This window comes from Faecalibacterium gallinarum, assembly GCF_022180365.1.
In the GTDB taxonomy this organism is placed as follows: domain Bacteria; phylum Bacillota; class Clostridia; order Oscillospirales; family Ruminococcaceae; genus Faecalibacterium; species Faecalibacterium gallinarum.
Genome location: NZ_BQKV01000027.1, coordinates 56,399 through 110,616, shown reverse-complemented (window position 1 = coordinate 110,616; position 54,218 = coordinate 56,399). Strand labels below are relative to the sequence as shown.

Annotated in this window: 58 protein-coding genes (2 of these 58 running past the window's edge); 31 read left to right on the top strand and 27 right to left on the bottom strand. The window is 63.2% G+C overall.

The genetic code is table 11. The features are described from left to right. From JCM17207_RS04440 to JCM17207_RS04410, 7 genes are all read right to left on the bottom strand, one after another. Positions 1-211, bottom strand: partial view of a PqqD family protein gene (locus tag JCM17207_RS04440; RefSeq protein ID WP_238316458.1) — the 5' portion only. Its footprint begins 71 nt before the window's first position; 211 of the gene's 282 nt are visible here — the first part of the coding sequence; the start codon lies at positions 209-211; its stop codon lies off the left edge, out of view. Further along, positions 165-929 (bottom strand): hypothetical protein, encoded by a 765-nt coding sequence (locus JCM17207_RS04435; protein WP_238316457.1) that lies wholly within the window; start codon positions 927-929, stop codon positions 165-167. Before JCM17207_RS04435 ends, JCM17207_RS04440 begins: the two co-directional genes overlap by 47 nt. A gap of 254 nt (positions 930-1,183) precedes the next feature. Further along, entirely contained in the window at positions 1,184-2,647 is a 1,464-nt protein-coding gene (locus JCM17207_RS04430; RefSeq protein ID WP_238316456.1) for a class I adenylate-forming enzyme family protein, read from the bottom strand. Between the two features lie 62 nt (positions 2,648-2,709). Then, on the bottom strand, positions 2,710-4,827 hold the full coding sequence (locus JCM17207_RS04425; protein WP_238316455.1) for an AMP-binding protein: 2,118 nt from the start codon (positions 4,825-4,827) through the stop codon (positions 2,710-2,712). An 89-nt stretch (positions 4,828-4,916) separates the two neighbouring features. Then, a complete protein-coding gene (locus tag JCM17207_RS04420) occupies positions 4,917-5,438 on the bottom strand; it encodes a hypothetical protein (protein WP_238316454.1) in 522 nt (173 codons plus the stop codon). Between the two features lie 193 nt (positions 5,439-5,631). Then, positions 5,632-5,958, bottom strand: a complete 327-nt coding sequence (locus JCM17207_RS04415; RefSeq protein WP_238316453.1) for a branched-chain amino acid transporter permease — start codon at positions 5,956-5,958, stop codon at positions 5,632-5,634. Next, positions 5,955-6,650 carry an AzlC family ABC transporter permease gene (locus JCM17207_RS04410; protein WP_238316452.1) on the bottom strand — a complete coding sequence of 232 codons (696 nt, stop codon included), beginning with the start codon at positions 6,648-6,650 and terminating at the stop codon, positions 5,955-5,957. The genes JCM17207_RS04415 and JCM17207_RS04410 overlap by 4 nt, the downstream gene beginning before the upstream one ends. Before the next feature lie 233 nt (positions 6,651-6,883). On the opposite strand from JCM17207_RS04410, the gene JCM17207_RS04405 reads away from it, so the two are divergent. After that, a complete protein-coding gene (locus JCM17207_RS04405; RefSeq protein WP_238316451.1) occupies positions 6,884-7,372 on the top strand; it encodes a GNAT family N-acetyltransferase in 489 nt (162 codons plus the stop codon). A gap of 75 nt (positions 7,373-7,447) precedes the next feature. Here the strand turns inward: JCM17207_RS04405 and JCM17207_RS04400 are convergent, their stop codons facing one another. Next, positions 7,448-7,987 carry an ECF transporter S component gene (locus tag JCM17207_RS04400; protein WP_238316450.1) on the bottom strand — a complete coding sequence of 180 codons (540 nt, stop codon included), beginning with the start codon at positions 7,985-7,987 and terminating at the stop codon, positions 7,448-7,450. Between JCM17207_RS04400 and JCM17207_RS04395 the strand changes: the two genes are divergently transcribed. The 3 genes from JCM17207_RS04395 to JCM17207_RS04385 all read left to right on the top strand — a co-directional run bounded on the left by JCM17207_RS04395 (position 7,970) and on the right by JCM17207_RS04385 (position 10,206). Then, positions 7,970-8,326 (top strand): hypothetical protein, encoded by a 357-nt coding sequence (locus JCM17207_RS04395; RefSeq protein ID WP_238316449.1) that lies wholly within the window; start codon positions 7,970-7,972, stop codon positions 8,324-8,326. The genes JCM17207_RS04400 and JCM17207_RS04395 overlap by 18 nt on opposite strands. 79 nt (positions 8,327-8,405) lie before the next feature. After that, positions 8,406-9,257: a transketolase gene (locus JCM17207_RS04390; protein WP_238316448.1), complete on the top strand. Its 852-nt coding sequence runs from the start codon at positions 8,406-8,408 to the stop codon at positions 9,255-9,257. Between the two features lies 1 nt (position 9,258). Next, on the top strand, positions 9,259-10,206 hold the full coding sequence (locus JCM17207_RS04385; protein WP_238316447.1) for a transketolase family protein: 948 nt from the start codon (positions 9,259-9,261) through the stop codon (positions 10,204-10,206). Positions 10,207-10,289: 83 nt separating this feature from the next. On the opposite strand, the gene JCM17207_RS04380 is transcribed toward JCM17207_RS04385, so the two are convergent. Continuing rightward, entirely contained in the window at positions 10,290-11,171 is an 882-nt protein-coding gene (locus JCM17207_RS04380; protein ID WP_238316446.1) for a LysR family transcriptional regulator, read from the bottom strand. A gap of 199 nt (positions 11,172-11,370) precedes the next feature. On the opposite strand from JCM17207_RS04380, the gene JCM17207_RS04375 reads away from it, so the two are divergent. Continuing rightward, the gene (locus tag JCM17207_RS04375) at positions 11,371-13,434 is read left to right on the top strand and encodes an FAD-dependent oxidoreductase (protein ID WP_238316445.1); all 2,064 of its coding nucleotides are present in this window, start codon (positions 11,371-11,373) and stop codon (positions 13,432-13,434) included. 96 nt (positions 13,435-13,530) lie between these two features. Here the strand turns inward: JCM17207_RS04375 and trxA are convergent, their stop codons facing one another. Next, a complete protein-coding gene (trxA, locus tag JCM17207_RS04370; RefSeq protein WP_238316444.1) occupies positions 13,531-13,839 on the bottom strand; it encodes a thioredoxin in 309 nt (102 codons plus the stop codon). 268 nt (positions 13,840-14,107) lie between these two features. On the opposite strand from trxA, the gene JCM17207_RS04365 reads away from it, so the two are divergent. Next, on the top strand, positions 14,108-14,743 hold the full coding sequence (locus JCM17207_RS04365; protein WP_238316443.1) for a hypothetical protein: 636 nt from the start codon (positions 14,108-14,110) through the stop codon (positions 14,741-14,743). A 92-nt stretch (positions 14,744-14,835) separates the two neighbouring features. On the opposite strand, the gene JCM17207_RS04360 is transcribed toward JCM17207_RS04365, so the two are convergent. Then, a complete protein-coding gene (locus tag JCM17207_RS04360; protein WP_238316442.1) occupies positions 14,836-15,543 on the bottom strand; it encodes a Crp/Fnr family transcriptional regulator in 708 nt (235 codons plus the stop codon). Between the two features lies 1 nt (position 15,544). Further along, entirely contained in the window at positions 15,545-16,417 is an 873-nt protein-coding gene (locus tag JCM17207_RS04355) for an NAD(P)/FAD-dependent oxidoreductase (protein WP_238316441.1), read from the bottom strand. 280 nt (positions 16,418-16,697) lie between these two features. Between JCM17207_RS04355 and JCM17207_RS04350 the strand changes: the two genes are divergently transcribed. Next, positions 16,698-17,705, top strand: a complete 1,008-nt coding sequence (locus JCM17207_RS04350) for an asparaginase (protein WP_238316440.1) — start codon at positions 16,698-16,700, stop codon at positions 17,703-17,705. Positions 17,706-17,744: 39 nt separating this feature from the next. Here the strand turns inward: JCM17207_RS04350 and JCM17207_RS04345 are convergent, their stop codons facing one another. From JCM17207_RS04345 to JCM17207_RS04335, 3 genes are all read right to left on the bottom strand, one after another. After that, positions 17,745-19,640: a heavy metal translocating P-type ATPase gene (locus JCM17207_RS04345; protein WP_238316439.1), complete on the bottom strand. Its 1,896-nt coding sequence runs from the start codon at positions 19,638-19,640 to the stop codon at positions 17,745-17,747. A 227-nt stretch (positions 19,641-19,867) separates the two neighbouring features. Continuing rightward, positions 19,868-20,089, bottom strand: a complete 222-nt coding sequence (locus tag JCM17207_RS04340) for a cation transporter (protein WP_238316438.1) — start codon at positions 20,087-20,089, stop codon at positions 19,868-19,870. A 48-nt stretch (positions 20,090-20,137) separates the two neighbouring features. Continuing rightward, positions 20,138-20,464, bottom strand: coding sequence for an ArsR/SmtB family transcription factor (locus tag JCM17207_RS04335; protein WP_238316437.1), 327 nt, complete (start codon positions 20,462-20,464; stop codon positions 20,138-20,140). Positions 20,465-20,723: 259 nt separating this feature from the next. Between JCM17207_RS04335 and JCM17207_RS04330 the strand changes: the two genes are divergently transcribed. Next, complete coding sequence (locus JCM17207_RS04330) at positions 20,724-21,113, top strand: thioesterase family protein (protein ID WP_238316436.1); 390 nt, start codon at positions 20,724-20,726, stop codon at positions 21,111-21,113. Between the two features lie 4 nt (positions 21,114-21,117). On the opposite strand, the gene JCM17207_RS04325 is transcribed toward JCM17207_RS04330, so the two are convergent. Further along, a complete protein-coding gene (locus tag JCM17207_RS04325) occupies positions 21,118-21,339 on the bottom strand; it encodes a hypothetical protein (protein WP_238316435.1) in 222 nt (73 codons plus the stop codon). Between the two features lie 70 nt (positions 21,340-21,409). Here JCM17207_RS04325 and JCM17207_RS04320 point away from each other — a divergent pair, with 70 nt between their 5' ends. From JCM17207_RS04320 to JCM17207_RS04265, 12 genes are all read left to right on the top strand, one after another. Beyond that, positions 21,410-23,092 carry a Na+/H+ antiporter NhaC family protein gene (locus JCM17207_RS04320; protein ID WP_373871923.1) on the top strand — a complete coding sequence of 561 codons (1,683 nt, stop codon included), beginning with the start codon at positions 21,410-21,412 and terminating at the stop codon, positions 23,090-23,092. A gap of 243 nt (positions 23,093-23,335) precedes the next feature. Continuing rightward, positions 23,336-23,563, top strand: a complete 228-nt coding sequence (acpP, locus tag JCM17207_RS04315; RefSeq protein WP_238316433.1) for an acyl carrier protein — start codon at positions 23,336-23,338, stop codon at positions 23,561-23,563. A gap of 19 nt (positions 23,564-23,582) precedes the next feature. After that, entirely contained in the window at positions 23,583-24,464 is an 882-nt protein-coding gene (gene accD, locus JCM17207_RS04310) for an acetyl-CoA carboxylase, carboxyltransferase subunit beta (RefSeq protein WP_238316432.1), read from the top strand. After that, positions 24,461-25,390: an acetyl-CoA carboxylase carboxyltransferase subunit alpha gene (locus tag JCM17207_RS04305; protein WP_238316431.1), complete on the top strand. Its 930-nt coding sequence runs from the start codon at positions 24,461-24,463 to the stop codon at positions 25,388-25,390. Before accD ends, JCM17207_RS04305 begins: the two co-directional genes overlap by 4 nt. Positions 25,391-25,398: 8 nt before the next feature. Further along, a complete protein-coding gene (locus tag JCM17207_RS04300; RefSeq protein ID WP_238316430.1) occupies positions 25,399-26,358 on the top strand; it encodes a beta-ketoacyl-ACP synthase III in 960 nt (319 codons plus the stop codon). Further along, complete coding sequence (locus JCM17207_RS04295; RefSeq protein WP_238316429.1) at positions 26,355-27,293, top strand: DUF561 domain-containing protein; 939 nt, start codon at positions 26,355-26,357, stop codon at positions 27,291-27,293. The genes JCM17207_RS04300 and JCM17207_RS04295 overlap by 4 nt, the downstream gene beginning before the upstream one ends. Continuing rightward, a complete protein-coding gene (locus JCM17207_RS04290; protein WP_238316428.1) occupies positions 27,287-28,372 on the top strand; it encodes an NAD(P)H-dependent flavin oxidoreductase in 1,086 nt (361 codons plus the stop codon). Before JCM17207_RS04295 ends, JCM17207_RS04290 begins: the two co-directional genes overlap by 7 nt. Positions 28,373-28,376: 4 nt before the next feature. After that, positions 28,377-29,306, top strand: coding sequence for an ACP S-malonyltransferase (gene fabD / locus JCM17207_RS04285; protein WP_238316427.1), 930 nt, complete (start codon positions 28,377-28,379; stop codon positions 29,304-29,306). A 4-nt stretch (positions 29,307-29,310) separates the two neighbouring features. After that, positions 29,311-30,069 carry a 3-oxoacyl-[acyl-carrier-protein] reductase gene (gene fabG, locus JCM17207_RS04280; protein ID WP_238316426.1) on the top strand — a complete coding sequence of 253 codons (759 nt, stop codon included), beginning with the start codon at positions 29,311-29,313 and terminating at the stop codon, positions 30,067-30,069. 87 nt (positions 30,070-30,156) lie between these two features. Next, a complete protein-coding gene (gene fabF / locus JCM17207_RS04275; protein WP_238316425.1) occupies positions 30,157-31,398 on the top strand; it encodes a beta-ketoacyl-ACP synthase II in 1,242 nt (413 codons plus the stop codon). A 3-nt stretch (positions 31,399-31,401) separates the two neighbouring features. Beyond that, positions 31,402-31,881 (top strand): 3-hydroxyacyl-ACP dehydratase FabZ, encoded by a 480-nt coding sequence (fabZ, locus tag JCM17207_RS04270; protein WP_238316424.1) that lies wholly within the window; start codon positions 31,402-31,404, stop codon positions 31,879-31,881. 101 nt (positions 31,882-31,982) lie between these two features. Continuing rightward, positions 31,983-32,474, top strand: coding sequence for a MarR family winged helix-turn-helix transcriptional regulator (locus JCM17207_RS04265; RefSeq protein ID WP_238316423.1), 492 nt, complete (start codon positions 31,983-31,985; stop codon positions 32,472-32,474). Between the two features lie 155 nt (positions 32,475-32,629). Here JCM17207_RS04265 and JCM17207_RS04260 read toward each other — a convergent pair whose 3' ends face one another. The 7 genes from JCM17207_RS04260 to JCM17207_RS04230 all read right to left on the bottom strand — a co-directional run bounded on the left by JCM17207_RS04260 (position 32,630) and on the right by JCM17207_RS04230 (position 38,561). Beyond that, the gene (locus JCM17207_RS04260) at positions 32,630-33,025 is read right to left on the bottom strand and encodes a helix-turn-helix transcriptional regulator (protein ID WP_238316422.1); all 396 of its coding nucleotides are present in this window, start codon (positions 33,023-33,025) and stop codon (positions 32,630-32,632) included. 221 nt (positions 33,026-33,246) lie between these two features. After that, positions 33,247-33,915, bottom strand: a complete 669-nt coding sequence (gene phoU / locus JCM17207_RS04255; RefSeq protein ID WP_238316421.1) for a phosphate signaling complex protein PhoU — start codon at positions 33,913-33,915, stop codon at positions 33,247-33,249. 62 nt (positions 33,916-33,977) lie between these two features. Then, on the bottom strand, positions 33,978-34,733 hold the full coding sequence (gene pstB, locus JCM17207_RS04250; protein ID WP_238316420.1) for a phosphate ABC transporter ATP-binding protein PstB: 756 nt from the start codon (positions 34,731-34,733) through the stop codon (positions 33,978-33,980). An 18-nt stretch (positions 34,734-34,751) separates the two neighbouring features. Next, positions 34,752-35,636, bottom strand: a complete 885-nt coding sequence (gene pstA / locus JCM17207_RS04245) for a phosphate ABC transporter permease PstA (RefSeq protein ID WP_238316419.1) — start codon at positions 35,634-35,636, stop codon at positions 34,752-34,754. Positions 35,637-35,639: 3 nt separating this feature from the next. Next, on the bottom strand, positions 35,640-36,506 hold the full coding sequence (pstC, locus tag JCM17207_RS04240) for a phosphate ABC transporter permease subunit PstC (RefSeq protein ID WP_238316418.1): 867 nt from the start codon (positions 36,504-36,506) through the stop codon (positions 35,640-35,642). A 190-nt stretch (positions 36,507-36,696) separates the two neighbouring features. After that, positions 36,697-37,578 (bottom strand): phosphate ABC transporter substrate-binding protein, encoded by an 882-nt coding sequence (locus tag JCM17207_RS04235; protein ID WP_238316417.1) that lies wholly within the window; start codon positions 37,576-37,578, stop codon positions 36,697-36,699. Positions 37,579-37,940: 362 nt separating this feature from the next. After that, the gene (locus JCM17207_RS04230; RefSeq protein ID WP_238316416.1) at positions 37,941-38,561 is read right to left on the bottom strand and encodes a GNAT family N-acetyltransferase; all 621 of its coding nucleotides are present in this window, start codon (positions 38,559-38,561) and stop codon (positions 37,941-37,943) included. Positions 38,562-38,778: 217 nt separating this feature from the next. On the opposite strand from JCM17207_RS04230, the gene prmA reads away from it, so the two are divergent. Together prmA and JCM17207_RS04220 are read left to right on the top strand one after the other, a co-directional pair. Next, positions 38,779-39,693, top strand: coding sequence for a 50S ribosomal protein L11 methyltransferase (prmA, locus tag JCM17207_RS04225; protein WP_238316415.1), 915 nt, complete (start codon positions 38,779-38,781; stop codon positions 39,691-39,693). A gap of 44 nt (positions 39,694-39,737) precedes the next feature. After that, positions 39,738-40,481 carry an RsmE family RNA methyltransferase gene (locus JCM17207_RS04220; protein ID WP_238316414.1) on the top strand — a complete coding sequence of 248 codons (744 nt, stop codon included), beginning with the start codon at positions 39,738-39,740 and terminating at the stop codon, positions 40,479-40,481. Positions 40,482-40,591: 110 nt separating this feature from the next. Here JCM17207_RS04220 and JCM17207_RS04215 read toward each other — a convergent pair whose 3' ends face one another. Together JCM17207_RS04215 and JCM17207_RS04210 are read right to left on the bottom strand one after the other, a co-directional pair. Beyond that, complete coding sequence (locus JCM17207_RS04215; RefSeq protein ID WP_238316413.1) at positions 40,592-42,208, bottom strand: phosphoenolpyruvate--protein phosphotransferase; 1,617 nt, start codon at positions 42,206-42,208, stop codon at positions 40,592-40,594. Further along, positions 42,195-43,379, bottom strand: coding sequence for a patatin-like phospholipase family protein (locus JCM17207_RS04210; RefSeq protein WP_238316412.1), 1,185 nt, complete (start codon positions 43,377-43,379; stop codon positions 42,195-42,197). Before JCM17207_RS04210 ends, JCM17207_RS04215 begins: the two co-directional genes overlap by 14 nt. A gap of 159 nt (positions 43,380-43,538) precedes the next feature. Here JCM17207_RS04210 and JCM17207_RS04205 point away from each other — a divergent pair, with 159 nt between their 5' ends. Then, positions 43,539-44,186 carry an HAD family hydrolase gene (locus tag JCM17207_RS04205; RefSeq protein ID WP_238316411.1) on the top strand — a complete coding sequence of 216 codons (648 nt, stop codon included), beginning with the start codon at positions 43,539-43,541 and terminating at the stop codon, positions 44,184-44,186. 80 nt (positions 44,187-44,266) lie between these two features. Here the strand turns inward: JCM17207_RS04205 and JCM17207_RS04200 are convergent, their stop codons facing one another. Then, positions 44,267-45,016 (bottom strand): LytR/AlgR family response regulator transcription factor, encoded by a 750-nt coding sequence (locus tag JCM17207_RS04200; RefSeq protein ID WP_238316410.1) that lies wholly within the window; start codon positions 45,014-45,016, stop codon positions 44,267-44,269. A 157-nt stretch (positions 45,017-45,173) separates the two neighbouring features. Between JCM17207_RS04200 and JCM17207_RS04195 the strand changes: the two genes are divergently transcribed. Further along, complete coding sequence (locus JCM17207_RS04195) at positions 45,174-46,190, top strand: glycosyltransferase (RefSeq protein WP_238316409.1); 1,017 nt, start codon at positions 45,174-45,176, stop codon at positions 46,188-46,190. Between the two features lie 67 nt (positions 46,191-46,257). On the opposite strand, the gene JCM17207_RS04190 is transcribed toward JCM17207_RS04195, so the two are convergent. After that, a complete protein-coding gene (locus JCM17207_RS04190; RefSeq protein ID WP_238316408.1) occupies positions 46,258-48,051 on the bottom strand; it encodes an aminopeptidase P family protein in 1,794 nt (597 codons plus the stop codon). A gap of 190 nt (positions 48,052-48,241) precedes the next feature. Here JCM17207_RS04190 and JCM17207_RS04185 point away from each other — a divergent pair, with 190 nt between their 5' ends. From JCM17207_RS04185 to hisG, 7 genes are all read left to right on the top strand, one after another. After that, complete coding sequence (locus JCM17207_RS04185) at positions 48,242-48,613, top strand: GntR family transcriptional regulator (RefSeq protein ID WP_238316407.1); 372 nt, start codon at positions 48,242-48,244, stop codon at positions 48,611-48,613. Positions 48,614-48,615: 2 nt separating this feature from the next. Beyond that, positions 48,616-49,995 carry a DUF5808 domain-containing protein gene (locus tag JCM17207_RS04180; protein WP_238316406.1) on the top strand — a complete coding sequence of 460 codons (1,380 nt, stop codon included), beginning with the start codon at positions 48,616-48,618 and terminating at the stop codon, positions 49,993-49,995. A 140-nt stretch (positions 49,996-50,135) separates the two neighbouring features. Then, positions 50,136-51,335, top strand: a complete 1,200-nt coding sequence (locus JCM17207_RS04175; RefSeq protein WP_238316405.1) for a CobW family GTP-binding protein — start codon at positions 50,136-50,138, stop codon at positions 51,333-51,335. Between the two features lie 24 nt (positions 51,336-51,359). Next, positions 51,360-52,322 carry a TIGR03943 family putative permease subunit gene (locus JCM17207_RS04170; RefSeq protein ID WP_238316404.1) on the top strand — a complete coding sequence of 321 codons (963 nt, stop codon included), beginning with the start codon at positions 51,360-51,362 and terminating at the stop codon, positions 52,320-52,322. Positions 52,323-52,346: 24 nt separating this feature from the next. Continuing rightward, entirely contained in the window at positions 52,347-52,877 is a 531-nt protein-coding gene (locus JCM17207_RS04165) for a hypothetical protein (protein WP_238316403.1), read from the top strand. A 192-nt stretch (positions 52,878-53,069) separates the two neighbouring features. Continuing rightward, a complete protein-coding gene (locus tag JCM17207_RS04160) occupies positions 53,070-53,549 on the top strand; it encodes a twin-arginine translocation signal domain-containing protein (RefSeq protein WP_238316402.1) in 480 nt (159 codons plus the stop codon). 209 nt (positions 53,550-53,758) lie between these two features. Then, a protein-coding gene (gene hisG / locus JCM17207_RS04155) for an ATP phosphoribosyltransferase (RefSeq protein WP_238316401.1) crosses the window boundary here: on the top strand, positions 53,759-54,218 show its start. It continues 1,136 nt past the right edge of the window; only the first 460 of its 1,596 coding nucleotides appear in the window; it begins with the start codon at positions 53,759-53,761; its stop codon lies beyond the right edge, outside the window.

The window sequence follows — 54,218 nt, the reverse complement described above, 5'->3', positions numbered from 1 at the left end:
CGGTGGCCTCGTCCAGACCCTCAAAGCGCTCCAGGGTTTTGGCAACCAGCTGATCCTCAGTGACGCCCTGTTCCAGCAGTTCCCAGTAAAATGCGCCGGTGCTATTCAAACGGATCATTCCGTTGAAGCTCTCGCTGGCCTCGCCAATGGCGATCACCATGGATTCATCTCCCAGCCGGCGCAGCAGGAAACCCGGTTTGGTTTTCAGCATCTTGATCCCTCCTCATGGTATGGTATGCGAGCTGGGCGGCCTCCGGTTCCCGGTTGCACTCCAGCAGATAAAAGGGCACGGTCTGAACCATCCGGTCCAGGAGCCCCCAAAAGAGGTCGAAAGCGGCTTTCTCCCGGGGGAGCAGCAGCTGGTGGAAAATCCGGCGGGTGATTTCGGGCCCGGTCAGCCGGCGAATGTGATTTTCCGGGGTTTGCTCCAGAAAACAGATCCCCGCCACCGGGCAGATGCGGTTCTGGCCCAGCCGTTCTTTGCCATTCCAGGGGGTGCCGCAGGCACAGAGCACGCCGTCGATGAACCGGAGCACCGGTTTGTCGCCGTTGATCACCTGGGCGCGGGGGCCGAACTGTTCCAGCCAGAGCCGGATGTGGGTGGTTTTTCCGGTGCCGCTGGGGGCGCAGAATAGATAGGCCGCTCCGTCCAGTTCCACCACTGCCCCGTGGATCAAAAAGGCATCGTATTCCGGCAGCCTCAAACAGAGGCTGCGGTAGAGGCAGAGGCTTTCATAATATCCCATGGGACGGCGGCCCAGCGGCAGATCGCTGGGGTCGGCCTCTGCTTCCCGGCAGAGCTCTTGCTCCGAGGCGCGGACGGTGAACAGCGGCGTTTCCCCGGTTTCATATCCCCGGCAAAGATGGCGAATGTACGGATAGCGTGCGTCGAGCCCGATGGGCAGCCCGGCGATTTTTATACAGAACAACGCGGAGTTTCACCTCGTTTCACGCCGGTGTTCTTCCAAACAAGTATTATTGATAGGTATTATTATTGTATAGTATTTTATGAGCGCTGTCAATAAAATAGAGCGGCGGACGGTACAATTTTGACGCAGAAAATGACAAATCCCCCCGCGGCGCAGCCTTTCGGCCGATGCAGCGGGGGGATTTGAGAGAGAGAAAAAAGAGAAAGGAATTATGTTTTATCCACGGGGGTTACCCGCAGACAAGACACGCAGAGTTAGTTGCGCACCAGCTTGCCGGTAGCGTTCCGGGCGAGAGGCTGATCGCGGAATTCCACCAGCGTCATCCGCTTGTAGAGGGGCAGGGTGCGGTTGACCTCGGTGATATGGGCCCGGACCGCCTCCTGGGCTTCGGCGGGGCAGTAGACTTCGGCGCAGATTTTGCCGTCCTTTTCCTTGACCAGGCACTCCTGGACATCGGGGCAGGCTCCAACCAGGGTTTCCAGCTCCTCGGGGCTGACGTTTTCGCCGCTGGCCAGAATAATCAGGTTCTTCTTGCGGCCGGTGATGTAGTAATAGCCCTCCTCGTCCTTCCGGACCAGGTCGCCGGTGTGGAACCAGCCATCAATCAGGACCTCGGCGGTCAGCTCGGGCTCCTTGTAGTAGCCCAGCATGACAGGATCGCCCTTGATGCACAGCTCGCCGTCCTGGATGGAATACTCGCAGATGGGCTCGTCACCCTTGCCCACCGAGTGGATGTGTGCGGCGCTCTGGTCGTTGTTCCAGGTGCCGTCGCCGGCGGTTTCGGTCAGGCCGTACATCTGCATGATGAAGAATCCGTTGTGCATCAGGTCCAGCATCATCTCGGGGGTGCAGGCAGCGGCGCCGCAGGTCAGGGTCCGCAGTTTGCCCAGCCGGTCCTTCCGGCCCCGCATCACATCCCGATGGATGGACTGGAGCAGCACCGGCACGGCGGCCATGGTGTCACAGGGCATCAGGGCCAGATCGCGGTAGAAGTTCCGCAGATCGGTGCAGAGGTTGTGGGCCATGCCCATAATGGACCAGGACACCAGACTGGTGAATGCCGCGATGTGGAACATGGGCAGAACGGTGAAGTGGTTGAAATCGTAGTGATCCACCCCCATCTCTTCCAGCATGACGCGGAAGGGGTCGCAGTAGGCGGGCATGGGGGCGAACAGGTTTTTCTGGCTCAGCATAACGCCCTTGCTCCGGCCGGTGGTGCCCGAGGTGAACATAATGGCCATCAGGGCCTCGCGGTCGGCGCACTCGTGGATCTCGGCGGGCTGGGCGTCCAGATAGCCGGTGATGGGCAGCAGTTTGTCGCCGTACGCCTCGCCCAGAGCGGGCTCCCGATCCAGATAGATCCCGTCGTGGAGGATGGCGGATGCCTCCACCAGTTCCAGCTCATAGTGGATGTCGTCCCAGCTCTTTTGCAGGTTCAGGGGGACCACCACGGCTCCGGACAGGATGGTGCCGAAGATGCTCACGGCGTAGTGGTAGCTGTTGGCGGCCAGGATGCAGACCCGCTTGCCCTCGATGTCGGGGACGGCGGCCTGCAGGGCGGCGGTCACACAGCGGATGTCGTGGGCGTACTGGCTGTAAGGCACTTCCCGCACGGCCTCTTTTTCCGCATCATAGTAGCGGATGGCGATCCGATCGGAGTACTTGGTTTCCATCTGGGAGACCAGCTGATAGATGGTGTGAACGGGGAGGGTAAACATGGCGCTTTATCCTTTCTGTCTTGATAAACGACCTAGGGCCGGGGGCGGGCCCGGCAGGGGGCTCAGCCTCGCTGCAGTTTGCCCAGGGCGTTGCGCGGCAGGGGCTGATCGGTAAATTCCACCGCCGTCACCCGTTTATAGAGGGGCAGCGTGCGGTTGGTTTCAGTGACAAAGGCGCGGACGGTGTCCCGCACAGCGTCCCGGCAGGAGATCCGGGCGCAGATTCGGCCGCCCTTCTGCCCTACCAGCACTTCCCGCACGGCGGAGCAGCGGCCCAGCAGGGTTTCCAGCTCTTCGGGGCTGACTTTTTCGCCGCTGGGCAGGACCATCAGGTTGTTTTTCCGGCCGGTCAGGTAGATGTACCCGTCCGGGTCGATCCGGGCCAGGTCCCCGGTGTGGAACCAGCCCTCTTTCAGGACGGCGGCGGTCTTTTCGGGTTCCTTGTAGTAACCCATCATGACGGCGTCCCCCTTCATGCAGAGTTCGCCGTCCTCCAGCCGGTACTCCATGTCGGGGTCCCGCAGGCCCACCGAGGGCAGATGGGCGGCGTCCTGAGCGCTGTTCCAGCCCCCGTCCCCCACCGTCTCGGTGAGGCCGTAGGTCTGGATGATGGTGAACCCTTTGGCGATCAGGTCGGCCAGCATCTGAGGGTCATAGGTGGCGGCCCCGCAGGTGAACACCCGCAGTTTGCCCAGGCGGGCGGCCTTGCCCCGCATCACGTCGTGATGGATGGATTTCAGCAGGGTGGGCACCACCGCCATCACATCGCTGGGCATGGCCTGCAAATCCCGGTAGAACCGCCGCAGATCGGAGCAGAAGTTCACCGCGTTGCCGGCGATGCTCCAGGAGACCAGACTGGTCAGAGCGGCGATGTGGAACAGGGGCAGCACCGTAAAGGAGGAGGGCTGATACCCCTCGGGCCAGCCCATCTGGGCCGGGAAGGTCTCGAAGGGCTCGGTAAACAGCCGCATGGGGGCAAAGAGGTTTTTCTGGCTGAGCATCACCCCTTTGCTGCGGCCGGTGGTGTCGGAGGTAAAGAGGATGAGGGCCAGGGCGCCGGGATCGGGGCACTCGGCCAGCTCGGCCAGCTCGGTGCAGCCCGCAAAGGCGTTCATGTCCAGCAGCGGCCCCTCCCAGCGGGCCAGATCCGGCTCCCGGGCGGCATAGCTGCCGTCGGTCAAAAGGGCGGTAACATCGGCCCGGCTCAGCTCGTCCCGCAGGGCAGGCCAGCTCTTTTCGGTGTTGAGGGGCACTGCCACCGCTCCGGCCAGGATGCAGCCGAAAAGGGCCACAGCGTAGGGGTAGCCGCTCCGAGCCAAAAGTCCCACATGCCGCCCCTCCACCCCGGGCAGGGTGCGGCGGAGCCAGCCCACCATCCGGCGGATGTCGGCGGCGTAGTCCCGGTAGAGCACTTCCCGCACCGATTTGGCTTCCTCGTCGTAATAGCGGATGGCCACCCGGTCAGGGTAGGCCGACTCCATGTTCAGAAGATTCTGGTACATGGTGGAGATCCAGTAGGTCTGGGCCAGGGCCTGTTCCATAGCCTGCCGGGCCCGGGCGGAGTCCCGGGCGTCGAAGGCGTCCAGAATCTCGTGGTACCACCGGAGAGCGGCGGCCGCATTCTGCCGCCGGACGTTTTGGCGGCAGGCGGACTGCATGGCATCGTCGATGATCTGGTAGATCTGCTGCATCATCTTGCTGCGGGTCAGCCGGGCCAGCGCACAGTGGAAGGCGCTGTCGGCCTGGGCGAAGGCGGCCAGGTCTCCCCCGGCCCGTTCCATCTGGCCCAAAAGCTCCCGAAGCTGGGCGATCTCCCCGTCGGTGGCCCGGCGGCAGGCGATCTCACAGATGGGCCCCTCTACCATCCGGCGGAAGGTCAGGATATCCCGCAGCGTCTCCCGCCCCAGATAGAGCAGGGGCACCAGCTGGTTGAGGGCAGCTTCTGTCCCTGCGCCCCGCACAAAAGATCCCTCGCCGAAGTGGGTCTCCAAGAGACCCAGCCCGCTCAGTTTTTGCAGCGCGTTGCGCACCGTGACCCGGCTAACCCCGAACTGGGCCGCCAGTTCATTCTCGGAGGGCAGTTTGTCGCCGGGCTTCCAGTCCCCGGCCAGAATCTGCTCCCGCAGCTGGTCGAACACCTGCTGGCTGACGCTGCTTTTTACCACTTTTTTGATCGCCATTCCCGGATGCTCCTTCTGCTATTGGGTGAATTTTCGTCTGTATTATTGTAGCATCCGGCGGCGGGTTTTACAATTCCGGCTTTTTCCGCTCACTCGTGGGCGGGCTTGGCCAGTTTGGCGGCCAGCTTGCCGCCCAGCTTGGCGGCGACCAGGGAGCCGCCAAGAATGATGGCGCCGCCCACCCAGAAAGTAATCAGCTGGCTGCCGATGATGGCGGGGGTGATCTCTTCAAAGTTGAGGGTGGCCACCGTCAGGTAGGCAAAGGCGATGTTGTTGCAGGCCACCGGGCAGACGGTGCCGCCCAGAATGATCACCGACAGCACAATAGCGATGCTGAGGGAGAAGGCCCCCAGCAGCCCCAGGGAGGAGGCCAGGCCGAAAGTACCCATGTAAAGGGCCAGAGCGGCGACCAGGCCCAGGGTGCCCCCCACGAAGATGGAGGGGATGTTCTTCATGTCTGCCCCCAGGGCGAAGAAGAAGATGGTCACAAAAAAGAGGGGCCAGCCCGCGATGCCCAGGGCCACGGCGGCCACGTTGACGATGAAGATCCAGACCAGAACGGCGCTGGTGACGATCAGATGGTGGCGGTCCGGTTTTTGAAAGATAGACATAAAATCCTCCCAGTCTGCGCACGGCTCCGCGCCCCGCACAGGCGGAGGGATTCAGACCGCACACGATGAATTGTATACCTGTAATACAGGTGCGTGAGAACAGAATACCACGCCCCTGCCCCGCTGTCAAGCCGAAGCGAAAAACAGACAGAAAAAAGCCCGGCAGAAATTGCCGGGCCAAAATCGGATTGGTTCAGCGCAGGACCGTCTGCACCAGCAGCATGTACAGGGCGGTGCCCCCGCCGATGCTCAAGAGGGTGTTTTTCTTCCACCGGTGGAGCAGGACAATAAAGCCGATGGCCACCAGCTCGGGCAGCCCGTGCCAGGCAGAGGCGGGGGCGTCCTTGAGGCAGTAGACCACCAACATCCCGATGACGGCCGCGGGGAGAACCCGGCCCAGCCGGGCCACCCAGGCGGGGGGCTGCCGCCCCTCAGGGAAGACCCAGAAGGGCAGAAACCGGGTCAGGGCGGTGGCGGCGGCGATCAGCCCCAGGGTGATGAGGGTTTGGGCGGTAGTCATGGGGTGTGGGCCTCCTTTTCTGTTTTGGGGCGGGCAGGGGCCAGGCAGAGGACCATCAGCCCCATGGCCGGCAGCAGGAAATGTTCGCTCCCAAAGAGAGCCAGACAGGCCAGGGCGCAGCCCGCCCCGATGAGGGCCGGGCGGTGATCGGTCTGCTGGTCCCACTGATTTAAAAAGATCACCACAAACAGGGCGGTCATGACGAATTCCAGACCGGTGGTGTCCATGGGGAGCAGCTGCCCCAGCAGGGCCCCCACCACCGAGCCCGCCACCCAGTAGCTCTGGTCCAGCAGGGTGATGAAAAAGTAAAACCAACCCTTGTCCACCCCCGGCGGCGGGTCCACGGCACAGTGGATGGAAAAGGTCTCGTCGCAGAGCCCAAAGATCAGATAGGGCTTTTTCCAGCCGAGGCCCCGGTATTTTTCCAAGAGGGCCAGCCCGTAAAACAGGTGCCGGGCGTTGATCATCAGGGTCAGCAGAAAGACGTGGAGGGGCTCAAACCCCGCCAGCAAAAGCCCCACCGAGACGAACTGCATCGACCCCGCAAAGATGAACAGGCTGCTCAGCAGGGTATAAAGAAAGGCCAGCCCCTGGCTCTGCATCAAAAAACCGTACGACGCCCCCAGCACCAGAAACCCCACCAGAACCGGCAGAGTGTGGGGCAGCGCCGCCCGGAGCGCCTGAGTTTTCACAGCCGCTCCCCTCCCCTTTGCCAAAATTTGCGATGGATTTAGTTTATCGGAGTAAAGCGGCTTTGTCAAGCGCCCGGCTGGCCGGGGCTGGGGGCGCAAAACCCCGGATTTTCCTCGTTTTTTGTATTTTTGCTGTAAGAAACTGGAATTTTGGGCCGGTTTGTAGTATAATAACCCCATTCTGGGCAGATATGCCTTTTTACAAAGGCGCCCGCAAAGAGGGTTGAGGAAGAATGTTTCGCGGAGCAAACCGTTTTGAGATTGATCGGATTATGAAGGTTTACGACCGGGCCCGGGCCCTGATGGCCGAGTCCGGCAACCCCAGCCAGTGGGGCGACAACTACCCCTCCCGGGAGATGATCGAAAAGGACATCCAGTCCAACCGGCTGTTTGTCTATACCGTCAATGGGCAGATGGAGGCGGTGTTCGCCTTTATTCTGGGCCAGGACCCCACCTACGCGGTGATCGAGGACGGCGCCTGGCTGTCCGATTGCCCCTACGGCACCATTCACCGGCTGGCCTCGGCAGGGCTGCACCCCCACGCGGCGGACGCGGTGATTGCCTGGTGTCAGGAGCGGTGCGAGAGCCTGCGGGCCGACACCCACGCCGACAACAAGGCCATGCAGCATATTCTGGAGAAGAACGGCTTCGTCCGCTGCGGGATCATCCACGTGGCCAATGGCAGCCCCCGGATCGCCTACCAGAAATTGCCCCAGCGCTGAAAAAGACCGGAAAACCCAAAAACCGCCCGGAGTTTTGCTCCGGGCGGTTTTTCTGCGGTTTAGGTTGCGGCGGGGTCAGTCCATCCACTTGGCCCGCTGGAGCCCCACCAAAACCAGGGGGATCAGCACCAGCTGGAGGAGGATGCCGGGCACAGCCCCCAGCACTGCCCCGGACATAAAGGCCGAGAAGGTGAAGCTACTCCCCGACAGGCCCATGAGGCAGAACATAACCGCCCCCCAGACCACCCGCCCGGCCAGCATGGCGGCCAGCAGGACGGCGTAGATCATCCCCAGGCTGTGCCGGCGGGCCCGGCGGTAGAGGGCCCCGGCGGCGAACCCGTAGGTGGCCAGCTCAAAGGCCATAGCCAGAGCCGTGGGGTAAAGGGGCGGCATCCCGAACAGGACCGAGCGGAGCAGCGGGGTCGCCGCGCCGATGGCCAGCCCCCAGGGCCCGCCCAGGACAAAGCCCCCCAGCAGCACCGGCAGGTGCATGGGGCAGAGCATGCTGCCGATCTGGGGGATGGACCCGGTCAAAAAGGGCAGCGCCAGCCCCAGGGCCAGAAAGAGCGCCGCCAGCACCAGCTGCCGGGTGTGGGAATGGGTGGTTTGATTCATGCCGAAAAACTCCTTTTTGGATGGTATTTTGTCCTGCAAACCGGCAAAAAAGGGGCCTGCCCCCGGCCTTTGGCGCAGGAGGCAGACCCCTTCATGGCGTCTGTTTACAAAGAAGGTTGTTTGCACAGAAAGCTCTGTGCGCCGGGCTTCGGCCCGGATATTCCGGCTCCCGGCCGGAACACTAGCAGTATAGCAGAACCCTTCTCACCCTGTCAAGGGCCGGGGCTGGGACTGCATTTTATACAAAAAACGACGCCATCCGCCGCCGTTTTTCCGGGTGATGTACAGTTCGGCAAAATTTGCTTGACCTTTCTGTGCAGAACCGATAATATAAAATAGAGAAAGAGCGGGCACGGGGCGCCGCCCCTGCCCGACCCAGGTCAGCCAAAAGGCAAGAATGTTACATGGGAGGGCCATCATGACCAACGCAGAAAAACTCACCCTGCAAAAACGCGCCTGCCAGATCCGCCTCGGCGTGATCGAGGGCACCCACAGTGCAAAGTGCGGTCACCCGGGCGGCAGTTTGTCCATCGCCGAGGTGCTTTCCTACCTGTATTTTAAAGAAATGAACGTCGATCCCGCCAACCCCGCCAAGGCGGACCGGGACCGGCTGGTCCTCTCCAAGGGCCACGCAGCCCCGGGCCTGTACGCAGCGCTGGCGCTGCGGGGCTTCTTCCCGGTGGAGGATCTCAAGACCCTGCGCAAGATCGGCAGCTATCTCCAGGGTCACCCCAACATGAACTCGGTGCCCGGTGTGGATATGTCCACCGGCAGCCTGGGCCAGGGTGTTTCGGCCGCCTGCGGCATGGCCCTGGGCGCCAAGCACGCCGGCCAGGATCTGAGCGTCTACACCATCCTGGGCGACGGTGAGATCGAAGAGGGCGAATGCTGGGAGGCCTTTATGTTCGCGGCCCACTACGGTCTTTCGAACCTCTGCGTCATGATCGACCTCAACCACTTGCAGATCGACGGCGCCATTGAGCAGGTTATGAACAGCGCCCCCCTGGACAAGAAGATGGAGGCTTTCAACTTCAACGTCCTGTCCATCGACGGCCACGACTTCGACCAGATCGAGGCAGCCATCGCGGCCTTCCACGCCGAGAAGGCCAAGCCCACCTGCATCATCCTGAACACCACCAAGGGCAAGGGTGTTTCCTATATGACCAACCAGGTGGATTGGCACGGCAAGGCCCCCAATGACGAGGAGTACCGCATCGCCATGGAGGAACTGAACGCAGCCTATGCCGCGCTGGAAAAGGAGGGCAACTGAGATGGCAGACGTGAAAAACATCGCAACCCGTGACAGCTACGGCGCAGCGCTCAAGCAGCTGGCCGCCGAGGGCCACGACGAGCTGGTGGTCCTGGACGCCGACCTGGCCGCCGCCACCAAGACCGGCGTGTTCAAGAAAGCCTACCCGGACCGTCACTTCGACTGCGGCATCGCCGAGGGCAACATGATGGGGGTGGCCGCAGGCCTGTCCACCATGGGCTATATCCCCTTTGTCTCCAGCTTCGCCATGTTTGCGGCGGGCCGTGCCTTTGAGCAGATCCGCAACTCCATCGCTTACCCCCGCCTGAACGTCAAGATCGGCGCCACCCACGGCGGCATCTCGGTGGGCGAGGACGGCGCTTCTCACCAGTGCTGTGAGGATTTCGCCCTCATGCGCTCCCTGCCCGGCATGACCGTCATCTGCCCCGCCGACGACGTGGAGGCCCGGGCCGCGGTCCGCGCCGCCTTTGAACACCGGGGCCCCGTCTACCTGCGGTTTGGCCGTCTGGCTGTGCCCGTCTTCCACGACGAGGCCAACTACCACTTTGAGATCGGCAAGGGCGAGCAGCTCACCGAGGGCAGCGACATCGCCATCATCGCCACCGGCCTGATGGTCAACGAGGCCCGGATCGCCGCCGAGAACTTGGCCAAGGAGGGCATCCACGCCCGGGTCATCAACATCCACACCATCAAGCCCCTGGACGAGGAGCTGGTGCTCAAGGCCGCTGCCGAGTGCGGCAAGGTCATCACCTGCGAGGAGCACAGCGTCATCGGCGGCCTGGGCGAGGCAGTCTGCGCCCTGCTGAGCGAGAAGCAGCCCACCCCCGTCCGCCGGATCGGCGTGCAGGACAAGTTCGGCTGCTCCGGCCCCGCATGGGACCTGCTCCGTGAGTATGGTCTGTGTGCTGCCAACATCGAGGCCAACGTCCGCGAGATGCTGGGCAAGTAAATAACGTCGTTTTTCCTTCGGAAGAAAAAGAACCCGGGCGGAGCTGGTTTACAGCTCCGCCCGGGTTTTGTTGTTTTTCGGCGTTACAGACTCCATTTCTGATAGGCATCCCGGAAGATCTGCCGCAGCTCGGCGATCTGGGGCCGGGGATCGTCCCGCAGGGTCATCAGGCAGGTGGCGGGCAGAGGCCATTTGAGCTGTAAGGGCAGATACCACTCCTGGGGAAAGATATCGTACCGCAGGGGACTGACGAACAACCCCCGCCCAGCCAGCAGGCCGCTGTAACACAGCTCAAAGGAGACCACTTCGGCCCAATGGATGGGCAGGCCCTGGGCTTCGGCTTGGGCCCGCAGGCAGCCGATGTAGACCCGCTCCGACGGCTCATAAAAAAGGGTCTGGCCCCGCAGCTCCCACAGACAGACCACCGCCCGGCTATGGAGCGGGTGGGCGGGACCGGTCGCCAGATAACACTGAGTCTGAAACAAAAAGTCCTGGGTGACTTCGGGCTGGGGCTGTTCAGGGGCGAGGCCGATCAGGGCGTCCACCCCGGTGGAGAGCAGATGGTGGAACTCCTTGTTGGGTGGGTCAGTGCAGACCGAGATCTCGGCATCGGGCCAGGCCTCATTCAGCTGCTGGATCAGAGAATGATAGATGGGGTCCCGCAGAGTCATGACGGCGGGCAGCTGGAGCACCAGTTTGTTCCGGTGGACAAAGGGCTTCACCGCGTTGCAGGCTTCCAGGTACTGGCGGTAGAGACTGCGGGCCGGCCCCAAAAAAGCCAGCCCCGCCGGGGTTAGCCGGACGTGGGTGGTGTTCCGCTCGAACAGCTCCACCTCCAGCTCTTTTTCCAGGCTGCGGATCTGGTAGCTCAGGGCGGGCTGGGTGATGAAAAGCTCCCGGGACGCGCGGGAAAAATTCAGGGTCCGGCTGACTACCAGAAAACAGAGCAGCTGACGGTCGTTCATGGCGGGGTTCCTCCTGTTTTGTGCTGGCCTGAGTATACCACAACCGGGGTGAGTTATAAAGATTGTTTATAACTCTGCGAGAAATTTTTTGATTCTTTCGGGCCCGGGAATGTACTATACTGAAGTCGTACCGGCAGTTTTTGACGAAATATGCCGAACCATCCGGAAGGAACCCGAACAAGAGAAGGAGACAAATCAAATGAGCAAGATTTCCCGCAAAAGCTTTTTGAAAATTGCGGCCGCCGCAGCCATGGGCGGCGTGACCGCCGGCGCCCTGTCGGCCTGCAACGGGGCCGACTCGGCTGCCGCCAGCTCGGCGGCCTCGGGCGGGGCCATCTACACCCCCGGCACCTACACCGGCACCGCCCAGGGCATCGGTGAGGTCAAGGTGACCATGACCTTCAGCGAGAGCGCCATCACTGAGGTGGTGGTGGATGCTTCCAACGAGACCGCCGACATCGGCGGCGCCGCCGTTCCCACCCTTCAGGAGGCCCTGATGGAGGCGCAGAGCGCCGAGATCGACGGGGTGGCAGGCGCTACCGTCACCGCCAACGCCGTCAAGGCCGCTGCTGCCAGCTGCATCGAGCAGGCCATGGGCGTGGCTCAGGAGACCCCTGCCGAGACCGAGGAGACCGACGACGGCGATGACTGGCTGGGCGAGGAGCCGGAGATCGCTTCCGTCAGCGAGGAGCAGGACTTTGACGTGGTCATCATCGGTGCAGGCCTGTCGGGTGTCTGCGCCGCCCGCGCTGCCGCCGAGGAGGGCGCCAAGGTAGCTCTGGTGGAAAAGAGCTCTTCCTTCAACTGCCGCAGCGGCGAGTACGCCCTGCTGAATGGCAGCCTGAACAAGCGCTGGGGCCGGGAGAATATCGTGGATGAGGACGTGGTGGTGGACCGCCTGATGCGGGAGTGCACCTACCGCAACAAGCGCTCTATCCTGAAAAAGTGGGCCACCCACGCCCACGAGGTCATGGACTGGTTCATCGAGGCCTACCCCGAGCTGACCATCTGCGACTCCACCCGGGAGGTTGTCACCCAGGAGCAGTTCGACAAGGGCATTCTGGTGCCCCTGGCCTGGCCCCAGCCCGAGCATTACGACTACCGGAACGAGGAGTTCCCCACCTTCCCCTCCAGCATGGAGTTCCGTTCCTCCCGTTCCGACCAGCAGGGCTTTATGGTGGAGGCCAACCTGAACAAGGCCATTGAGGCCGGCGCCACCACTTTCTTCGGCTGCTTCGGCACCAAACTGCTGAAGGATGCCGACGGCCGGGTGACCGGCGTCATCATCCGGGACGCCAACAACGGCAACGCCTACATCCAGCTCAACGCCAGCAAGGGCGTCATCCTGGCCACCGGCGACAACTCCGGCGACGAAAAGATCATGAAGCACTTCGCCCCCGAGATCGTGGAGAAGAAGATCGCCAACATGGGCGCCATGGGCATGCTGGGCGTGGACGTCGAGGGCAAGACGGTAGAGACCGGCGACGGCCTGCGGATGGGCGCCTGGATCGGCGCCAAGGTTCAGGATTTCCATGCACCCATGACCCACCACATGGGCAGCGGCATGGGCGTGACCCCCTTCCTCCAGCTGAACAAGCGGGGCGAGCGGTTCATGAACGAGTGCATCCCCGGCCAGCAGCTGGAAAACCAGATCGAGCTCCAGCCCGAGTGCACCTCCTTCCAGATCTACGACTCCAACTGGGGCGAGCAGATCCCCTATATGCCGGCCAACCACGGCGGCCTGTGCTACATCATCCCCGAGGATGAGGACGAGTCCAACCCCAACTTCACCGACCGTCAGTACACCAAGATCAGCGCCAAGGCCGAGGCCTATCAGTTCAAGGCCGATACCCTGGAGGATCTGCTGACCCAGTGCGGCTTTGAGGGCGAAACTCTGGAGACCGCCCTGGCTTCCATCGAGCGGTACAACGAGCTCTGCCATGCCGGCTCGGACGACGACTTCGGCAAACCGGCTTCCCGGATGTTCGCCCTGGAAAATCCCCCCTACTACGCCTGCCAGTGGGGCACTACCTCCATGCTGGTCTGCGTGGGCGGCCTGGAGAGCGACGAGAACTGCCACACCTTCACCGAGGGCGACCCCGCAAGCCCCAAGCGGGATATCATCCCCGGCCTGTACGTCTGCGGCAACGTCCAGGGCAGCCGCTATGCGGTGGAGTACCCCATCTGCATGCGGGGCATCAGCCACAGCCTCTGCGTCTACTACGGCTATGTGGCGGGCAAGAACTGCGTGGCCGGAGTCTGATCCCGTCCACCTGTTGATTCCCCGATAACAGGATAAAAAAACGCCCCCGGCGGTCTGAACCGCCGGGGGCGTTTCATCTGTTATAGGTCCGGGCGCTTAGTCCAGCAGAGCCAGAACGCTGGCCTTGGGGCGGGAGCCCACGGCCTGGTTGACCAGCTTGCCGTTCTTAAAGACCAGCAGGGCCGGGATGCTCATGATCCCGAACTGGCCGGCCAGCTCCGGCTGCTCGTCCACGTTGACCTTGCCCACCTTGACGTCGGGGCGCTCGTCGGCCACCTGGTCCACGATGGGAGAGAGCATACGGCAGGGGCCGCACCAGCTGGCCCAGAAGTCCAGCAGCACGGTCTTGTCGCTCTGGAGCACTTCGGATGCAAAATTATTCTTGGTAATGGTGATAGCAGACATGGCGGTTACCTCCGTTTAATTCCTCGTATAACCCCGCTGTGCGGGGGCTCTCGTTTGTTTCTGGCAATAGTATACCCCAAACGAAGCGCTGATTCCGTAACTGTGTCACCGAAGAGGAAATCGGAACCCTTGCCAGCCATTCCCTCTTGAAAAATACGCTCTTTCGTGCAATGATTGTAGCGTCGGGTGCGTATTCTTTACAGACGGGCCCCCTGTCGGCCCGCCGTACCCATTGGATTTTCTCTTACGAGAAGGAGTGTGTTTTTCTATGAGACTGAAACTTTTCCCCCTTGCGCTGGCGGCTGTGCTGGCGCTGGGTCTTGCCGGCTGCGGCACCAAGGACGCCGCCGGCAGCTCCTCCGCCCCTTCCAGCAGCCCGGCTGGCAGCAGCGCCTCCTCTGAGGCCGACAGCCAGACCGAGGAGGACGCCGCTTCCAGCCAGAGCAGCACCTCGAAGCGCCCCCAGAGCGACACCGTGACCATCGTGGTGGAAGGCGAAGAAGAGGAGCTGCCCGTCACCCTGTTTGAGGGCGAGGGCTACTCCATTTACCTGCCCGAGGGCGAGTGGACCCACACCGAGGCCGGCGACGGCAGCCAGGTGCAGGACGTGTTCGCCGCTGTGGAGAACGACAAGGTCCTGCTGGCCATCCAGTCCTCCGGCGAGGAGTCCGCCACCCTGGACCAGGTCTATGATGCTCTTCTGGAGGAGGGCTATCTCCAGTCCGACGACAACGACCAGTACTTTGCCCTGAGCGAGGACGGCGTGGTCACCTGCCAGTACATTGTGGAGGGCACCGACGGCCAGATCTGGTACATCTCCTGGTGCTACCCCGATACCACTGAGTACGTTGAGGGCTGGGGCAGCCGGATTCCCCAGCTGATCGAGACCTTCGAGGCAGAGTAAACCCTCTTTTTTATCCCCTTTCTGTTATCAAACTTTGAGCGCCAAAAAGGAGCGCCCGGGCCGGATGGCCTGGGCGCTCCTTTGGTTTTTGGTCAGCCGCGGTCTTTTCCGGCCCGGCCCTCCCGGGCCAGCTTTTGGAGCCGGGGTTTGTCCAGGACGGTGAGCCCGCCCCGCCAGAGGGTGACCAGCCCCTCCTGGGCGAAATATTTCAGCAACCGGCTCACCACCTCCCGGGCGCTGCCCATGTACCGGGCGATCTGGTCGTGGGTCATGTGGAGTTCGTTGGAGCCGGTCTTGGCCAGTTCGTCGGTGAGGAAGATGGCCAGCCGACGGTCGGCGCTCATAAAGAGGATCTGCTGCATGGCCCACATGGTGTCCGAGAACCGCTCGGTGATGGTCTGGTAGGCGAAGCACCGGACGTAGACGTTCTGCTGCATCAGATTGCGGAACACGCCGGCCCCGATGCAGTAGGCATCCACCGGCTCTTCGGCGTCGATGTGGACGTCGAAGGTCACCGCGTCCAGCACGCAGGAGGCCGACAGGATGCAGACCTCCCCCGCAAACAGCCGGTAGAGGGTCACATCCCGGCCGTCCTCCGAGAGGATATAGGCCCGCAGCTGGCCCGAGCGGACCAGCAGAATTCCCACACAGTTTTCGGTGGGGCTGTGGACGTGTTCCCCTTTTTCGTACCGCACCGGCCGGGTGCTCCGGCAGAGGGATTCCTGCTGTTCGGGGGTCAGCTCGTTCCAGAAGGGGAAGCCGCAGGCCAGACATTTTCGGCTGATTTCTTCGTTTGGCATCTTACCCGCCATAGAAACCACCCTTCCGCAGAGCCTTGGCGGCCTCCGAGCCGGCCATGGCCCCCTCGTAGACGGCCTTGGCCACCTGGAGCAGGCCGCCGGTGCAGTCCCCCGCCGCGTACAGGCCGGGGATGCTGGTCATCATGTCGGGGCCCACGACGATCCGGTTGCCGTCCACCTCGGCGCCCATCTTCCGGGCCAGGGCGGTGCTGCCCGCTACCCCCAGAGCCACAAAGACCCCCGCCACGGGGACTACCTCGCCCCCCGCCAGCTGAACGCCGGTGACGGCATCTTCGCCCAGGATGGCCTCGATCTTCTCAGTCCGGACCGCCACTTCCAGGGGGAACTGGGCGGTCAAAGGGGCGCCCCCGGTCAGCAGGGTGACGCTCTTGGCCACCGGCAGCAGGGCCGTGACCTCATGCAGGGCGTATTCCCCGCTGCCCAGGACAGCCACGTCCCGCCCGCGGTAGAAGAATGCGTCGCAGGTGGCGCAATAGCTCACGCCGTGGCCTTCCAGGTTTTTCAGCCCGGGCAGGGGCGGGGCGGCGCGGGAAACGCCGGTGGCCAGGATCACCGCGTCGGCGGAGTAGTCCCCGGCCAGGGTCTCCACCGTCAGCTTGTCGGTGAAGGTCAGGCCCACGGCCTCGGTCTCCACAAACTTTACCCCCACTGCCTTGGCGCCCTCGATGCCCTGGCGCTCCAGCTCGGCGCCGGGGATGGCCTCGGCGAAGCCATAATAGTTCTGGATGCCCTCGGCCCGGGCCAGCGCGCCCGAACCCCGGGACAAAACGGTGGTGTCGATCCCGGCGCGGGCGGTGTAGAGCGCGGCCGAGACACCGGCGGGGCCGGAGCCAACAATCACAACATTCGACATATGCATCCTCCTGACCGGCGGCCCGGAGCCGCCGCCTGGTATTCTCTAAAATAGTTTTTCTGGTTTCAGTATGCCACAGCCGGGGTGGGTTTTCTGTGACTTGCTTACAAAAACCGCCCGGCGGGACAAAATCCAGCCCAAACATACCGCATCCCGCCCCAAAATGCAAGCCGGGAACTCCCGCCGCCAAAATTTCCCGGGAAATTTCATTCTTTAAGGACCAAACCGGCGCAAAAGATGGTATACTGGTGGGGTGGAAAAAGAATTTGGGGGAAACTGTATGCCAAAACAGAAGCTGTTATTTATTACCACGGGGGGCACCATTGCCAGCGTCCGCACCGACCAGGGGCTGAAACCCGTCCTTTCCAGCGAGGAGCTGCTGGCCCATCTGCCCGAGCTGGAACAGTTGTGCGAGCCCCAGACCCTGGCGTTGTGCAGCATCGACAGCACCGACATGGGCCCCGAGCACTGGCTGATGCTGGCCCGGGCCATCCAGGAAAACTACGCCCTTTACGACGGGTTCATCGTCTGCCACGGCACCGATACCCTGGCCTATACGGCGGCGGCCCTGTCTTATCTGGTTCAGAACGCCGACAAGCCCATCATCCTCACCGGCGCCCAGCAGCCCATTTCCAACGAGATCACCGACGCCAAAAAGAACCTGCGGGACAGTGTCATCTGTGCCCTGGATCCGGGCAGCCGGGGGGTGATGGTGGTCTTCGGGGGCCAGGTCATCGCGGGCACCCGGGCCAAGAAAAACAAGACCATCAGTTACGACGCCTTTGCCTCGGTGAACTTCCCCACCCTGGCCCTGGTTCAGGGGGACCGGCTGGTGCGGTATGTTCCCTCCCCCTGGCCCACCGGGCCGGTGGAGTTCGGCCGGGCACTGGACAACCGGGTCTTTCTGCTCAAGCTGACCCCGGGCCTGGCCCCGGAGCTTCTGCCCGAGATCTTCCGGCTCTACAACTGCGTCATCGTGGAGAGCTTCGGGGTGGGGGGCATCCCCCAGACCCTGATGGATGCCTTCGCCGAGGGGCTGGGCGAGTACGACCAGACCCACAAGGTGCTGATCCTCACCACCCAGGTGACCTACGAGGGCAGCGACGTGGGCATCTACGAGGTGGGCAAGCGGGTGAAAAACCGGTTCCGCTTCCTGGAAGCCCACGACATGACCATCGAGGCGGTGGTCACCAAGATCATGTGGCTGCTGGCTCAGAACTGCGAGAGCTTCGACCAGCTGGCCCAGCGGTTCTACCGCCAGATCAACTTCGACACCTTTTATCATTGACGCGAACAAGGCGGGCCGTTTAGGCCCGCCTTGTTTTCTTTACGGATTTTTCCCGGCTTTCCGCACCAGGTCGGCGGTATAGAGGGCCCGGGTGGCGTTGAGGACGGCCAGAACCATCACGCCCACGTCGGCGAAGATGGCCAGCCACATCCCAGCCAGGCCCAGAGCGCCCAGAATCAGGCAGAGGGCCTTGACTCCCAGGGCAAAGACAATGTTCTGGTAGACGATGGAGCAGGTCCGGCGGGAGATCTGAATGGCCAGGGCGATCCGGGCCGGGTCATCGTCCATCAGGACGATGTCGGCGGCCTCGATGGCCGCGTCCGAACCCAGGGCCCCCATGGCGATGCCCAGGTCCGCCCGGGAGAGGACCGGCGCGTCGTTGATGCCGTCCCCCACGAAGGCCAGCCGCTCCTTGGGGGATTTCTGGGCCAGCAGAGTCTCAATCTGGTCCACCTTGTCCCCCGGCAGCAGCCCGGCGTGGTATTCACTGATCCCCAGCTCCCCGGCTACGGCCCGGGCGGTGGCCTCGTTGTCGCCGGTGAGCATGACGGTCTTGCGGACCCCTGCTTTCCGCAGGGAGGCAATGGCCTTGGCGCTGGTGGGTTTTAAGGTGTCCCGGATGGCGAGACTGCCGGCGTAGCGGCCCTCCAGGGCCACATGGACCACCGTGCCGACGGCGGAATCAGACTTCGGCAGGGTCAGCCCCAGGGACTCCATCAGGCGGGCGTTGCCCACCGCCACGGTTCGGCCGTCCACCTGGGCGGTGATGCCGTAGCCGCCCCGCTCCTCTACGTTCGAGACACGGGCGGGGTCCAGGGGGGCCTTGCAGGCCCGGCGGAGGCTCTGGGCGATGGGGTGATTGGAATAGCTCTCGGCCAGGGCGGCGGCCTCCACCAGAGTGTCGGGGTTGACCCCTTCGGCGGGGTGGATTTCAGCCACCTCAAAGACGCCCCGGGTCAGGGTGCCGGTCTTATCAAAGACTACGATGCCGGTGCGGGAGAGCTCTTCCAGATAGGTGGAGCCCTTGACCAGGATGCCGCAGCGGCTGGCCCCGCCGATCCCGCCGAAGAAGCTCAGGGGGATGGAGATGACCAGGGCGCAGGGGCAGGAAATGACCAGGAAGGTCAGGGCCCGGTAGACCCAGTCCCCAAAGGCGGCGGGCTGGCCCAGCAGGGTCAGCACCAGGGGCGGCACCACAGCCAGGGCCAATGCGCCGTAGCAGACCGCGGGGGTGTATACCCGGGCGAACCGGGTGATAAAGTTCTCGGCCCGGGCCTTTTTCATGCTGGAATTTTCCACCAGGTCCAGAATCTTGGAGACGGTGGACTCCCCGAACTCCCGGCTGGTTTTAACTCGGAGCAGGCCGGTCAGGTTGACGCAGCCGCTCACCACCTCGGCCCCGGGGCCCACGTCCCGGGGCAGGCTCTCGCCGGTCAGGGCGGCAGTGTCCAGGGCCGAGCTGCCCTCGATCACCACCCCGTCGATGGGTACCCGCTCGCCGGGCTGGATCACAATCACCGAGCCCACTTCCACCTCGTCGGGGTCCACGGCCTCAAAGCTGCCGTCGGGATTTTCCAGGTTGGCGGAGTCGGGGCGGATGTCCATCAAAGCGGCGATGCTCTTCCGGCTGCGGCCCACGGCCACGCTCTGGAACAGCTCGCCGATCTGGTAAAAGAGCATGACGGCGCAGCCCTCGGCGTACTCCCCCAGGGCGAAGGCTCCCACGGTGGCCACCGCCATCAAAAAGCACTCGTCAAAGGGCTGGCGGTTCTTGATCCCTTTCAGAGCTTTGCGCAGCACGTCCCAGCCCACCACCAGGTAGGGCACCAAGTAGAGCAGAAAATCGGGCAGGGGCAGCGGCGCCAGCGCGATCACCACCAGCAGGGCCAGCGCCGCCAGAATCTGGTAGAGCGCACGCTTTTGCTTCTTGGTCATAAAAAGCAACCTCCTTTAAGCGGGCCGGAATGGGGCGTTTTCCACAAGGAAGGGGCCGGGGCCCGGCGGCATTCCACAAAAAGGCCGGTTTTTTCACAAAAACTTCGATCCAAAACCGGCTTTTCTGCGTTGTTTTTTGGGTTTTCCCCAAGAAAAGTGGAAAACCATGTGGAAAACGTTGAAAACCGGGGCTTTTCCCCGCGTTTTCTGTGGAAAGTTCTTTCGGCTCAGACGCCGTAGATTTCGCAGTCGTCCTCCACCTTCTTGCAGGCGGCCAGAACCTTCTGCATGGTGGGGCCCGGCTCGGCGCCCTCGGCGAATTCCACGCTCATTTTCTGGGTCATAAAGCTGACGGTGGCTTTGGCCACCCCCTCCACGGCGTTGGCGGCGTGCTCCATCTTGGCGGCGCAGTTGGCGCAGTCCACTTCGATCTTATAGGTCTTTTTCATAAGTATAGATTCCTTTCTTTCTCCCGCGGGGCGGGTTATTGAGTCGGGTTATTCTTCCAGGTGCTCCATCCCCACCGAGAGGATGGTCCGCACATGGTCGTCGTCCAGGGCATAATAGACGGTCTTGCCCTCCCGGCGGAACCGCACCAGCTTGGAGTCCCGCAGGACCCGCAGCTGGTGGCTCACCGCCGACTGGCTCAGGGACACCGCCTCGGCGATGTCCTGGACGCAGCGTTCGCTGTCGTGGAGGGCGTAGAGGATCTTGATTCGGGTGGAGTCGCCGAAGACCCGGAACAGATCTGCCAGGTCGTAGAGCAGCTCGTCGGGGGGCAGCGAGTCGGGCAGAGACGCGGGGATTTCATTCGTCTGGGCCATAGGCTAAACTCCCTTCATTTTGGTTTTATATATGAGCATTTGTTCATGTGTTCATTATAGCACGCTGACGCCCAGAGTCAAGGGGGTTTTTGGTCTAAAAGGAATAAAAAAACGCCGGGATGCGCTTTCTGCGCCCCGGCGGCGGGGATTTTCGCCAGAAAAAACTGTCCAAAAGGGTGCATCCTGACGAAAAATGTGGTATGCTAAGGACGTCTGTTCCCCGGGCGGGGAACACTCTGTGAAAAAAGGAGGAGTTGGAATGAAGTTGGAAGCTGGCATCCGCGGCAAGGCGTCCCAGGCGGTGACCCCCGAGAACACCGCCCGGGCCCTGGGCAGCGGCACCCTGGAGGTTTTTGCCACCCCGGCGCTGGTGGCTCTGGCCGAAAAGACCTGCTGGCAGAGCGTGGCCCCGGCCCTGGAAGAGGGCTGCGGCACGGTGGGCACCCGGCTGGAGCTGGATCACACCGCCCCCACCCCGGTGGGGATGACCGTCACCTGTGAGAGCGAGCTGACCGCCGTCGAGGGGCGCAAACTGGTCTTTGCGGTGACCCTGCGGGACGAGAAGGGCCCGGTGGGCGGCGGCGTCCACGAGCGGTTCATCGTCAACGACGAAAAGTTCGCGGCCAAGGCCCAGGCCAAAAAGGGCTGAGCCGTTACGGCCCCTGGTCGGCGGGCGGTTTGTCCGGCGCCAGCCGCAGGGGCGGTTCTTCCTGCAAATAGGCTTCTTCGGCCCGGGCCTGGGCCTGCTGAAGCAGCCGCACAGCCTGTTCGCTGGCCCGGAACAGCTCGTAATAGAGCGCTTTGTAGTCCGGCGCGGCGGGTCCCTCCCTTCCTGGTTTGTCGGGGATAGTCTGCCCCGGCGGGGCGGGGGCCATACATCCGGGCCGGCGGCAAAAACCGGGCGGGAAAAATCGGGAAAGTATATAAAGTAATAAGAAAAGAGGAATCACTGTGAAAACCAAACGTATTGTCTGGGGTGCGGCGGCTCTGGCCGTCGTGGCGCTGCTGATCTGGCGAACAGCGGTCACCCCGGGAACCATCGAGGACCCCGCCAGCTATGCCTGCGCGGTATACAGCACCCCGCTGTCCCTGCTGCCGCCGGTCATCGCCATTCTGCTGGCCCTCATCACCAAGGAGGTCTATACCTCCCTGCTCATCGGCATTGCCACCGGTGCGCTGCTCTACGCCAACGGTAACCTGGAACTGGCCATCAACACCATGTTCTTTAACACCGAGGGCGGCATGATCTACAAACTCGCCGACCCCTGGAACGTGGGCATCCTGGTCTTTCTGGTGATGCTGGGCATCCTGGTGGCCCTGATGAACAAGGCCGGCGGCAGCGCTGCTTTCGGCCGGTGGGCGTCCTCCCATATCAAGACCCGGGCCGGGGCGCAGCTGGCCACCGTCCTGCTGGGCGTTTTGATCTTTGTGGACGACTACTTCAACTGCCTGACTGTGGGCTCGGTCATGCGCCCGGTCACCGACCGGCAGCGGATCTCCCGCGCAAAGCTGGCCTACCTGATCGACTCCACCGCCGCGCCGGTCTGCATCATTGCGCCGGTGTCCAGCTGGGCCGCCGCTGTCACCTCCTCGGTGCCCGAAGAGATGAACATCAACGGCTTCACCATGTTCCTGCGGACCATTCCCTATAACTACTACGCCATCCTGACCCTGGTCATGCTGGTGTTCCTGGCCCTGACAGGCACCGACTACGGTCCCATGGCCCTCCACGAGCGGAACGCCGCCCGGAAGGGCGACCTCTACACCACCCCCGACCGCCCCTATGGCGACGATACCGCCGACGAGGTGGCGGGCCGGGGCAGCGTGGCCGACCTGCTGGCCCCGGTGCTGGTGCTGATCGTTTCCTGCGTGGTGGGCATGGTCTATACCGGCGGTTTCTTCAGCGGGGTGGACTTCATCACCGCCTTTGCGGGCTGCGACGCCTCGGTGGGTCTGGTCATGGGCAGCAGCGTGGCCCTGGCCTTCACCTTCGTGTTCTACCTGTCCCGGGACGTGCTCAGCTTTAAGGACTTCACCGCCTGCATCCCCGCAGGCTTTAAGGAGATGGTGGCCCCCATCCTGATCCTGACCATGGCCTGGACCCTGTCGGGTGTCACCGGCCTGCTGGGCGCCAAGTACTTTGTGGCCGACCTGGTCCAGGGCAACGCCGGCGTTCTTCAGTACCTGCTGCCGGTCATCATCTTTGTGGTGGCCATCTTCCTGGCTTTCGCCACCGGCACTTCCTGGGGTACCTTCGCCATCCTGGTGCCCATTGTCTGCAACGCCTTCCCCTCCGGCGAGATGCTGGTGATCTCCATCGCAGCCTGCCTGTCCGGCGCGGTCTGCGGTGACCACTGCTCCCCCATCTCGGATACCACCATCATGGCCTCGGCAGGCGCCCACAGCAACCACGTGAACCATGTCTCCACCCAGCTGCCCTACGCCATGACCGTGGCTGCCGTCTCGGCGGTCTGCTACGCCCTGGCCGGCGGCATCGAGGCCGTTCTGGGCGGCAAGGGCGGCGTCTTTGCCTCCCTGCTGCTGCTGGTGATCGCTGTGGTCATCGAGCTGGTGGTGCTGGGAGTTCTCCGCCGCCGCTTTGCTGCCAAGGAGACGGTCCAGCTCTAACCCTTTTTTGAAGAAAACCCGGGGCTTTACCCGGTAGAAAACCCGCGCTCTCTGCTGCTCGGTAGGGGGGCGCGGGTTTTTTGTCGCTTTTTCTGGTAACAAATTGTTTACAAAATTAGATAAAATATTTTAGCTTTAAGTATTGACTTTTCTTCGGAATCTGGTATCCTATCCCCAGAGCGATTGCTCAAATGTTTTAACTAAATAACTTGAAACTGATTTTGATTTAAAGGAGATACAATCATGGAATTCGAAGCACTGAAGCAGGTTATCGTCGACACCCTGAACTGCGACCCCGAGAAGGTCACCCTGGCCGCCACCCTGTCCGAGGATCTGGAGGCTGACAGCCTGGATGCTGTCGAGCTGAACATGGCCATCGAGGAGGCCTGCGGCGTCACCATCCCCGACGAGAAGCTGGCCGAGCTGAAGACTGTCCAGGACATCTTCGACTACATCAACGCCAACGCGTAAGAGAGCGCGGTAAACCGCTATGGAGAATATCTTTACCGCCCTGCGGACCGACCGCCGCGAGCGCGAGCTGGCCCGCAAGGTCCAGCAGGAGACAGGCAAAAGCCTGGTTTGGAAGGAGCCGGCCTTCCTGGAGTGCCCCAAGTGCAACCGGCGGGCCACCCGCGCCCACTGGGCCGAGAGCCTTTACGTCTGCCCCAACTGCGGCCACTACCTGCCCATCGGCGGGTACTACCGGCTGTCGTTGGTTTTGGACCACGGCAGTTTCCGGGAGCTGAACGAGAAACTGGAGGCCGGTGACCCCCTGAACTTCCCCGGTTATAAGGAGAAGCTGGCGGCTTCCCGCCGCAAGACCGGCCTGAACGAGGCTGTTGTCACCGCCACCGGCAAGATCGACGAGATCCCCGTGGTGGTGGCGGTGCTGGACAGCCGCTTTTTCATGGGCAGCATGAGCGCCGCCGTGGGCGAAAAGATCACCCTGGCGGTGGAATACGCCATCAGCAAAAAGCTGCCTCTGATCATCTTCTCCGCCAGCGGCGGCGCCCGGATGCAGGAGGGCATTTACAGCCTGATGCAGATGGCCAAGACCAGCGCCGCCATCGCCCGGCTGAACGCGGCGGGTGGGCTGTACATCAGCGTGCTGACCCACCCCACCACCGGCGGCGTGACCGCCAGCTTTGCCTCTCTGGGCGATATTATGCTGGCCGAGCCCGGCGCCCTGATCGGCTTTGCCGGGCCCCGGGTCATCGAACAGACCATCGGCGAAAAACTGCCCGCCGGCTTCCAGCGCAGCGAGTTCCAGGAGGCCCACGGCTTTGTGGATAAGATCGTGCCCCGCAGCGAGCTCAAGAGCACCCTGGCTCAGCTGCTGCGGCTGCACCAGAAGGGAGCGACCCGCGCATGATCCGTGACATTTTGAAAATGACCGATGCGCTGGAGGCGGAAATGGCCGCCCTGGAGGGGGATACTGCCCCCCAGGCGCTGCTCCGCCGCAAGCAGCTTCTGCGGGACCGCACCGAGCTGCTGGACAGCTGCACCAATCTTTCGGCGGAGGACAAGGTCTTTCTGGCCCGGCATCCCCACCGCCCCAAGATCGACGACTATATCAAGGCCCTGTTCACCGATTTCTTCGAGCAGAAGGGCGACCGCCAGTGCCGCGAGGATGCCAGCATCCTGGGCGGCGTGGCCTTCTTCCATGGGATGCCCGTGACCGTCATCGGCCACCGCAAGGGCAACAATCTGGAAGAGAACATGAAGTATAACTTCGGCATGCCTGGCCCTGAGGGCTATCGCAAGGCCCTGCGGCTGATGAAGCAGGCCGAAAAGTTTGGCCGGCCCATCATCACCTTCATCGACACCCCGGGCGCCTACCCCGGCAAGGAAGCCGAGGAGCGGGGCCAGGGCGAGGCCATCGCCCGCAACCTGGCCGAGATGAGCCAGCTGGCCGTCCCCGTCATCGCCGTTGTCACCGGCGAGGGCAGCAGCGGCGGCGCTCTGGCTCTGGGCGTGGCCAACCGGGTCCTCATGCTGGAGAACGCCATCTACTCGGTGCTCAGCCCCGAGGGCTTCGCCAGTATCCTCTGGAAGGACGCCTCCCGCCACGGCGAGGCCTGCGACGTCATGAAGCTGACGGCCCAGGACCTGTACCAGTTCGGGGTCATCGAGGAGATCGTCCCCGAGCCCCTGGGCGGCGCCCAGACCGACCCCAAGGCCCTGTTTGCACACCTGGAGCTGGCGCTGGAGCGCAGCCTGGCCCCCCTGCGCAAGCTGAGCCCCGCTGCCCTTGAGGCGCAGCGGTACAAAAAATTCCGCCAGATCGGGCAGGAGTAAGAGGTTTTATGAAGGGTTTACAAATCCTCAGCACGGGCGGCGCCCTGCCGGCCCGGGCTGTGACCAACGACGAACTGAGCCGCCGGGTGGATACCAGCGACGAGTGGATCACCACCCGAACCGGCATCCGCCAGCGGTATTTTTGCGGCCCCGATGAGAGCGCCACGACCCTGGCTGTTGCGGCAGCCCGGCAGGCGCTGGAGCGCAGCGGCCTGGCCCCCGCCGAGATCGGCTGCTGCGTCTGTGCTACCCTCTCGGCGGATTACGCCAGCCCCAGCATGGCCTGCCTGGTGCAGGCGGAGTTAGGGCTGCCCGAGGATATCCCGGTGCTGGACGTGAACGCGGCCTGCTCCGGCTTCCTCTACGGTGCGGCGGTGGCCCGGGGGCTGCTGGCCGCCACCGGCGGGCGTTACGCCCTGGTGATCGGCTGTGAGCAGCTGTCCCGCCTGTTGGACATGGACGACCGCTCCACCTGCGTCCTCTTTGGGGACGGCGCGGGCGCGGCGGTCTTTGAGATGAGCGAGTCGGCCCCCTTTGCGGCCCTGCTGGGCGCCCGGGGCGACAAGGCCATCCAGGTGGAAGGCCCCGGGCCTCTCCCCTCTCACATCCAGATGGACGGCAAGGCAGTGTTCCGCTTCGCGGTGGACGCCATCCCCAAGTGCGTGGACGGCATCCTGGCCCAGACCGGCCTCACCCTTGACGGGGTGGACTGGGTGGTCTGCCACCAGGCCAACGAGCGGATCATCGACCACTGTGTCAAGAAGCTGAACGCCCCGGCGGAAAAATTCTTCAAGAACCTGGCCCGCACCGGCAACACCAGCGCGGCCAGTATCCCGCTGGCCCTGAACGAACTATATGAGAGCGGCCAGCTCCGCCACGGCCAGACGTTGCTCTGCGTCGGTTTCGGCGGCGGGCTGACCTGGGCCGGCGCTCTGCTGACCTACCAAGGGAAAGGAAATGCAGAATGAAACTTCTCAACGAAATCCTGGGGACAAAATACCCCATTATCCAGGGCGGCATGGCCAACATCGCCACCGGTGAGTTCGCCGCCGCCTGTTCCAATGCCGGCGCCCTGGGCGTCATCGGCGCGGGCGGCGTTCGCTCTGCCGAGGACCTGCGGGCCCAGATCCGCCGCTGCAAGGAGCTGACCGACAAGCCCTTCGGGGTTAACCTGATGCTCATGCACCCGTTGGTGGATGAGTTCGCCCAGGTTGTCATTGAGGAAAAGGTGCCTGTGGTCACCACCGGCGCCGGCAACCCCGGCAAGTACGTCCCCGCCTGGAAAGAGGCTGGGATCAAGGTTATCCCCGTGGTGGCGGCGGCCGTGCTGGCCAAGCACCTGGAGAAGTCCGGTGTGGACGCCATCATCGCCGAGGGCACCGAGAGCGGCGGCCATGTGGGCGAGATGGCTACCATGGCCCTGGTTCCCCAGGTGGTGGACGCCGTTAACCTGCCCGTCATCGCGGCGGGCGGCATCGCCGACGGCCGCCAGCTGGCGGCTGCCCTGGCCCTGGGGGCTTGCGGCGTCCAGGTGGGCACCTGCCTGCTGGTGAGTGAGGAGTGCCCCATCCACGAGAACTATAAGCAGGCCCTGCTCAAGGCCAAGGACAGCGACACCATCGTCACCGGCCGGATCGGCGGCACCCCTGTCCGGGTGCTGAAAAACCAGATGACCCGGGAGTATGTCCGGCAGGAAAAGGCCGGCGCCGACAAGATGGAACTGGAAAAGTTCACTCTGGGCAGCCTGCGCCGTGCCGTCTTTGAGGGCGACACTAAAACCGGCAGCCTGATGAGCGGCCAGGTCGCTGGCATGCTCCACGAGATTCGCCCGGCCGCCCAGATCCTGGAGGATCTGTGGGCCGGGGCCCAGCAGCGGATCAAGGCGCTGCAAGAGTTATGCTGACCCTGCGGGGCAAACCGCTGGCCGTGCCTATCCTGCAAGGGGGCATGGGGGTGGGCGTCTCCATGGGCGGGCTGGCCGGTGCTGTGGCTGCCTGCGGCGCGCTGGGGTGCATCTCCACCGCCGACGCGGGCTACAATGAGCCGGATTTCAGCTCGAACCCCCAGGGCGCCAACCTGCGGGCACTCAAAAAAGAGATCGAAAAGGCAAAGCGGCTGGCAAACGGCGCGGGCCTGGTGGCGGTGAACGCCATGGTGGCCACCCGCCAGTACGCCGACGCAGTGAAAGCGGCGGTGGCCGCCGGGGCCGACGCAGTGATCTCGGGGGCGGGCCTGCCCATGGAGCTGCCCGGCCTTGTGGAGGGCAGCGAGACGGCCATTGCGCCCATTGTCTCCAGCGCCCGGGCCGCCAAGCTGATCCTGCGCCGGTGGGCCAGCCGGTTTGGCCGGACGGCCGATTTTGTGGTCATCGAGGGCAGCCAGGCGGGCGGCCATCTCGGCTTCGACGAGGCCGACCTGCTGGCGGGCAAGTGCGAGACCCTGGACGAGATTCTGCCCGGGGTGCTGGCCGAGGTCAAGCCCTACGAGGAAAAGTTCGGCCACCCCATCCCGGTCTTTGTGGCGGGCGGGGTCTTTACCGGCGCGGACATGGCCCACTATATGGAGATGGGGGCTGCCGGGGTGCAGATTGCCACCCGGTTCATCGCCACCCATGAGTGCGACGCCAGCCAGGGCTATAAAGACGTCCTGCTGGAAGCAAAGGCCGAGGACGTGCGGATCATTCACAGCCCGGTGGGAATGCCCGGCCGGGCCCTGAACACCCCGCTGGTCCAGAAACTGGCCCAGGGGCTGCGGTTCCCGCCCAAACACTGCTCGGCCTGCATCACCACCTGTGAGCCGGCCAAGATCCCCTACTGCATCACCCACGCCCTGATCGAGGCCGTCCGGGGCAACCGGGAAGAGGGCCTGTTCTTCTGCGGGGCCAACGTGGGCCGGGTCAACCGGATGATGTCGGTCCGGGAGCTGATCGACGAGATACTGGCCGAGCGGCGCGCCGCCCTCGGCCTGACAAACGAGGTATAACGCAATGAAACTTGCGATTTTGTACGCTGGCCAGGGCAGCCAGCACCCCGGCATGGGTAAGGATCTCTACGAGGCCTACCCCGCTTTCCGCGCCGCCTTTGACGCGGGGGAGCTGGATTTTGACCTGCACAAGGTTTGCTTTGAGGACCCCGACGGGGTTCTGAACCAGACCCAGTATACCCAGCCCTGCATGGTGGCTTTTGCCGCCGGCGTGACTGCGGTGCTGAAAGAAAAGGGCATCCGCCCCGACTATGTCGCGGGCCTGTCCCTGGGCGAGTATTCGGCCCTGAACGCCGCCGGTGTTCTGGACGCCAAGACCGCCATTGAGCTCACCGCCTTCCGGGGCAAGGCCATGGCCAAGGCCGCCGAGGGGATCGAGTGCGGGATGACCGCCGTTATTGCCCTGGATCGGGAGACCCTCCAGGCCTGCTGCGACAAGGCCGCCGCCCTGGGCGTGGTCCAGATCTGCAACTACAACTGCCCCGGCCAGCTGGTCATCGGCGGCGAGAAGGCCGCTGTAGACGCCGCTGCCGCCGCCGCCAAGGAGGCGGGCGCCAAGCGCTGCCTGCCCCTGAAGGTCAGCGGGCCCTTCCACACCACCCTGATGCACCCGGCGGGCGACGCCCTGGCCGAGCGGTTTAAGAGTGTGGCGTTCGGCCCCATGGAGACCCCGGTGCTCTTCAACTGCCTGGGCCATGAGAAGAGCGAGGCCGACACCATTCCCGCCCTGCTGGAAAAGCAGGTCCAGAGCAGCGTCTATATGGAGGATACCCTCCGCCGCCTGGGCGAGCTGGGGGTGGACACCATCCTGGAAGTCGGCCCGGGCAAGGCCCTCACCGGCTTTGTGAAAAAGACCCTGACCGGGGTGACCTGCTACACGGTGGAGACCGCCGCCGAGCTGGAAGCCGCCGTCAGCGCACTGAAAGGGGAATGACGCCATGGCAAGAACCGAAACGGCTCCCGCCGCCCGCTGCGCCATCGTCACCGGCGGCAGCCGGGGCATTGGCCGGGCCATCTGTGTCCGGCTGGCCAAGATGGGCTACAAAGTCTGTGTCAACTACGCGGGCAACGCCGCCGCCGCAGAGGAGACGGTGGCCCTCTGCACCCAGCAGGGGGTGGAGGCTTTCTCCGTGCAGGCCGACGTCTCCACCGCCGAGGGCTGCGAAACCCTCTTTGCTCTGGCCGACGAGCGGTTCGGCCGGGTGGATGTGCTGGTGAACAACGCCGGCGTCACCCGGGACGGCCTCCTGCTGCGGATGAGCGAGGAGGACTTTGACAAGGTGCTGGACACCAACCTCAAGGGAGCATTCTTCTGCTGCAAGGCCGCCGCCAAGCGGATGATGCGCCAGCGCTATGGCCGGATCATCAACCTGTCCAGCGTTGTGGGCCTTCGGGGCAATGCGGGCCAGGCGAACTACGCCGCCAGCAAGGCGGGCCTCATCGGCCTGACCAAGAGCCTGGCCAAGGAGCTGGCCACCCGGAACATCACCGTCAACGCCATCGCCCCCGGTTTCATTGCTACCGACATGACCGACGCCATGCCCGAGGCAGCCCGCACCGCCACCCTGGCCTCCATCCCGGCCGGGCGGCCCGGCGCACCGGAAGAGATCGCCGAGGCGGCGGCCTTCTTCGCCGCCGAGACCAGCGGCTATATCACCGGCCAGGTCCTGTGCGTGGACGGCGGCATGGCCGTCTGAGGACCGCTTTTTCGAGAAAAAGCGGCGCAAAAAGCTTTCTAACCCAAAACCGCCCCGGCGGTTTTGCTACGACAAGGAGAACCTTCTATGGATAAACGCAGAGTGGTCATCACGGGCCTCGGCACCGTGAACCCCATCGGCAACACCGTTGCTGACAGCTGGCAGGCCGCCAAGGAGGGCCGCTGCGGCATCGCCCCCATCACGGCTTTTGACACCACCAACTTCAAAGTCAAGCTGGCGGGCGAGGTCAAGGACTTTGACCCCACCGTCGCCATCGATAAGCGGGAGGTCAAGAAGATGGCCCGCTTCACCCAGTTCGCCGTGGTCGCCGCCGCCGAGGCTCTGGCCGACAGCGGCCTGGACCTGGCGGCCGAGGATGCCAGCCGGATCGGCGTCATCGTCTCCAGCGGCATCGGCGGTCTGCCCACCATCGAGGCCGAGCACACCCGGGGCCAGCAGCGTGGCTTCGAGAAGGTCAGCCCCTACTTTGTCCCCATGTCCATCGCCAACATGGCCGCGGCTCAGATCGCCATCGGCCACGGGCTGAAGGGCGTCTGCACCTGCCCCGTTACCGCCTGCGCCGGCGGTTCCAATGCGGTGGGCGACGCCTTCCACCGGATTCGGGACGGCTACGAGGAGATGATGGTCTGCGGCGGCACCGAGAGCGCCATCAGCGAGCTGGGCATCGGCGGATTCACCAGCATGAAGGCCCTGTCCACCGCCACCGACCCTGACCGCGCCAGCATCCCCTTTGATGCCGAGCGTTCCGGCTTCGTCATGGGCGAGGGCGCCGGCATCCTGGTTCTGGAAGAGCTGGAGCACGCCCAGGCCCGCGGCGCCAAGATCTACGCCGAGGTGGTGGGCTACGGCACCAACTGCGACGCCTACCACTTCACCGCACCGGCCCCCGGCGGCGCCGGCGGCGCGGCCTGCATGACCCTGGCCCTCAAGGACGCCGGGGTGGCTCCTGAGGTGGTGGACTACATCAACGCCCACGGCACCAGCACCCACATGAACGACAGCTGTGAGACTGCGGCCATCCACACCGCCTTCGGCGAGTGGGCCGAGAAGCTCTGCGTCTCCTCCACTAAGTCCATGACCGGCCACCTGCTGGGCGGCGCGGGCGGCGTCGAGGCTGTCTTTACGGCCCTGGCCCTGCGGGATGACTTCGTCCCCGCCACCATCCACTACCAGACCCCGGACCCCGAGTGCGACCTGGACTATGTGCCCAATACCGGCCGGGAGAAGCACCTGCGCTATGCCATGAGCAACAGCCTGGGCTTCGGCGGCCACAACGCCTGCCTGCTGTTTAAGAAGTGGGAGGGCTGAACCATGGCGGAACAGACTCTCATCCCGGCCGAGCCCCGGCCGGAAGCCCGCACCCTGACGGCGGCCCAAATCGCCCAGATCCTCCCCCACCGGTATCCTTTCGCCCTGGTGGACCGGATTCTGGACTATGAGCCGGGCCAGTGGGCCATCGGCCGCAAGTGCGTCACCATGAACGAGGGCTTTTTCCAGGGGCATTTCCCCGGCCAGCCGGTGATGCCCGGCGTCCTGATCCTGGAGGCCCTGGCCCAGGTGGGGGCGGTTGCCGCCCTGACCGAGCCGGGCAGCGAGGGCAAACTGGCCCTCTTTGGCGGGGTGAAAAACGCCCGGTTCAAGCAGCAGGTCCAGCCCGGCGACGTGCTGGAGCTGCGGTGTGAGCTTATCTCCCGCCGGGGACCCATCGGCATCGGCAAAGCCACCGCCCGGGTGGACGGCAAACTGGCCGCCACCGCCGAATTGACCTTTGCTTTGGCAGATCGAAAATAATTTTCTTTTCGTCCGGCGAAAAACATGATATACTGTGTAAAACAGAAGGCCGTATAAAATAGGGCAAAATAGACTTTGCCGGAGGAAAGGGAGTTTTTCTTATGTTGGAAGAAGCATTTCAGGCTGTGTATACCAAGTTCAAGCTGCATTTTTACCAGAAGGTGTTCCAGCGCTTTGCATCGCGGGAGGCTACCCTGACCACCGTCGAGTCGTTCTGCATGGAGGGCATTATGGCCATGGGCGAGCCCACCATCGCGGAGTTTTCCCGGATGATGCAGATCTCCACCCCCAACGCCGCCTATAAGATCGGCAGCCTGGTCAAAAAGGGCTATGTGGAGAAGATCCAGTCCACCACCGACCGCCGGGAGTATTACCTGCGGCCCACCCAGAAATATATCGACTACTACAACATCAGCTACTCCTACCTGCACACCGTCATCGAGCGGGCCCGGAAACGGTTTTCCCCCGAGGATCTGGCAAAGCTGGAGGAGATGCTGACCATCGTCAGCGACGAGCTGATGCCCGAGCTGGATCTGACCGCCGGCCGCCAGCGGGCCGAGAAAGACGCGCTGCCCCCGGAGGGCCAGCACTGAGCCGCCTTCCCCCTGTAAAAACGCAAAACACCCCCGAGCCAAACCAGGGCCCGGGGGTGTTTTTTGTCCCAAGTAGCCGAAACGCCGGGGCCTTTAAAGGCCCCGGCGTTTCGGCGCGGCAGGATATGTATGGGTCGGAGCAAAGGAGAGGCGGGTTAACTCTGGGGGCGGGCGGCGCTCTGCCCTGCGCGGCGCTGGCGGTATTCCCGGGGGCTCAGGCCATAGCGGGCGTGGAACAGCCGGTAGAAATAGCTGGTGTTCTCATACCCCACCTGGGTGATGATCTGCTGGATGTTCATATCGCTGCGGCGGAGCAGCCGGGCCGCTGTCTCGATCCGGTGCTTTTGCAAAAGTTCCTTGTAGGTTTTGCCGGTCTCGGCGTGGACGCATTCGCTCACATAGGCCAGAGAGACGCCGTAGGCCCGGGCTACGTTGGTCAGGCAGGCCTCGCGGTAGTTGGATGTAATCTCGTTCAGCGCGGCCTGGACCAGCGCCTCCCGGCTAATGGTCTCGCCGCGGCCCTCGAGCGGGAAAGTATGTTTGTTCGGCATAGCAGTTGTCCTCCGTGGGGCGCGCCGGGTCAGTGGAGTTTGGGGCGGCGCGCCGGGTCGCTTGGGTTTGTATATCCTGTATACGAACGGCTGGGATAAATTATTGCGCAGGCATGAACGAAAATTGTGAAAGTTTTGCCCCAAAGAATGGAAATCCCGTCCTGAAAAGCGGACGCCCCGCTGCATGAGCAGCGGGGCGTCCGGTGTATCCTGGCTTTGGCTCAGAAAATATCCTCGTTTTTGTACTTGCCGGTGCGGACGAACTGCACCCACTCGGCCAGGTTGACCGAGTGATCGGCGATCCGCTCCAGGTACTTGATGACGATCAAGAGATCCATCACCGAGTCCACCTCGTCGGGGTCGTGAGCGAGCTTCTGGCCCAGCATCCGCTTGATGGCGTCGAAGGCGTCGTCCACCACATCGTCCGAGGCGATGACCTCCCGGGCGGCGGCCTCGTCCTGGCGGACAAAGGCGTCCAGGGCGTTCAGGATCATCTGGTGGGCGTTGCGGCCCATCTGAACGGCCTCGTTCAGGGCGGGTTCGCTGGACTGGTTCATCCGGCCCAGGTGGGGCACGATCTCGGCGATGTCGGCGGCGTGGTCGCCGATCCGCTCCAGATCGGTGATGACCTTCAGGGCGGCGGTCACCTGCCGCAGGTCGCTGGCCACGGGCTGCTGGCGGAGCAGCAGGGTCATGCAGCGGTGCTCGATGTCCCGCTCCATGTGGTTGATGCGGGTGTCACCCTTGACCACCTCGGCGGCTGCGGCGGTGTCCACGGCGCAGAGGGCCTGCAGCGCGTTCTCAACGGCGTCGGCTGCGGCCTGGCCCATCTCGATCAGGGCGGTGTTCAGCGCCTCCAGTTCGGAGTCGTAGTATTTCCGGTTGCTCATAAAAAGACCTCATCCTTTGTTGTATGCTGCAAAATCGGCGCCGCAGAGCGGCAGGAGGCGGATTAACCGAAGCGGCCGGAGATATAGTCCTCGGTGCGCTTGTCTTCCGGCGTGCTGAAAATCTTGTCGGTGGGGCCTACCTCCACCATCTCGCCCAGCAGGAAGAAGGCGGTGCGGTCGCTGATACGGGCGGCCTGCTGCATGTTGTGGGTGACGATCACCACGGTGTAGTCCTTTTTCAGCTCCCGCATTAGCTCCTCGATCCGCATGGTGGAGCCGGGGTCCAGGGCGCTGGTGGATTCGTCCATCAGCAGCACGTCGGGCTGCACTGCCAGTGCGCGGGCAATGCACAGACGCTGCTGCTGGCCGCCGGACAGGCCCATGGCGCTCTTTTTGAGCCGGTCCTTGACTTCGTCCCACAGGGCGGCGCCCCGCAGGCTCTTCTCGACGATCTCATCCAGTTCCGATTTCTTGCGGGTGCCGTGGATCCGGGGCCCGTAGGCGATGTTGTCGTAGATGCTCATGGGGAAGGGGTTCGCTTTCTGGAAGACCATGCCGATCTTGCGGCGCAGCCAGGTCACGTCTACGCTGGGGGAGTAGACATCCTCCCCGGCGTAGAGCATCTGGCCCTCCACCCGCACGCCGGGCACCAGGTCGTTCATCCGGTCGATGGTCCGCAGGAAGGTGGATTTGCCGCAGCCGGAAGGTCCGATGAGGGCGGTGATCTGCCGCTCGGGGATCTCGAGGTTGATCTTCTTCAGCGCCTGTTTCTGGCCGTACCAGAGATCCAGGTTCTTGGCTTCGATAATCGTGGGCATAATTCGATTCTCCCTCTTTTAATGTTTCTTGAGTTTGCGGCCGACCAGGCTGGCGGCCAGGTTAATCACCAGGGTCAGGATCATCAGGATGGCGGCGATGGCAAAGGCCACATCGAACTCCGCCCGCTCCCGGGCGTACACATACAGGGCCACCGTGAGGGAGGCGCCGGAGGAGTGTACGAAATTGTCCACCGACCCAAAGAAGTTGTTCATGCTCATGCCCATGCCGGCGGTGAAGAGCAGAGCGGCGCTCTCGCCCACAATCCGGCCGATGGCCAGGATGCAGCCGGTGACGATGCCGTCGATGGAGGAGGGCAGAATCACAGTGCGGATCATGTACCATTTGCCGCTGCCCAGAGCCAGGGCGGCTTCCCGGTAGGACTGGGGCACCGTCTTGAGGCTCTCCTGGGTGGTGCGGATGATGGTGGGAATGGTGACGATCACCAATGTCAGGGAGCCGGCCAGCAGAGAGGCCTGGAGCCCCAGCAGCTGGCAGAAGAAGAGCATGCCCACCAGACCAAAGATGATGGAAGGAATACCGGTCAAAGTCTCGGTGGCGAACTCAATGGCGGCCACCAGCTTTTTGTTCTGGGCGTACTCGGTCAGATAAACCGCCGCGCCCACGCCCAGGGGCAGGGTGATGATCAGGGTGACCACCACCAGATAAACGGTGTTGACGATGTTGGGCAGGATGCCGATGGTGTCCTTGATATAGCTGGGAGAGGTGCTCAGCAGTTCCCAGGTGATGTGGGGCAGGCCCCGGACGAAGATGTAGCCGATCACAAAGACCAGCAAAAGGCAGGTCACCGCGGCGCAGAAGTACAGCAGGCCCCGCAGGATCAGGTCATAGGCCCGGCGGGAGCTGGACAGCGCCCGGGTTTCCTTGTGCTCGTTGTGGTCCATGGGTTAATCCTCCTTCTTCTTCAGCAGGGTGTTCAGGGCGACGTTGATGATCATGATGAAGACAAAGAGGACCAGCGCAATGGAGTAGAGCGCCTGCCGCTGCAATCCGGAAGCGTAAGCCATCTCGCTGGCCACGGCGGTGGTCAGGAAGCGGACGCTGGAGAAAAGGCTGGGCATATTGGCCACGTTGCCGGCCACCATCATGATGGCCATGGCCTCGCCGATGGCGCGGCCGATGCCCAGAACCACGGCGGCGGCGATGCCGCTGGAAGCAGCCGGGGCGCTGACCTTGAAGATGGTCTCGATCTGGGTGGCGCCCAGGGCCAGGCTGGCCTCCTCGTACTCGTGGGGCACGGCCTTGAGGGCGGTCTCAGACACCGAGATGATGGAGGGCAGGATCATGATGGCCAGCACGATGATGGCGCAGAACAGGCTGGCGCCGTCGGGCAGGTTGAAGGCCTCCCGCACGGCGGGGACCAGCACCATCATGCCGATCAGGCCGTAGACCACCGAGGGAATGCCGGCCAGCAGATCCACCGCCGGACGGACGATGGAGGCCATCTTGGGCGAGGCGATCTTGGCCAGATAGACCGAGGTCATAAAGCCGATGGGCACGCCGATCAGGATGGCGCCGCAGGTGCCGTAGATGGAGGTCAGGATGAAGGGGAGGATGCCGAACTTGGGCTCGGCAGCCGTGGAGGCCCACTTGGTGCCGAACAGGAAGTCCACAATGCCGATCTCCCAGATGGCGGGCAGGCCCGAGACAATCAGATAGAGGCTGATGAAGAGGACGAACGCGATGGCGATGATGCCGCAGGCAAAGAACATCGCGCCCATGAAGGTCTCCATCGGGCGGACTTTTTGTTTCATGGTAATACCGGCCTTTCTTCAGACGGATTGCTTTAAAGACAGGCGGATGCCGCCGAGCCGCCCTCTTTTTCGAGGGGAAGGCAGGGCGGCAGCGGCCCGAAATTTTTTGTCCTTACAGTCAGAGCGCCCCCTCAAAAACCAAGGGGGCACTCGGGATTTGATGTAATTTAAGTTCTGAAACGGGGTGAGTTTATTCTGCCACGGGGACAGCGCCGGCGCCGGCAATCAGCTCAGAAGCCTCGGTGGAGGTAGCCCAATCCACGAAAGCCTGGGCAGCAGCGGACAGCTCGGTGCCGTCGCTGACGATGAAGTTGAAGTTGCGCTGGATCACATAGCTGCCGTCCAGAACGGTCTCCTCAGAAGCAGCCACGCCGCCCACGGTCAGGGCCTTGATGGTGGCGTCACCCTCCACAGCGGACAGAGAAGCGTAGCCGATGGCGTCGGGGTTGGAAGCCACGTTGGCGATGACCTCACCGGTGGAGGTCAGCTCGTTCTGGTAGACGCACAGATCCTCGGTGCCGGTGATGGACTCGAAGCCGTCACGGGTGCCGGAACCAGCCTCACGGCCGATGGCAACCACGGGGGCGTCGTTGCCGCCGATCTCGGACCAGTTGGTGATCTCGCCGTTGAACAGCTGGGCGATCTGGTCGATGGTCAGGTCAGACAGGGGGTTGGCGGGGTTGACGATGATGGCGATGCCGTCCTTGGCCACGGTGATCTGCTTGACGCCGGTCTCGGTGTCCTTCAGATCGCGGGAAGCCAGGCCGATGTCGCAAGTGCCCTCCTGAGCGCCGGTGATGCCGGCGCCGGAGCCGGAACCGGTGTAGTTGACGGTGATGCCGGGCTGAATCTCTTTAAAGCCCTCGATCAGGGAGCCCATCACGTCCTCCATCGAAGTGGAGCCGTTGGTGTTGACGGTGCCGGACAGGGTCTCGGCAACGGAAGAAGCAGTGGAAGTGGTAGCAGTGGTAGCGGCGGTGGAAGAGCTGGAGCTGCCGCAGGCAGCCAGAGCGCCGGTCAGGGCAACAGCACCGCAAACAGCCAGGAATGCGCGACGATTGAGCTTTTTCATAACAATTTTCCTCCAAAGGATGGCCCGGCCGAACCAAAAGCGCCGGGAAATCATTTTATTTTTGTTTTGTGTGTAACTTTGTTTGGGACGGTTTCATTTTACCGCCAGCCGGGCCCGGCTGCGACCATGGTGAGGGAAAATCGATGTAAAGCTTTGGTACATGATTTCGCCCAAAAGAAAAGAAAATGTAAAACGAGGCCTGAAAACGCGGCGCCCAATTTTACATTTTCCGAATAAATGCCGGAAAACGGCCTGCCCCATTGTCTGCAATGCCAAAAGGTCTCACTATAACCAAAACCGCCGCAGCAGAAAGGGCCCTCCCCTTCCGCTGCGGCGGTTCTTTCAGATTTAAAAATACAGGCTTACAGCCCGAAACGCTCCTCCGTCCCGTCCGGGCGGTAGAAGCGGACGAGTTTTTTCCAGTCGGCGTCTGCAATGCCCTGGCGGTTTTCGTGGTAGCAGAGGGCCAGCTGGTGCATGGCCTCTTCGCCGGAGAGGGGCTCCTGCCCCGGGCAGGGCAGCACCAACACCCGGAACCATGCGTCGAACAGACGCTCGGTCCAGCCGGTATCCACCGCCCCGGCCCGGGCGTAGAACCCCAGGCGGCGGTGGGCCATGGCCTCATCCTCGGCCTTTTCGGGCCACTCGGCCTCGATGACGATGGCCCGGGCTCCCGGCTCGTGGGCGGGCAGCTGAGCCAGCAGCTGGGCCCCCAGCCCTCCGGCCCGGCGGTCGGGCAGGACAGCGAAATAATCCAGGTGGCTGATGGGGCAGCCCTCGGGCCGTACCATTAAGAGATAGGCGGCCAGGTTCTCCCCCTCAAAGACGCCCCAGCTGTGGGCCGAGCCCCGGGCTTCGGCGGCCAGGATCATGGCCAGGGGCTTGCGCTCGCTGGCCGGAAAATCCCGGCACAGGTCAGTTTCATAAAGGCGGGTCAGCTGGTCGGCAGTCAGCCGCCGCCAGGTCAGATTTGCGGGTGTCACAGGAAAGATTCTCCTTTCGCTCTGTCAGGAATCGGGCGATTTTTCCCCGGCCGGGCGGGGGAAGACTGGCTCTATTGTAGCCTGACCCCGGCCAAAAAGCAAGGGAATCCCGGCGGGGGCGGGCGATCCGTTCGGCGTCTCGGGGGCGGAACTACTTGTTAAATGGGACAAAATCCTGTATCATAGCCTTAAAAGCTATTCTGGGAGGAACCGAAGGATGGAATGGACTGATATTCGTCTGACCGTAGCCAAAGCCGACGCCGAGCAGGCCGAGGCTGTGGCCACCATGATCGCCGAGGGCGGCATCTATATCGAGGATTACAGCGACATCGAGCAGCAGGTGGCCGAGATCGCCCACGTGGATCTGATCGAGCAGGAGCTGCTGGACAAGCCCCGGGATACCGTCATCATTCATATGTATCTGGAGCCCAGCGCCCAGCCTGCCGAGACTCTGGCCCTCATCGAGGCCCGGATGGAGGGGGCGGGCATCCCCTACACCGTGGAGCTGGAAAAGGTGGAGCAGGAGGACTGGCAGAACGGCTGGCGTAAGTACTACCACCCCATGGAGATCGGCCGGCATCTGGCGGTGGTGCCCTCCTGGCAGGAGTATGAGACCGACCGGGTCAAGCTGATCCTGGACCCGGGCCTGGCCTTCGGCACCGGCGGCCACGAGACCACCAGCCTCTGCCTCGAGGCCCTGGATCAGCTGGTCCGGGGCGGCGAGCGGGTGCTGGACATCGGCACCGGCAGCGGCATCCTGGCCATTGCGGCCCTCAAGCTGGGGGCAGCCCAGGCTGAGGGTGTGGACATTGACCCGGTGGCCGTCCGTACCGCCGGGGAGAACGCCGCCCTGAACGGAGTGGCCGACCGGCTCACCGTCCTGGTGGGAGACCTGTCGGACAAGGCCAGCGGCCAGTACCAGATCATCACCGCCAACATTGTGGCCAATGCCATTATGGCCCTGGCCCCGGCGGTGCCCGGCCTGATGGCCGAAGGAGGCGTCTTCATCGCCAGCGGCATCATCGACACCCGCAAGGAGGAAGTGATCGCCGCCCTCCAGGCTGCCGGGCTGAAGGTACAGGAAGTCAAGGAGAAGCGGGGCTGGGAGTGCATCGTCTGCACGAAGGCATAACGCTCCTGTCTCAACCACAACCATTAGTATAAGGAGACTGTAATATGCCGCACCGTTATTTTACCACCGAGATTTCCGACGGCACCGCTGTGCTGCGGGGGGAGGACGCCCACCATCTGACCCGGGTCATGCGGGCCAAACTGGGGGAAAAAGTGATCCTCTGCGACGGCAAAGCCGTGGAATATACCGCCACCATCACCGGGTTCGGGGATGAGCTGGTGGAGTTCTCGGTGGAGCCGGGCTACCCCAGCGCCGCCGAGCCCAGCGTCGAGGTGACCCTGCTGGCGGGCTACCCCAAACAGGATAAACTGGAACAGATCATCCGCCACGGGGTGGAGCTGGGCTGCGCCCATGTGATCCCCTTCTTCAGCCGGTACTGCGTGGCCGCCCCCAAAAAAGAGGAGCAGAAGAACGTCCGCTACAACCGAATCGCTTTCGAGGCGGCCAAACAGTGCGGCCGGGGGGTTCTGCCGGATGTGGCCCTTCCCCTGCCCAACTTCGGGGCGGTCTGCCGGACCTTTGACCAGTACGACCTGGTGCTCTTCTGCTACGAGTGCGGCGGCGCCCCCTTGCGGGAGCTGCTGGCCCAGACCCCGGCCCCCGAGGGGCGGCCTTTGAAGATTGCCCTGGTCACCGGTGCGGAGGGGGGCTTTGCCGCGGAGGAAGCCGCCGCAGCCGCCGCAGCCGGGGCCAAGACCGTGGGCCTGGGGCCCCGGATTCTCCGCTGTGAGACGGCCCCCCTGGCGGTGCTCTCGGCGGTGATGACCCTGACCGGGAACCTGGAGTAAGAGCCCGCCCCTTTTTCTGTATAGCCAATCAAAAAACGCCCCGGGCCAGCTGGCCCGGGGCGTTTTTGCGCTCCATCGCGCTTTACTAAATGTATATTGCCTGTTCACAATTACAAAACATGGGCGTCGGCTTCCAGCAGCACCCGTTTGGCGTCCAGCAGGGTCTGGGGGCTCATGGAAAAACTCCGCAGCCCCATCTGCAAATACTGCACCAGGTTGGCGGGGTCCCCCACCGCCAGCCCGGCGATGTTGATGGGGATGCCCCCGGCGCAGGCGGCGTCTACCGCCATCCGGATCAGCTTCCGCATGGCGGCGCTGGCAGGCTGGAAATACCGTTCCGCCGAGGTGACCTCCCGGCCGGCGGCGTGGGTGTACTGGGTCAGGTCGTTGGTGCCGATGGTAAAGAACTGGCACCCGTGGGCGATGAACTCCTCCGCCGTCAGACAGGCCGCCGGGATGCTCAGCATAATGCCGAAGGGCATGTTTTCATTAAAGGGCACGCTCCGCTCCCGCAGGTTCTGGCGGCACCGCTCCACGATCCGCATGGCGGCGTCCCAGTCCTCCACGTTGGTCACCATGGGGAAGAGTACTTTCAGCGGCCCCCGGGCCCCGGCCCGGAGCAGGGCGTAGATCTGGGTCTCGAACTGCCGGGGCTGGCGCAGGCTGCTGCGGATGCCCCGCAGGCCCAGATGGGCCGACTGCTCCCCCTGGTAGACGTTGGCCAGGGTCCGGTCGGAGCCGAAATCAAAGGTCCGCACCGTGATGGGCCGCCCCTGGGCCGCCGCCAGACAGGCGGTGTAGTAGAAGTATTGTTCCTGTTCGTCCGGCATCTTGCCCGGCAGCATGAGATAATCGCTCCGCAGAAGGCCCACCCCCTGGGCCCCCGACTGGACCGCCGAGTCAATGTCCTCCGGCCCGAAACAGTTGGCCAACAACTCAAAGGGCTCCCCGTCCCGGGTGAGGTTGGGCAGGGTCTGGAGCTGGGTCAGCGCCTCATTCTGCCGCTGCCGCTCACAGATCTGGGTCACCATCTGCTGTCGGGTGGCCGAATCCGGGTCCAGGATGCAGATGCCGTTGTCGGCGTCCAGCACCATCATCCGGCCGTCGCAGTCGTTCAGGAAATCCCGTCCCACCTGCACCAGGCCGGGGATATTCCGGGCCCGGGCCAGGATGGCCGCGTGGCTCTGGGCGCTGCCCTCAGAGGTGATGACCCCCATAATCATCCCCGCCGGCACGCTGAATAAATCGCTGGGCATCAGCCGGTCGGCCGCCAGAATCACCGGGTGATCCAGGGCCAGCCGCTCCCGGGGGCGGTCCCCCAGAATGTTGATGACCCGCTGGGTGGCGTCCAGAATATCCACGCTCCGCAGCTGCAAATAGGGGTTGTCGGTCATGGCCGAGAGCTGGTCGGCGAACCGCTGGCCCACCCGCTGCATGGCCGCCGCCGCGCCGGTGCCTGCCGCAATGTAGGAGCGTACCTCGCTCATGAATCCGTCGTCCTCCAGCATCATGCTCTGGAACATAAAGATGGCCTGTTCGCTGGTGGCCGAGCGGCTGGCCATGGATTCCAGCTCACTCTGGGCGATGGAGATGGCGTTTTCCAAAAGACGCTGTTCTTTTTTGGGGCTGTGGGGGTTCCGGTTGAAGGTGTCATAGCTGCGCTCCAGCCGGCTCACCTGCCCCAGCACCAGGCCCGGCGAGGCGGGCACGCCTTTATAAATCCTCATGGGGTATCACCTCCGGCAGAGCAGGGTCGGTCAGCACCCGGCAGACCAGCGCCTGCAAAAAATGGTTGGGCATAAGGGTGGCCCGGGCCACCAGCGCCCCGTTGGCGGTCCCGTCAAAGAGGGGGCCGAAACTCTCGATCAGTGGGTGGTCACAGGCGGCCAGGAAAGCATTGCCCAAGGATTCCACGGTGTACAGCTGGGTGGGGTCCACCTTGGCCTCCTCGGCGGCGGCTTCCAGGGGGGCCAGGGCCTCGTCTTCCAGGTTGGCCAGGACCAGCGCCAGGGCCGAGGTCAGGTGGGCCGAGGGCCAACGGGCTTTGACCGCCTCCTGAAGCTTGTCAAACCGCACCCGGAAGAGATTGGCGGCCCCGTCGCTGTCCTCCCGTGCCACGGCATAGGCGCAGCCCCGCACCCGACCGAAGGCCCGCAGGGTGTCGTAATAGCCCAGCTGGATGTTCCGGGCGGCCGTCTCGGGGGAAAACCGTAAAATCTCCCCCAGATCCCAGTGGCTGCGGATCAGAATGGTGGGCAGGCCGGTTCGGTTGGGCCGGGTGATTCCCACCCCTTCCAGGTCCACACAGACCAGTTCCTCGGCCCCCATCCGCTGGGCCAGTGCGGTGGGCATGTTGTCGGCGTAGCCCCCGTCCAGGTACTCCACCCCGTCGATCTTTCTGGCCCGGATGGCCGGGAAACAGGCGGCGCTGGCCAGCATGTAATCCTTCACTTTCCCTTTCGGGATCTCTTCCAGGGCCAGCTCCCGGGGGCGCAGGCCCCGCTTTTCCACCGTTACCAGCCCGAACCGCACCGGCGAGGCCCGCAGGGCCTCCTCGTCCAGTACCCGGTCCACGATCTCTTCCAGGGGGGTCACATCCATCCCCCCGGCGGCCACCGTCTGGCGGAGGAAGGTGTTCAGCTCGGACAGGCGGGCCCCCTCTTCGGGCAGGTCCAGCACGTCCTGGCTGCGGATGGACAGCCACATATCCCGGGCCGTCTCATAGAGGTCCAGGGCGAACATGGCGCCGTTCAGGCAGCCCACGCTGGTGCCGGTGATGATCTGGGGCCGCCAGCCCAGCTCGGCCAGCGCCCGCCAGACCCCCACCTGGTAGCTGCCCCGGGCGCCGCCCCCGGCCAGCACAAGGCCTCGTGTTCGATTGGATTCTTCCATCGGCATTCCCACCCTTCCAGATTTTGAACCAATTATACCACAATCCCGGGGAGATTTCTCCCCTGTTTTGCCCCTCGGGGATACCCAAATGGCGGCGAATCGTGTATAATCGGGGGCGGAGTATTACAATACAGTGCCGCCCGGGGCGGCCGGAGGAATGAGAGAATGAAATACAATCACTGGATTTTTGATATGGACGGCACCCTCACCGACAGCATGGGCATCTGGGACGAGGTGCCCTTTGCCCTGCTGGAACAGTACGGCCGGACCCCGAAACCCGACCTGCGCCAGGTGCTTTTGCCCCTGGGCATGGCCGAGAGTGCCCGGTATCTGATTCGGGAGTATCAGCTGCCCCTGGACGAGGCCAATTACGACGCCGCCGTCATGGAGGCGGTGGGGCGGCTCTACCGGACGGTGGAGCTGAAACCCGGCGTCCGTAAGACACTGGAGCGGCTCAAGGCAGAGGGCGCGCATCTCTGCGTCTGTTCCAACACCTGGCAGCCCATGTGCGAGCGGGTACTGGGGGGCCTGGGGGTGCTGGATTATTTCGACTTTGTCCTCTCGGCCCAGGACGGCTTCACCAAAAAAGAGCCCGCCATCTTCCTGGAGGCCATGCGCCGGGTGGGGGGCCATACGCCCGCCGAGTGCGTGGTCTGTGAGGACGCCGTCCATGCCGCCCGCACCGCCCACCGGGCGGGCTTTCCGGTGATCGGCATCGCCGACTATTACAGCCGGGCCGATGAACCCGAGATGCGGGCCCTGAGCCAGCAGTTCCTCACCAGCTGGGAGCAGCTGGACTGGTCTAAGGTTTAAGGGCCTGGACGCCCTATTCCATAAAAAGCAGACCCCGGGCGGATGCGCTGCGCATCGACCCGGGGTCTTGTGCTTTGGGTTTATGGATTGGGAGCAGCCTGGCCGCCGCCCTGTTCCAGCCAGGTCAGCAGCGCCTGGCGGACAGCGGTTTCCCGGCTGCGGGGCAGGGGGATTCGGGCGCCGCTGGCCATCTGAATCTCTCCGGCGGCCAGCAGCCGGACCGCCGCCAGGTTCACCACAAAGGAGCGGTGGGGCTGCAAAAACCGGTCGTCCGCCAGAAGAGGGGCCGCCACGGTGGTAAAGGGCACCCGCAGAGAGAGGGAGGAAATGGCCTGGCCGTTGGTCAGGTGGAAATGGACAATGTGGTGGGTGCACTCCAAAAACTCGATCCGGGCATAGGGCAGCACCCGCAGGCCCTCCGCCGTGTGTACCGGCAGGGCGGGGCCGTATTCAGGCTCGGTGGCTCGGTCCAGCAGGGCAAACAGATCCTCCTGGCGGACGGGGCGGAGCAGGTACTGCATGGCGTCCACCCGGTAGGCGCTGTATGCGTGGGCGGTGGTGTGGGAGAAGAAGGCCAGGGGCGCCCGCCGCCCCCGGTTGCGCAGGATGAGGGCGGCCGCCATCCCCGCCGGGGCGGGCACGTTGCCCAGCTCGATGAGGTAGAGATTGTAGCGCATCCCGTCAGCGTCCCGCTGGAGCAGGGATGCGGCGTCGGGCAGCTGCTCCACAATGCAGGCGTCGGCCCGGCGGGAATAATATTCCATGCACATCCGCTGCAGCCGGCTGCGCAGCACCCCGTCGGTGGAACAGATTGCAATATGAAAAACCATAGGGACTGCCCTCCTGTCAAAAATTTCAGTCCGGCGTTTGGCCCTGGGGTTTGCAAAGCGGACCGGAACAGTGTATTATAATAGCGAACCGCGGAGATGTTGCCGCGGAAAAGATAATATCCAAAAACATCATGAGAGAAAAAGGAGACACTTCGCCATGGAACAGCCTCTGGTGAGCGTCATCGTGCCGGTGTACAACACCGAAAAACAGCTGGGCCGGTGCGTTGAGAGCATCTGTGCACAGACCTGGCAAAACCTCGAAATTATCCTGCTGAACGACGGTTCCACCGACGGGAGCCTGGCCGTCTGTGAAGCCTGCCGCCAATCGGACCCCAGAATCCGCCTGGTGGACAAGGAGAACACCGGTGTCTCCGCCACCCGAAACCTGGGGTTATCCCTGGCTACCGGCAAATACATCCAGTTCATGGACAGCGACGACAGCCTGGACCCCGGCTGTACCCAGAGCATGGTGGAAGCTGCGGAGGAAAACGCCGCAGACCTGGTGGTCGCTCCCTATAAAATGGTGATCCCCCGGGGGATGGGCCTGGGCCAGCGGTTGCAGGAAAAACTGTCCCTGCCCATAAAATCCGAGCCGGATCCGAACGAGGCTCAGGAGGAACCCGAGATCCGGGAATACAGCTTCCTCCCCGCGGGGGTATATGGCCAGGTAGAATATGCCCTGGCCCTGATGAAAAAACCGGGGTCGTTCTACTATGGCGCCCTTTGGAACAAACTCTATCGCCGGGAGGTGATCGAACAGGCGCAGCTGCGCTTTGTGGACGATCTGCCCTGGGGGGAGGATTTCGCCTTTAACGTTCAATACGTCCGTTATGCCGGACGTTTCTGCGCCATCGACCAGCCCGGGTACTATTATGTGCAGAATCCCCAGAGCATCTGTCACACCCAGATCAACCCTGTGACCATCGTCCAGAGCAAGACGACGCTTTTTCCCTACTATAAGGAGCTGTTTGAAGCCCTGGGAATCTACGAGGAAAACCGGGTCGAAATCTATAAATACCTGGTGGAAATGTCCGAGAGTATCTTTTCCACCGGCCCGCTGAAAAAGGCCGTTACCGAGGTCAGAGAGATGTTCCGGGATATTCTGCCCGACGGCGTCTCGGACCCCGACAAGGCCCTTAAATCCCCGTCCGACGACAAGCCGGATGCACAATAAACGCTTAAGGCAATAAACCGCCGCCGGAGCCCAGAGCCCGGCGGCGGTTTTTGCTCTCAAAAAGGTTTTAGCAGCCGATGGCAGCGCACTTCTTGGCCAGCCAGTCCCGCTCCTCTTCGGTCAGGCGGGGGGCCAGCTTCTCGAAGACCTGGCGGTGATAGTGGTTCAGCCAGTCGATCTGCTCGCCGCTCAGCACGCCGGGCACGATGGGGCTGGTGTCGATGGGCACAAAGGTCACCGGCTCAAAGGCCAGGAAGGTGCCGTACTGGTTGACCTCTTTCTGGTAGCACTCCAGCTCGTTCTCGATCCGGATGCCCACCTGGCCGCCCTCGTAGACGCCGGGTTCGTCGGTGATGATCATGCCGGGCACAAAGACCACCTGGTTCCGCCCGTTGAGAGAGTGGGGCCCTTCGTGGACGTTGCCCACAAAGCTGACGCTGTGGCCGGTGCCGCAGCGGTAGTTGATCAGGTGCCGCCAGAGGGGTTCCCGGGCCAGGGTGTCCAGCATCTGGCCGGTGCAGTAGTTCAGCCAGACCGCCCGGGCAATGTCGATGTGGCTCTGGAGGGTCCAGGTGTAGAACAGCCGCTCTTCCTCGGTCAGCTCGCCCAGAGGATAGGTGCGGGTGATGTCGGTGGTGCCGTCCAGATAGGTGCCGCCGCAGTCCACCAGCAAAAAGCCCTTGGGCTGGAGTTTTGCGTGGTTGGCCTCGGTGGCGTGGTAGTGCATCATGGCGGCGTTGGGGCCGTAGGCGGCAATGGTGCCGAAGCTCTCCACCAGGAACTTGTCCTGCTGGCTGCGGTATTTGTGGAGGATCTCGTCCACCGTCAGCTCGGTCAGCTCCTCGCCGGCGGCCATCCGCTCCTCCAGCTCCTTCTGGAACCGGACCATGGCCACGCCGTCCCGGATGTGAGCCTCCCGCAGGTGGGCCAGCTCGGTGGGATTCTTGACCCCCTTAAAGGCCAGCAGAGGGTCGTCCAGGTCCTTAACGGTCAGGACGGGGTTTTCGCTCAGGGTCTTGTAGACGGCGTAGTTCACCGAAGCGGGGTCGGCCAGGACGGTCTGGGGCTCGGTCTGGGCGGCCAGGAATTCCAGAACGTCGTCATAGCCCGCCAGGGTGACCCCGTTTTCGGCCAGTTCGGCGGCGGCCTCGGGGGCCAGACGGCTGGAATTGATGAACAGGACCGCCTTGTCCATGGTCACATAGCAGTAGGCCATGGCGTAGGGGGTGCAGTTGATGTCCATGGCCCGCAGGTTCAAAAGCCAGGCCAGGTTGTCCAGTTTGCCGCAGAGCTGGGCGGTGCAGCCCAGTTCGGTCAGCTTTTTCCGCAGCTGATTCAGCTTTTCGGCGGGGGTGAACCCGGCGTACTCGGCGCTCAGCAGCCAGGCGGGGGTGGCGGGCAGGGCCGGCCGGCCCTCGGTCCAGAGCTCATCCTCCAGGTTCAGGGTCTTGATCCCGGCGCCCTTTTTCTCCAGAGCCTTCTGGAGGCCCCGCACCAGCCCGCAGGAGGCGGTCAGGCCGCAGAGGCCCAGCATCTGGCCCTCCGACAGGGCGTCGGCGCAGTATTCTTCCACAGTGGGGACACCGGGCTCAGCCATCTTCTGGAGCTGGATCTCCGACCCGGCCAGCTCTTTCTCGGCCTGGACGAAGAACCGCCCGTCGGCCCAGAGGGCACTGCCCGTCCGGGTGACCACCAGGGTGGAGTTCTCCCCGGTAAAGCCGGAGAAATACTCCCGGGAATTGTAGTGGGTAGGCAGGTACTCGCTGGAATGGGGGTCCCCGGTGGGGATCAGATAGGCCTCGCACCCCTGGGCCAGCATGGCTGCCCGCAGGGCTGCGATCCGCTCGTTGACGGTAGACATAGTATAAAACCTTCTTTCCAAACGCTTTTGCCGGGAAAAACGCCCGGCGGCGGTGGTTTGCATCCTCTCTATTGTAGCATTCCGGCGCAGAGATTGCAATTACCCCGCCCCGGGTGTTTCGACTTGACAATATGTATTGTGTGTATTATACTAAGTAATACAAAGAATACATACCAAGGGAGGCGAAACCATGCTGTTTGAGCTGGATTTTCAGAGCCCGGTGCCCATCTACAAGCAGATCCGGGACCAGGTGGTGCTGGCGGTGGCTGAGGGGCGGCTGCTCCCGGGGGAGAGGCTGCCCGCCATCCGCACCCTGGCGGAGGACGCCGGGGTCAACAACATGACGGTGAGCAAAGCCTACCAGCTGCTCAAGTCGGAGGGGTATCTGGTCACCGACCGGCGGAGCGGGGCGGTGGTCTGCCGGCCCTCCGCCCCCGCCGGGCTGGACGAGGACCAGATGGTCCGGCTGCGGATGCTGGCCGGGGAGGCCAAGCTCGCGGGCCTGAGCCGGGCGGAGTTTGAAGCCCTGTGCGGCTCGCTCTACCACGAAACGGAGGGATAACGATGATGATGTCGATTATCATGGCAATCTGTCTTTTGCCCATTCTGATTATGATTTATGTTATGGAGCGGAACGAGGCCAAACCCAAAAAGGGGATGATCCTGGGGGTGACTCTGCCCCCCGAGGGTCAGACCCTGCCCGAGGTGGAGGGGATTGTGGCCCGGTTCAAGCGTCATCTGGCTCTGTTCTGCCTGGTCTGCGCCGCAGCGGCAGTGCCGGTCTTTTTCATCGACGGAGAGATCGCCGGCCTGACGGGATGGATGGTTTGGATGGTAGCGGCCATCTGCCTGCCCATGCTCCCCCATATTCTGGCAAACCGGGCTCTCAAGGCCCTGAAAAAGCAGCGCGGCTGGCAGGCGGCGGGCACCGTCCGCCGGATTGTGGACACCAAGGCGGACGCGGCTTCCCTGCCCCGGCCCATCGACAACCGGATGCTGGCGGCGGCCCTGGTGGTCTGCCTGCTGCCGTTGCTGCTGCTTTTCTTCTTCGAGGATGCGGGGCTGCGGTGGAGCCTCTTTTTCCTCTGCCTGTGTGATACCGCCTGCCTGCTGATCATCTGGGCCTGCGGGCGGTGGATGTTCCGCCGCCGGGCCGACATGGTCAGCGGGGACACCGCCCTCAACCAGACCCTTTTGCGGGTGCGGCGGCTCTATTGGGATCGCTGCTGGATCGTCAACCTCTGGGCCATTGCCGCCCTCAACTGCCTGATCGGGATCAATATGCTCTGGCCGGTGGAATGGCTGATGTTTTTGATGATCGTGGGCTTCAATTTCTTTTTGATCGGAGTCTGCCTCTGGACTGAGCTGGGTACCCGCCGGGCCCAGGAGCGGCTGACCAGCGGGGTGGAAATCATCGCCGACGAGGACGACCGCTGGATCTGGGGCATCTTTTACTATGACCCCTCCGACCGGCGCCTGATGGTGGCCAAGCGGGTGGGCATCGGCACCACCATGAATCTGGGCCGCCCGGTGGGGATGATTCTGGGGGTTCTGAGCGCCCTGGTGCTGGTGGGCTGCGTCTTCATCGGGCCCATCCTGGGCGGGATGTACAATAAGCCTCTGGGCCTGACGGTTAGCGACCCTTATTTTGTCGCCTCTCTGGGCGAAAAATCCAAATACGCCCTGCCCCTGGATGAGATCGCCAGCGTGGAACTGCGGGACACCCTGCCCTCGGCCTACCGGACCTTCGGCGTAGGGATGGAAACCTATTTGCAGGGCACCTTCTCGGTGGAGGGGGACGGCTCCTGCCAGCTGAATCTGGACCCCACCCAGCCGCCTTTCCTCCGGGTGGAGACCGAAACCGGCACCTACTGGTTCAATGCCGAAACCCCCGACGAGACCCGGGCCGCCGCCCAGGAGCTGGAAACCCGGCTGGGCCTCTGAACAGGCCATAAAAAAGTTACAGATTTTTCCGGGAAAAGACTGGTTCGGCCATTGACAGCCTTGTTATAATAATAGATGTACAAAAGTATCGGCGGGCGCCAGACGCCCGCCCTGGGAATCAGAAAACGAGGCTATCCAGTATGACAAAAATTGATATTTTTTCCGGCTTTCTGGGCGCTGGCAAGACCACGCTCATCAAGAAGCTGATTCAGGAATCCTTCGGCGGCCAGAAAGTGGTGCTGATTGAGAACGAGTTCGGCGAGATCGGCATTGACGGCGGCTTTTTGCAGGAGTCCGGCATCCAGATCAACGAGCTGAACGCCGGCTGCATCTGCTGCTCCCTGGTGGGCGACTTCCGCGAGGCCCTCAAGAAGGTTGTGGCCGAGTATCACCCCGACCGCATCCTCATCGAGCCCTCCGGCGTGGGCAAGCTGTCCGACGTCACCCGCGCCGTGGAAGGCGTGGCCGAGACCCTGGACGTGGAACTGTCCAGCTTTGTGACGGTGGCCGACGTCAACAAGGTCAAGATGTATATGAAGAACTTCGGCGAGTTCTACGACGATCAGATCAGCCACGCCAGCTGCATCCTGCTCAGCCGTACCCAGACCGCCAGCGAGGACAAGGTGGCCGCCGCAGTGGCTCTCCTGCGGGAGAAGAACCCCACCGCCACCATCGTCACCACCCCTTGGGAGCAGCTGACCGGCGCACAGATCCTGTCCGCCATGTCCCAGAAGCACGACTTTGTGGCCGAGCTGCTGGCTCTGGCTGCCCAGGCCAATGCCGAGCACCATCATCACGACGAGGAAGAGCACGACCACGAGGGCCATTGTTGCCACCATCACCACGATGAGGAGGAGCATGACCACGAGGGCCACTGCTGCCACCATCATCACGATGAGGAGGAGCATGACCACGAGGGCCACTGCTGCCACCATCACCACGATGAGGAGGAGCATGACCACGAGGGCCACTGCTGCCATCACCACCACGAGGAAGAGGAGCACCACCACCATTACGACGAGAATGGCGTGTGCAGCTGCGGACATCATCACCACGACCACGACGCCGACGAGGTGTTCACCAGCTGGGGCGTGGAGACGGCCCGCAAGTTCTCCAAGGCCGACATCGAGGCTGCTCTGACCGAGCTGGACAGCGGCAAGTACGGCATGATCCTCCGTTCCAAGGGCATCGTGGACGGCGGCGCCGAGGGCTGGCTGGAGTTCGACTACGTGCCCGGCGAGTGGGAGGTTCGCTCCCGCGGGGCCGACGTGGGCGGCAAGCTGGTGGTCATCGGCTCCAAGATGGACGAGAAAGCCATCGCGGCCCTCTTTGGCTGCTAAGCCCGGCAAAGGAGATTCCGCAGTATGGCAAAAGAAATTCCGGTTTACCTGTTTGTGGGCTTCCTCGAGAGCGGCAAGACCACCTTTATCCAGGAAACCTTTGAGGACCCCAATTTTGACTCGGGCGACAACACCCTGCTCCTGATCTGCGAGGAGGGCGAGGTGGAGTACGAGCCCAAGAAGTTCGCCTTCCCCGGCACTACGGTGGTGACCATCGAGGATAAAGCCGAGCTCAACCCCCAGAACCTGGAGCGGCTGGAGCGGGAATCCGGCGCGGGCCGGGTGGTCATCGAGTACAACGGCATGTGGCTGCTCCAGGAGCTGGCCGAGGCCCTGCCCCAGAACTGGATTGTCTACCAGTGCATCGCCACCGCCGACGGCACCACCGCCCTGACCTACGCCCGGGACAACGCTATGCGCAGCCTGCTGCTGGACAAGATCGCCCGCAGCGAGCTGATCGTCTTTAACCGGGCTGAGGCCGTCAACAACGACGCCGCCCGCACCGAGCTGCACAAGCTGGTGCGCCAGGCCTCCCGCAAGTGCGATATCGCCTACGAGTTCGCCGACGGCAGCGTAGCCTACGACGATATCCCCGATCCCCTGCCCTTCGACCTCAATGCTCCGGTCATCGAGATCGGGGACGACGATTTCGGCATCTGGTATATGGACTGCCAGGACGAGCCCGAAAAGTACACCGGCAAGACGGTTAAGTTCCTGGCCCAGGTTTGCCAGACCAGCCGGGCGGGCAAAAACAGCTTTGTGCCGGGCCGGTTCGCCATGACCTGCTGTGTGCAGGATATCCAGTTTGTTGGGTTCCCCTGCGTGTACGACGGCTACAAGGCCCTGGAACAGAGGGCCTGGGTGGTGGTGACCGCCAAGGTCAATTATAAGTTCCACAACATCTATCGGGGCAAAGGCCCCGTCCTCACCGCCCTGTCGGTGGAGCCGGGCCAGAAACCCCTGAGCGATGTAGTCACCTTCTCTTAAATCAACAAACAGGAGGCTATGCAGATGACTGGTTTATTCCGTATTCTGGGCGCGGCGGTGGCCGTGGCCGCCGTGGGCGCTGCCGTCGTTGCAGTGTCCAAACTGCTGGAAAAGGACGACCCCATCGAGGTCTTTGAGACCGAGTTCCCCGAAGAGCCCGAAAACGCCGAGGACGATCCCGCGGTTGCCGCCGAGACGGCTGCAGCCTACGCCGAGGCCACCGCTGCCGCAGCACAAGCTGAGGCTGCCCAGGCCGAAGCTGCCGTGAAGGAAGAAGAGCCCGCCGCCGAGACAGAGACTGCCGCCCCAGAGGTTAAGGAAGAGGCCCCTGCTGAGGAGGCCCCCGAGGCTCCCGCCCAGCCGGAACCCCAAAAGGCCCCGGCCAAGAAGTCCCGCAGCAAAAAGGCTGCCGCCCCCGCTGAGGAAGCCAACGTGAACCCGGTGGAGGCTGGCCCTGCCGTGGCCCCCAAGGACGAAAACGGCAAGTTTGATCCCACCCAGATCGCCGCACAGGAAGATTTCGGCGATTGGGAGGAACAGGGCTGCAAGGGCTGAGTATATTACGCCATCCGATCCCCCAAGAGGCGGCACAGCGAGAGGCTGTGCCGCCTCTTTTTTGCGTCAGACGGTTTTTTCTTGACGCAGAAAGGATTTTATATTACCATAAACCTGTCAAAATAGGTCGAATAATGGCGAACAATGCCGAGGGCTCTGCCCTGCGGGGCGCCGACTAAAGGGGGCAGGAGGATGCAGCAAATCACAAGGCGGAGCTTTCTCTGGGGTGTGGCCGTTGCTGCGGCTGCTGTTCTGGCGGGATGCGGTTCCGCCAGCCAGCCGCCCCCGGAAGAACCCACAGACCCGGAGGAATTTGAGCCCCAGACCAAGACACTGACTGTGTCGGAGGGGCAGAGCCTGACCGTGACCGTCGCAGGCTTCTCGGTGGGGATGGACCACCGGCCGGTGCTGTCCTTAAAGCTGCAGAACGAACTGGGCCGGGAAATTACCCTCTCGGATTCCACCGGCGACGGGGTGCTGACCGTCAGCGCCAGGGCGGACGGCAGCCCCGCGCAGATTCTGCCCTTTGGCCTTTTGGGCCAGGCCATCCCGGCGGGCGAGGTCAAAGAAGGGGTTCTTGGCTTTCCGGTTCTGGCGTCTTTCGACGAGGTGGAGCTGGTCTTCTCCCTTCAAATGGAAGGGAAAACCCAGAGCATCCAGTTCGAATTGTGAATATCTCATAAAAAGAGCGGCGCGGATTTTTCTGTGCCGCTCGTTTTCTCTATGCAAAACGCCCGGAAAAGCAGTATAATACAATTAGAAAGTTGTAACTTTATCACTTTACAACTTTATCAAGGTAAAGTATAATAGTTGGTATAAACCTCGCCGCACCCCTGCCGGGGGTGGGCGCACAGCTTATTCGAGAGAAAAGGGATACCACTATGGAGTTTGATCTTTCGATTTTGCAGCCCAAAGAGCGGGCCTCCTTCGGCCTGCGGGCCCTCTATGAGGCCGCCGGCTGCCGTAAATACCACATGGGCCGGTTCGAGGAATACGGCCTCTACCAGGAGAACCGGAGTTTCCTCCCTTCGGAGCAGGTCATCACCTTCACCGACCTGGACGGCCGCCTGCTGGCCCTCAAGCCGGACGTGACCCTCTCCATCGCCAAGACGGCCCAGCCCGAAAAGGGCCAGACCCTGAAATATTATTACAGCGAGAACGTCTACCGCCCCTCGGCCGAGAGCCATACCTTCAAGGAGATCGCCCAGATGGGGCTGGAGTACATCGGCGCAGTGGACGAGGCCGGGATGCGGCAGGTTATGGAGCTGGCTGCCCGCTCCCTGGAAACCCTGGAATCGGGCTGGGTGCTGGAGATCGGCCACATGGGCTATCTCTTCGGCC

What these genes read in the sequence shown, in the direction of transcription:
- JCM17207_RS04430 (WP_238316456.1), bottom strand. Translation starts at nt 2,647, where the DNA reads ATGTTTACCCTCCCCGTTCACACCATCTATCAGCTGGTCTCCCAGATG.
- JCM17207_RS04425 (WP_238316455.1), bottom strand. Translation starts at nt 4,827, where the DNA reads ATGGCGATCAAAAAAGTGGTAAAAAGCAGCGTCAGCCAGCAGGTGTTC.
- JCM17207_RS04420 (WP_238316454.1), bottom strand. Translation starts at nt 5,438, where the DNA reads ATGTCTATCTTTCAAAAACCGGACCGCCACCATCTGATCGTCACCAGC.
- JCM17207_RS04415 (WP_238316453.1), bottom strand. Translation starts at nt 5,958, where the DNA reads ATGACTACCGCCCAAACCCTCATCACCCTGGGGCTGATCGCCGCCGCC.
- JCM17207_RS04405 (WP_238316451.1), top strand. Translation starts at nt 6,884, where the DNA reads ATGTTTCGCGGAGCAAACCGTTTTGAGATTGATCGGATTATGAAGGTT.
- JCM17207_RS04395 (WP_238316449.1), top strand. Translation starts at nt 7,970, where the DNA reads ATGGGTGGTTTGATTCATGCCGAAAAACTCCTTTTTGGATGGTATTTT.
- JCM17207_RS04400 (WP_238316450.1), bottom strand. Translation starts at nt 7,987, where the DNA reads ATGAATCAAACCACCCATTCCCACACCCGGCAGCTGGTGCTGGCGGCG.
- JCM17207_RS04390 (WP_238316448.1), top strand. Translation starts at nt 8,406, where the DNA reads ATGACCAACGCAGAAAAACTCACCCTGCAAAAACGCGCCTGCCAGATC.
- JCM17207_RS04385 (WP_238316447.1), top strand. Translation starts at nt 9,259, where the DNA reads ATGGCAGACGTGAAAAACATCGCAACCCGTGACAGCTACGGCGCAGCG.
- JCM17207_RS04380 (WP_238316446.1), bottom strand. Translation starts at nt 11,171, where the DNA reads ATGAACGACCGTCAGCTGCTCTGTTTTCTGGTAGTCAGCCGGACCCTG.
- JCM17207_RS04375 (WP_238316445.1), top strand. Translation starts at nt 11,371, where the DNA reads ATGAGCAAGATTTCCCGCAAAAGCTTTTTGAAAATTGCGGCCGCCGCA.
- trxA (WP_238316444.1), bottom strand. Translation starts at nt 13,839, where the DNA reads ATGTCTGCTATCACCATTACCAAGAATAATTTTGCATCCGAAGTGCTC.
- JCM17207_RS04365 (WP_238316443.1), top strand. Translation starts at nt 14,108, where the DNA reads ATGAGACTGAAACTTTTCCCCCTTGCGCTGGCGGCTGTGCTGGCGCTG.
- JCM17207_RS04360 (WP_238316442.1), bottom strand. Translation starts at nt 15,543, where the DNA reads ATGCCAAACGAAGAAATCAGCCGAAAATGTCTGGCCTGCGGCTTCCCC.
- JCM17207_RS04355 (WP_238316441.1), bottom strand. Translation starts at nt 16,417, where the DNA reads ATGTCGAATGTTGTGATTGTTGGCTCCGGCCCCGCCGGTGTCTCGGCC.
- JCM17207_RS04350 (WP_238316440.1), top strand. Translation starts at nt 16,698, where the DNA reads ATGCCAAAACAGAAGCTGTTATTTATTACCACGGGGGGCACCATTGCC.
- JCM17207_RS04345 (WP_238316439.1), bottom strand. Translation starts at nt 19,640, where the DNA reads ATGACCAAGAAGCAAAAGCGTGCGCTCTACCAGATTCTGGCGGCGCTG.
- JCM17207_RS04340 (WP_238316438.1), bottom strand. Translation starts at nt 20,089, where the DNA reads ATGAAAAAGACCTATAAGATCGAAGTGGACTGCGCCAACTGCGCCGCC.
- JCM17207_RS04335 (WP_238316437.1), bottom strand. Translation starts at nt 20,464, where the DNA reads ATGGCCCAGACGAATGAAATCCCCGCGTCTCTGCCCGACTCGCTGCCC.
- JCM17207_RS04330 (WP_238316436.1), top strand. Translation starts at nt 20,724, where the DNA reads ATGAAGTTGGAAGCTGGCATCCGCGGCAAGGCGTCCCAGGCGGTGACC.
- JCM17207_RS04325 (WP_238316435.1), bottom strand. Translation starts at nt 21,339, where the DNA reads ATGGCCCCCGCCCCGCCGGGGCAGACTATCCCCGACAAACCAGGAAGG.
- acpP (WP_238316433.1), top strand. Translation starts at nt 23,336, where the DNA reads ATGGAATTCGAAGCACTGAAGCAGGTTATCGTCGACACCCTGAACTGC.
- accD (WP_238316432.1), top strand. Translation starts at nt 23,583, where the DNA reads ATGGAGAATATCTTTACCGCCCTGCGGACCGACCGCCGCGAGCGCGAG.
- JCM17207_RS04305 (WP_238316431.1), top strand. Translation starts at nt 24,461, where the DNA reads ATGATCCGTGACATTTTGAAAATGACCGATGCGCTGGAGGCGGAAATG.
- JCM17207_RS04300 (WP_238316430.1), top strand. Translation starts at nt 25,399, where the DNA reads ATGAAGGGTTTACAAATCCTCAGCACGGGCGGCGCCCTGCCGGCCCGG.
- JCM17207_RS04295 (WP_238316429.1), top strand. Translation starts at nt 26,355, where the DNA reads ATGAAACTTCTCAACGAAATCCTGGGGACAAAATACCCCATTATCCAG.
- JCM17207_RS04290 (WP_238316428.1), top strand. Translation starts at nt 27,287, where the DNA reads ATGCTGACCCTGCGGGGCAAACCGCTGGCCGTGCCTATCCTGCAAGGG.
- fabD (WP_238316427.1), top strand. Translation starts at nt 28,377, where the DNA reads ATGAAACTTGCGATTTTGTACGCTGGCCAGGGCAGCCAGCACCCCGGC.
- fabG (WP_238316426.1), top strand. Translation starts at nt 29,311, where the DNA reads ATGGCAAGAACCGAAACGGCTCCCGCCGCCCGCTGCGCCATCGTCACC.
- fabF (WP_238316425.1), top strand. Translation starts at nt 30,157, where the DNA reads ATGGATAAACGCAGAGTGGTCATCACGGGCCTCGGCACCGTGAACCCC.
- fabZ (WP_238316424.1), top strand. Translation starts at nt 31,402, where the DNA reads ATGGCGGAACAGACTCTCATCCCGGCCGAGCCCCGGCCGGAAGCCCGC.
- JCM17207_RS04265 (WP_238316423.1), top strand. Translation starts at nt 31,983, where the DNA reads ATGTTGGAAGAAGCATTTCAGGCTGTGTATACCAAGTTCAAGCTGCAT.
- JCM17207_RS04260 (WP_238316422.1), bottom strand. Translation starts at nt 33,025, where the DNA reads ATGCCGAACAAACATACTTTCCCGCTCGAGGGCCGCGGCGAGACCATT.
- phoU (WP_238316421.1), bottom strand. Translation starts at nt 33,915, where the DNA reads ATGAGCAACCGGAAATACTACGACTCCGAACTGGAGGCGCTGAACACC.
- pstB (WP_238316420.1), bottom strand. Translation starts at nt 34,733, where the DNA reads ATGCCCACGATTATCGAAGCCAAGAACCTGGATCTCTGGTACGGCCAG.
- pstA (WP_238316419.1), bottom strand. Translation starts at nt 35,636, where the DNA reads ATGGACCACAACGAGCACAAGGAAACCCGGGCGCTGTCCAGCTCCCGC.
- pstC (WP_238316418.1), bottom strand. Translation starts at nt 36,506, where the DNA reads ATGAAACAAAAAGTCCGCCCGATGGAGACCTTCATGGGCGCGATGTTC.
- JCM17207_RS04235 (WP_238316417.1), bottom strand. Translation starts at nt 37,578, where the DNA reads ATGAAAAAGCTCAATCGTCGCGCATTCCTGGCTGTTTGCGGTGCTGTT.
- prmA (WP_238316415.1), top strand. Translation starts at nt 38,779, where the DNA reads ATGGAATGGACTGATATTCGTCTGACCGTAGCCAAAGCCGACGCCGAG.
- JCM17207_RS04220 (WP_238316414.1), top strand. Translation starts at nt 39,738, where the DNA reads ATGCCGCACCGTTATTTTACCACCGAGATTTCCGACGGCACCGCTGTG.
- JCM17207_RS04215 (WP_238316413.1), bottom strand. Translation starts at nt 42,208, where the DNA reads ATGAGGATTTATAAAGGCGTGCCCGCCTCGCCGGGCCTGGTGCTGGGG.
- JCM17207_RS04210 (WP_238316412.1), bottom strand. Translation starts at nt 43,379, where the DNA reads ATGCCGATGGAAGAATCCAATCGAACACGAGGCCTTGTGCTGGCCGGG.
- JCM17207_RS04205 (WP_238316411.1), top strand. Translation starts at nt 43,539, where the DNA reads ATGAAATACAATCACTGGATTTTTGATATGGACGGCACCCTCACCGAC.
- JCM17207_RS04200 (WP_238316410.1), bottom strand. Translation starts at nt 45,016, where the DNA reads ATGGTTTTTCATATTGCAATCTGTTCCACCGACGGGGTGCTGCGCAGC.
- JCM17207_RS04195 (WP_238316409.1), top strand. Translation starts at nt 45,174, where the DNA reads ATGGAACAGCCTCTGGTGAGCGTCATCGTGCCGGTGTACAACACCGAA.
- JCM17207_RS04190 (WP_238316408.1), bottom strand. Translation starts at nt 48,051, where the DNA reads ATGTCTACCGTCAACGAGCGGATCGCAGCCCTGCGGGCAGCCATGCTG.
- JCM17207_RS04185 (WP_238316407.1), top strand. Translation starts at nt 48,242, where the DNA reads ATGCTGTTTGAGCTGGATTTTCAGAGCCCGGTGCCCATCTACAAGCAG.
- JCM17207_RS04180 (WP_238316406.1), top strand. Translation starts at nt 48,616, where the DNA reads ATGATGATGTCGATTATCATGGCAATCTGTCTTTTGCCCATTCTGATT.
- JCM17207_RS04175 (WP_238316405.1), top strand. Translation starts at nt 50,136, where the DNA reads ATGACAAAAATTGATATTTTTTCCGGCTTTCTGGGCGCTGGCAAGACC.
- JCM17207_RS04170 (WP_238316404.1), top strand. Translation starts at nt 51,360, where the DNA reads ATGGCAAAAGAAATTCCGGTTTACCTGTTTGTGGGCTTCCTCGAGAGC.
- JCM17207_RS04165 (WP_238316403.1), top strand. Translation starts at nt 52,347, where the DNA reads ATGACTGGTTTATTCCGTATTCTGGGCGCGGCGGTGGCCGTGGCCGCC.
- JCM17207_RS04160 (WP_238316402.1), top strand. Translation starts at nt 53,070, where the DNA reads ATGCAGCAAATCACAAGGCGGAGCTTTCTCTGGGGTGTGGCCGTTGCT.